General features: G+C 70.2%; 49 protein-coding genes. 30 read left to right on the forward strand and 19 right to left on the reverse strand.

Going from position 1 to position 56141, the window contains the following annotated elements; genetic code table 11:
- The 4 genes from traB to D7Y11_RS03780 all read right to left on the reverse strand — a co-directional run.
- On the reverse strand, nucleotides 1-1506 hold a 1506-nt coding region (traB, locus tag D7Y11_RS03765), incomplete at its 3' end, for an outer membrane exchange protein TraB (RefSeq protein ID WP_148139193.1).
- On the reverse strand, nucleotides 1503-3614 hold the full coding sequence (gene traA / locus D7Y11_RS03770; protein ID WP_233607188.1) for an outer membrane exchange protein TraA: 2112 nt from the start codon (nucleotides 3612-3614) through the stop codon (nucleotides 1503-1505). The genes traB and traA, both read right to left, overlap by 4 nt.
- Nucleotides 3615-3755: 141 nt before the next feature.
- Nucleotides 3756-4820 carry a hypothetical protein gene (locus tag D7Y11_RS03775; protein WP_120574821.1) on the reverse strand — a complete coding sequence of 355 codons (1065 nt, stop codon included), beginning with the start codon at nucleotides 4818-4820 and terminating at the stop codon, nucleotides 3756-3758.
- 87 nt (nucleotides 4821-4907) lie between these two features.
- Entirely contained in the window at nucleotides 4908-6653 is a 1746-nt protein-coding gene (locus D7Y11_RS03780) for a GTPase (protein ID WP_120574853.1), read from the reverse strand.
- Nucleotides 6654-6764: 111 nt separating this feature from the next.
- Here D7Y11_RS03780 and D7Y11_RS03785 point away from each other — a divergent pair, with 111 nt between their 5' ends.
- Complete coding sequence (locus D7Y11_RS03785) at nucleotides 6765-8138, forward strand: thioredoxin family protein (RefSeq protein ID WP_121751970.1); 1374 nt, start codon at nucleotides 6765-6767, stop codon at nucleotides 8136-8138.
- A 49-nt stretch (nucleotides 8139-8187) separates the two neighbouring features.
- Here the strand turns inward: D7Y11_RS03785 and D7Y11_RS03790 are convergent, their stop codons facing one another.
- Both D7Y11_RS03790 and D7Y11_RS03795 read right to left on the reverse strand, forming a co-directional pair.
- Complete coding sequence (locus tag D7Y11_RS03790; protein ID WP_126933041.1) at nucleotides 8188-9336, reverse strand: metallophosphoesterase; 1149 nt, start codon at nucleotides 9334-9336, stop codon at nucleotides 8188-8190.
- A gap of 42 nt (nucleotides 9337-9378) precedes the next feature.
- Entirely contained in the window at nucleotides 9379-10506 is a 1128-nt protein-coding gene (locus D7Y11_RS03795; RefSeq protein ID WP_120574824.1) for a LuxR family transcriptional regulator, read from the reverse strand.
- Between the two features lie 374 nt (nucleotides 10507-10880).
- Between D7Y11_RS03795 and D7Y11_RS03800 the strand changes: the two genes are divergently transcribed.
- The 5 genes from D7Y11_RS03800 (at nucleotide 10881) to D7Y11_RS03820 (ending at nucleotide 18655) form a co-directional block, all read left to right on the forward strand.
- Nucleotides 10881-12056 carry an amino acid deaminase/aldolase gene (locus D7Y11_RS03800; RefSeq protein WP_120574825.1) on the forward strand — a complete coding sequence of 392 codons (1176 nt, stop codon included), beginning with the start codon at nucleotides 10881-10883 and terminating at the stop codon, nucleotides 12054-12056.
- Nucleotides 12057-12060: 4 nt separating this feature from the next.
- On the forward strand, nucleotides 12061-13422 hold the full coding sequence (locus D7Y11_RS03805; RefSeq protein WP_120597391.1) for a D-arabinono-1,4-lactone oxidase: 1362 nt from the start codon (nucleotides 12061-12063) through the stop codon (nucleotides 13420-13422).
- Between the two features lie 159 nt (nucleotides 13423-13581).
- Nucleotides 13582-14547 (forward strand): hypothetical protein, encoded by a 966-nt coding sequence (locus tag D7Y11_RS44090; RefSeq protein WP_233604843.1) that lies wholly within the window; start codon nucleotides 13582-13584, stop codon nucleotides 14545-14547.
- Complete coding sequence (locus D7Y11_RS03815; RefSeq protein WP_126933042.1) at nucleotides 14544-17429, forward strand: DUF4105 domain-containing protein; 2886 nt, start codon at nucleotides 14544-14546, stop codon at nucleotides 17427-17429. The genes D7Y11_RS44090 and D7Y11_RS03815 overlap by 4 nt, the downstream gene beginning before the upstream one ends.
- 746 nt (nucleotides 17430-18175) lie before the next feature.
- Nucleotides 18176-18655 (forward strand): hypothetical protein, encoded by a 480-nt coding sequence (locus tag D7Y11_RS03820; RefSeq protein WP_121751974.1) that lies wholly within the window; start codon nucleotides 18176-18178, stop codon nucleotides 18653-18655.
- A 10-nt stretch (nucleotides 18656-18665) separates the two neighbouring features.
- Here D7Y11_RS03820 and D7Y11_RS03825 read toward each other — a convergent pair whose 3' ends face one another.
- Entirely contained in the window at nucleotides 18666-19001 is a 336-nt protein-coding gene (locus tag D7Y11_RS03825) for a PilZ domain-containing protein (protein WP_139919482.1), read from the reverse strand.
- A gap of 127 nt (nucleotides 19002-19128) precedes the next feature.
- On the opposite strand from D7Y11_RS03825, the gene D7Y11_RS03830 reads away from it, so the two are divergent.
- Nucleotides 19129-19650, forward strand: a complete 522-nt coding sequence (locus D7Y11_RS03830) for a GreA/GreB family elongation factor (RefSeq protein ID WP_126933044.1) — start codon at nucleotides 19129-19131, stop codon at nucleotides 19648-19650.
- A 1-nt stretch (nucleotide 19651) separates the two neighbouring features.
- Here the strand turns inward: D7Y11_RS03830 and D7Y11_RS03835 are convergent, their stop codons facing one another.
- Nucleotides 19652-20368, reverse strand: a complete 717-nt coding sequence (locus D7Y11_RS03835; RefSeq protein ID WP_126933045.1) for a class I SAM-dependent methyltransferase — start codon at nucleotides 20366-20368, stop codon at nucleotides 19652-19654.
- Between the two features lie 126 nt (nucleotides 20369-20494).
- Here D7Y11_RS03835 and D7Y11_RS03840 point away from each other — a divergent pair, with 126 nt between their 5' ends.
- The 5 genes from D7Y11_RS03840 to D7Y11_RS03860 all read left to right on the forward strand — a co-directional run bounded on the left by D7Y11_RS03840 (nucleotide 20495) and on the right by D7Y11_RS03860 (nucleotide 23909).
- Nucleotides 20495-20983 carry a hypothetical protein gene (locus D7Y11_RS03840; protein WP_172817673.1) on the forward strand — a complete coding sequence of 163 codons (489 nt, stop codon included), beginning with the start codon at nucleotides 20495-20497 and terminating at the stop codon, nucleotides 20981-20983.
- A 139-nt stretch (nucleotides 20984-21122) separates the two neighbouring features.
- A complete protein-coding gene (locus D7Y11_RS03845) occupies nucleotides 21123-21848 on the forward strand; it encodes an SDR family oxidoreductase (protein WP_126933046.1) in 726 nt (241 codons plus the stop codon).
- A 17-nt stretch (nucleotides 21849-21865) separates the two neighbouring features.
- Nucleotides 21866-22636 carry a dihydroneopterin aldolase gene (locus tag D7Y11_RS03850; RefSeq protein ID WP_126933068.1) on the forward strand — a complete coding sequence of 257 codons (771 nt, stop codon included), beginning with the start codon at nucleotides 21866-21868 and terminating at the stop codon, nucleotides 22634-22636.
- A gap of 76 nt (nucleotides 22637-22712) precedes the next feature.
- A complete protein-coding gene (locus tag D7Y11_RS03855; protein WP_126933047.1) occupies nucleotides 22713-23459 on the forward strand; it encodes a queuosine precursor transporter in 747 nt (248 codons plus the stop codon).
- Nucleotides 23460-23492: 33 nt separating this feature from the next.
- A complete protein-coding gene (locus D7Y11_RS03860; protein WP_120574836.1) occupies nucleotides 23493-23909 on the forward strand; it encodes a hypothetical protein in 417 nt (138 codons plus the stop codon).
- Nucleotides 23910-23958: 49 nt separating this feature from the next.
- Here the strand turns inward: D7Y11_RS03860 and D7Y11_RS03865 are convergent, their stop codons facing one another.
- Nucleotides 23959-26568 carry a U32 family peptidase gene (locus D7Y11_RS03865; protein ID WP_126933048.1) on the reverse strand — a complete coding sequence of 870 codons (2610 nt, stop codon included), beginning with the start codon at nucleotides 26566-26568 and terminating at the stop codon, nucleotides 23959-23961.
- Nucleotides 26569-26775: 207 nt separating this feature from the next.
- On the opposite strand from D7Y11_RS03865, the gene grxC reads away from it, so the two are divergent.
- The 4 genes from grxC to D7Y11_RS03885 all read left to right on the forward strand — a co-directional run bounded on the left by grxC (nucleotide 26776) and on the right by D7Y11_RS03885 (nucleotide 33022).
- The gene (gene grxC, locus D7Y11_RS03870; protein ID WP_120574855.1) at nucleotides 26776-27054 is read left to right on the forward strand and encodes a glutaredoxin 3; all 279 of its coding nucleotides are present in this window, start codon (nucleotides 26776-26778) and stop codon (nucleotides 27052-27054) included.
- Between the two features lie 374 nt (nucleotides 27055-27428).
- Nucleotides 27429-29099, forward strand: coding sequence for a nitrous oxide reductase family maturation protein NosD (locus D7Y11_RS03875; RefSeq protein WP_126933049.1), 1671 nt, complete (start codon nucleotides 27429-27431; stop codon nucleotides 29097-29099).
- A 52-nt stretch (nucleotides 29100-29151) separates the two neighbouring features.
- Nucleotides 29152-31110, forward strand: coding sequence for a PAS domain S-box protein (locus D7Y11_RS03880; protein ID WP_199753686.1), 1959 nt, complete (start codon nucleotides 29152-29154; stop codon nucleotides 31108-31110).
- On the forward strand, nucleotides 31100-33022 hold the full coding sequence (locus tag D7Y11_RS03885) for an ATP-binding protein (protein WP_126933051.1): 1923 nt from the start codon (nucleotides 31100-31102) through the stop codon (nucleotides 33020-33022). Before D7Y11_RS03880 ends, D7Y11_RS03885 begins: the two co-directional genes overlap by 11 nt.
- A 21-nt stretch (nucleotides 33023-33043) precedes the next feature.
- On the opposite strand, the gene D7Y11_RS03890 is transcribed toward D7Y11_RS03885, so the two are convergent.
- Entirely contained in the window at nucleotides 33044-33904 is an 861-nt protein-coding gene (locus D7Y11_RS03890; RefSeq protein ID WP_121751982.1) for a general secretion pathway protein GspE, read from the reverse strand.
- Nucleotides 33905-34218: 314 nt separating this feature from the next.
- Here D7Y11_RS03890 and D7Y11_RS03895 point away from each other — a divergent pair, with 314 nt between their 5' ends.
- The 4 genes from D7Y11_RS03895 (at nucleotide 34219) to D7Y11_RS03910 (ending at nucleotide 36976) form a co-directional block, all read left to right on the forward strand.
- Nucleotides 34219-34962, forward strand: coding sequence for a MotA/TolQ/ExbB proton channel family protein (locus D7Y11_RS03895; RefSeq protein WP_121751983.1), 744 nt, complete (start codon nucleotides 34219-34221; stop codon nucleotides 34960-34962).
- 154 nt (nucleotides 34963-35116) lie between these two features.
- On the forward strand, nucleotides 35117-35605 hold the full coding sequence (locus tag D7Y11_RS03900; protein ID WP_120574842.1) for a biopolymer transporter ExbD: 489 nt from the start codon (nucleotides 35117-35119) through the stop codon (nucleotides 35603-35605).
- An 18-nt stretch (nucleotides 35606-35623) separates the two neighbouring features.
- Complete coding sequence (locus D7Y11_RS03905) at nucleotides 35624-36202, forward strand: biopolymer transporter ExbD (protein WP_121751984.1); 579 nt, start codon at nucleotides 35624-35626, stop codon at nucleotides 36200-36202.
- A 114-nt stretch (nucleotides 36203-36316) separates the two neighbouring features.
- Nucleotides 36317-36976: an HAD family hydrolase gene (locus tag D7Y11_RS03910; protein WP_126933052.1), complete on the forward strand. Its 660-nt coding sequence runs from the start codon at nucleotides 36317-36319 to the stop codon at nucleotides 36974-36976.
- 77 nt (nucleotides 36977-37053) lie between these two features.
- Here the strand turns inward: D7Y11_RS03910 and D7Y11_RS03915 are convergent, their stop codons facing one another.
- Nucleotides 37054-38187 (reverse strand): acyl-CoA desaturase, encoded by a 1134-nt coding sequence (locus tag D7Y11_RS03915; RefSeq protein ID WP_126933053.1) that lies wholly within the window; start codon nucleotides 38185-38187, stop codon nucleotides 37054-37056.
- 355 nt (nucleotides 38188-38542) lie between these two features.
- Here D7Y11_RS03915 and D7Y11_RS03920 point away from each other — a divergent pair, with 355 nt between their 5' ends.
- Nucleotides 38543-38749 (forward strand): cold-shock protein, encoded by a 207-nt coding sequence (locus D7Y11_RS03920; RefSeq protein ID WP_120547587.1) that lies wholly within the window; start codon nucleotides 38543-38545, stop codon nucleotides 38747-38749.
- Between the two features lie 92 nt (nucleotides 38750-38841).
- Complete coding sequence (locus D7Y11_RS03925) at nucleotides 38842-39033, forward strand: hypothetical protein (RefSeq protein ID WP_120560974.1); 192 nt, start codon at nucleotides 38842-38844, stop codon at nucleotides 39031-39033.
- Between the two features lie 76 nt (nucleotides 39034-39109).
- Here D7Y11_RS03925 and D7Y11_RS03930 read toward each other — a convergent pair whose 3' ends face one another.
- A complete protein-coding gene (locus tag D7Y11_RS03930) occupies nucleotides 39110-39376 on the reverse strand; it encodes a hypothetical protein (RefSeq protein WP_121751987.1) in 267 nt (88 codons plus the stop codon).
- Nucleotides 39377-39587: 211 nt separating this feature from the next.
- On the opposite strand from D7Y11_RS03930, the gene D7Y11_RS03935 reads away from it, so the two are divergent.
- Nucleotides 39588-42092, forward strand: coding sequence for an ATP-binding protein (locus D7Y11_RS03935; protein WP_306770412.1), 2505 nt, complete (start codon nucleotides 39588-39590; stop codon nucleotides 42090-42092).
- 6 nt (nucleotides 42093-42098) lie between these two features.
- Here D7Y11_RS03935 and D7Y11_RS03940 read toward each other — a convergent pair whose 3' ends face one another.
- Nucleotides 42099-42689, reverse strand: coding sequence for a YqaA family protein (locus tag D7Y11_RS03940; RefSeq protein ID WP_121751989.1), 591 nt, complete (start codon nucleotides 42687-42689; stop codon nucleotides 42099-42101).
- 117 nt (nucleotides 42690-42806) lie between these two features.
- On the opposite strand from D7Y11_RS03940, the gene D7Y11_RS03945 reads away from it, so the two are divergent.
- The 5 genes from D7Y11_RS03945 (at nucleotide 42807) to trxA (ending at nucleotide 47715) form a co-directional block, all read left to right on the forward strand.
- Nucleotides 42807-43463, forward strand: coding sequence for an LON peptidase substrate-binding domain-containing protein (locus tag D7Y11_RS03945; protein WP_120580390.1), 657 nt, complete (start codon nucleotides 42807-42809; stop codon nucleotides 43461-43463).
- Between the two features lie 128 nt (nucleotides 43464-43591).
- Entirely contained in the window at nucleotides 43592-45484 is a 1893-nt protein-coding gene (nadE, locus tag D7Y11_RS03950) for an NAD(+) synthase (protein ID WP_121751990.1), read from the forward strand.
- 201 nt (nucleotides 45485-45685) lie between these two features.
- Nucleotides 45686-46831: a hypothetical protein gene (locus D7Y11_RS03955; protein WP_169821628.1), complete on the forward strand. Its 1146-nt coding sequence runs from the start codon at nucleotides 45686-45688 to the stop codon at nucleotides 46829-46831.
- Between the two features lie 167 nt (nucleotides 46832-46998).
- Nucleotides 46999-47322: an FKBP-type peptidyl-prolyl cis-trans isomerase gene (locus D7Y11_RS03960; RefSeq protein ID WP_120595922.1), complete on the forward strand. Its 324-nt coding sequence runs from the start codon at nucleotides 46999-47001 to the stop codon at nucleotides 47320-47322.
- Between the two features lie 9 nt (nucleotides 47323-47331).
- Entirely contained in the window at nucleotides 47332-47715 is a 384-nt protein-coding gene (gene trxA / locus D7Y11_RS03965; protein WP_120595921.1) for a thioredoxin, read from the forward strand.
- A gap of 36 nt (nucleotides 47716-47751) precedes the next feature.
- On the opposite strand, the gene D7Y11_RS03970 is transcribed toward trxA, so the two are convergent.
- Entirely contained in the window at nucleotides 47752-48639 is an 888-nt protein-coding gene (locus D7Y11_RS03970; protein WP_126933055.1) for a hypothetical protein, read from the reverse strand.
- 117 nt (nucleotides 48640-48756) lie between these two features.
- Between D7Y11_RS03970 and D7Y11_RS03975 the strand changes: the two genes are divergently transcribed.
- A complete protein-coding gene (locus D7Y11_RS03975; RefSeq protein ID WP_199753687.1) occupies nucleotides 48757-51216 on the forward strand; it encodes a TonB-dependent receptor in 2460 nt (819 codons plus the stop codon).
- Nucleotides 51213-52025 (forward strand): hypothetical protein, encoded by an 813-nt coding sequence (locus D7Y11_RS03980; protein WP_121751994.1) that lies wholly within the window; start codon nucleotides 51213-51215, stop codon nucleotides 52023-52025. The genes D7Y11_RS03975 and D7Y11_RS03980 overlap by 4 nt, the downstream gene beginning before the upstream one ends.
- A 1-nt stretch (nucleotide 52026) precedes the next feature.
- On the opposite strand, the gene D7Y11_RS03985 is transcribed toward D7Y11_RS03980, so the two are convergent.
- The 5 genes from D7Y11_RS03985 to D7Y11_RS04005 form a co-directional block, all read right to left on the reverse strand.
- Entirely contained in the window at nucleotides 52027-52563 is a 537-nt protein-coding gene (locus D7Y11_RS03985) for a Uma2 family endonuclease (RefSeq protein ID WP_120580398.1), read from the reverse strand.
- Nucleotides 52564-52691: 128 nt separating this feature from the next.
- On the reverse strand, nucleotides 52692-53660 hold the full coding sequence (locus D7Y11_RS03990) for an Ig-like domain-containing protein (RefSeq protein ID WP_126933057.1): 969 nt from the start codon (nucleotides 53658-53660) through the stop codon (nucleotides 52692-52694).
- Nucleotides 53661-53772: 112 nt separating this feature from the next.
- Nucleotides 53773-54522 (reverse strand): putative metal-binding motif-containing protein, encoded by a 750-nt coding sequence (locus D7Y11_RS03995; RefSeq protein WP_126933058.1) that lies wholly within the window; start codon nucleotides 54520-54522, stop codon nucleotides 53773-53775.
- A gap of 129 nt (nucleotides 54523-54651) precedes the next feature.
- Complete coding sequence (locus D7Y11_RS04000) at nucleotides 54652-55293, reverse strand: hypothetical protein (protein WP_126933059.1); 642 nt, start codon at nucleotides 55291-55293, stop codon at nucleotides 54652-54654.
- Nucleotides 55294-55406: 113 nt separating this feature from the next.
- A complete protein-coding gene (locus D7Y11_RS04005; protein WP_233607189.1) occupies nucleotides 55407-56003 on the reverse strand; it encodes a hypothetical protein in 597 nt (198 codons plus the stop codon).
- Nucleotides 56004-56141: the final 138 nt, after the last annotated feature.

A 56141-nucleotide genomic window follows, 5' to 3' on the forward strand; every position in this document is an offset into this window, starting at 1 on the left:
GGTGAACTCCACGCGGCGGTTGAGGGCCATGCCCTCCTCCGTGGCGTTGTCGGCCAGGGGCATGCTGCGCCCGTAGCCCTGCGAGCACACGCGCTCCGCGGCGACGCCGGTCTCGATGAGGAAGCGCTTCACGCTGGCGGCACGGCGCTTGGACAGCTCCAGGTTGTACTGGTCGCTGGCGCGCGAGTCGGTGTGACCCTCGATGAGGATGCGGTCCATCTTCGGGTTCTCCTCCATCACCCGCGCGACCTCCTCCAGCACCGGATAGGACTCGGAGAGGATGACGTCCTGGTCGGTGGCGAAGTTCACCTGCTCCAGGATGACGATCTTGTTCCCCGACGTGCGCGCGAGCGGACAGCCGTCACGGCCGCGCTTGCCCTGCGGGACGTCCGGGCACTTGTCGATGCGGTCCACCACGCCGTCGGAGTCCGCGTCGGTGTCCGGGCAGCCGCTGTTCTCCACCGGGCCCGCGAGGTTGGGGCAGCGGTCGCGCTCACCGATGACGCCATCGTTGTCGGGGTCCACGGGCGGCGGGGGCGGCTCGGGCGGCTCCTTGAAGCGCTCGATGGCCTCCCACTCGCGCGTCTTTGCGGGCACCCAGATGATGGACGTGAAGAAGCTCAGGTTCGGCGACGCCAGCGAGCAGCCGCAGCCCAGGCCACCGCCGAAGGTGAAGGTGACGCCCAGCGAGCTGTACCAACGCAGGCCGATGAGCAGCTCCGCGGGAATCTGCCGCTCCTGGCCCGGAGCCTTCTTGAGGCCGAACGCGCCGTTCACCATGCCGAGCGCGGTGATGCCGCTGCCGCGCAAGAGGGGCACCTCCGTGCCCAGGCCGAACGGCGCCATGTCGCCCAGCTGCGTGCCGCTGAAGATGACGTCCGGCCGCTTCCAGAAGCCGCCGTTGAAGGCGAGGAGGATGCCGGACTCGAAGCGGTAGTCGAGCACCAGGCCCGGCGCCCAGGTGAGCTCGCCGTCGCCCGCGAAGGCCTCCTGCACGCCGGTGGGGAAGCTGACGTTGAGCGTGAGTGACGCGCCCCAGCCGTGGCCCTCCGCGGAGCGGCGGAAGCCGGGGATGGCCACCTTGCCCATGAGGCGGAGGTCGCCCAGGGCGAAGCTCTCCACGGGCCCTTCGGTGCCGATGACCTCCAGGTTCTGGCCGCCCTGTAGGAGCACGAGCGGCATGTCCACGCCGACCTCGAACCAGTCGAAGAGGCCCACCGTGGCCATGACATCCAGCTGGAGCCGGTTGCCCACGAGGCTGATGGAGCCCAGGTCACCGTCCTTGGGGACGAGGGAGAGCGGGTTGAGGGAGTAGCTGAAGTAGGGCCCGGCGGCGACGGACAGGTGGGACAGGGGCCGGGACTGGGTGACCATCACCAGGTCCTGCGGCGCGCCGGACGGGCGGAAGACCTGGATGTTGAAGCGCGGATCCGGCGCGGCGTGGGCGGCGGTGGACAGCGCGAGGGCCAGCAGCAGCGGGAGGAGCGGCGCGCGGGAGGGCTTCATCGGACGCGGCGAGTGGAGCGCAGGAAGAGGAAGCCCAGGGCGAGGGTGACCAGCATGGCGGTGCTGCCGGTGGGGGTGTCCTCGGCGGTGGTGCCGCAGCAGAAGGCGCCGCCCTGGGGTTCAGTGCCGGGTTTGCGGCGGCCGCGTTCGCACTGCTGGGTTTCGGCGGAGCAGAACTCGACGCCCAGGCAGTCGCCGCTGTCGGCGCAGGTTTCGAGGCAGGTGTTGGAAGTCAGGTCGCAGGTGCCGCCGCAGGGGCAGTGGGCATCGGCGAAGCACTCGACGCACGTGGAGCCGTCGCACACGCGCCCCTGCTCGCACGTCACGGCGCAGGCGCCGGTGTTGGTGCAGGTGCGGGTGGTGGGGTCGCACTTGCCGCTGCCGCAGTCGGTGTCGTTGACGCAGCCCACGCACACGCTGTTCTGCGCGGTGCCGTCGGAGAGGCAGAACGGAGCGCCCTCGCCGCACGAGTCGCAGCGCGGGCCGCAGCGCTTGTCGGTGGTGCAGGAGCTGCATTCACCGCTGACGCAGGTCTGGCCGTCGCCGCATTCCAGGTCGTTGCGGCACTGGACGCAGACCTCGCCGTCGAGACAGTAGGGGCGCTCACCGGGGCACTTGGAGCAGCCGGGGCCGCAGCGGTCGGAGGTGTTGCACTCGGCGACGCTGTCGACGCAGGCGCCGTTCAGGGTGTCGCAGCGCTGGCCGTTGGAGCACTGGCTGTCGGTGGTGCACTCGACGCAGGAGGGCGGGGCGCCGGGAGTGGGTGCGGCGCACTGGGTGCCATTGGGGCAGCAGTTGCAGGAGTTGCCGGCGCAGGCGTCGTTGGTGTTGCAAGGCGTGCAGACGTTGTTGGAGCAGCTCTCACCGCGATCGCATTGGGTGTCTTTGTTGCACTCGACGCAGGTGCTCGCGGTGAGGTCGCAGACCTGGCTGCCGGGGCACTCCGCGTCGGAGGTGCACTGGACGCAGGTGAAGTTCGGCTCGTCGCAGACCTGGCCGGAGCCGCAGTCGGAGTCGCGGACGCAGCCGGTGCACACGTTGGTGGTGGTGTCGCAGCGGCCCGTGGCGCAGTCACTGTTCTGGGTGCAAGCGACGCAGGTGAACTGGCCGTTGACCTCGGCGCAGATGGGCGCGGTTGGTCCGCACGGCGTGCACGTGTCTCCGCAAAGGAGGTTCGTGTCACAGGGCGCGCAGAGCGCAGCGGAGTTGCAGTAGTAGGACGAACCACAACTGCCATTGCCGGGCTGATTCGCGAACTGGCGGTTGCACTGGACGCACTGGTCCAGGTTGTCCGGGAACGACGGCCGGCCGGTTTCGGTCTGGAACAGCTGTGTGGGCTGGACCAGGGAGAATGGAGCGGCAGCGGAGTTGAGCGGGACGACTGGGGGAACGTTCGCGGGACGGTCGAAGTCCGTGAACGGTCCATCGAAGACCGCGAACTCCAGCGCCGCGTGCTCCACGATTTCGACGTAGAGCAGCTCAACGGGATAGAGGCCGGACTGGGTGAAGGTGACGGAGTTGGTGGTGCGTCGTGTTGCTGCACCGAGCTCCGGTGGCCGGATGACCACGTCGTAGCGCGTGCTGGCCTTGTCGAACAGGACGAAGCTGATGGCGTCGTCGGCGTAGAATCCGAAGTGCAGGACCCGCCCGACCATGGCCGGGGTGACGTTCAGGTAGCCGCGAAAGCGAGAGACGAACCGCGTGTTCGGATCGTTGTAGTGGAAGGGGCAGCCGCCCTGCGCGCAGCCCGAGACGTAGTTGACGAAGTCGCCGTAGCTCAGGATGCGACCGTCGTTCAGGTTGTTCGACAGGTCGAACGCGGAGCGCAGCACGGAGGTCATGCGCGTACCGCGGTTCTCCTCCATGTATGCATTCAGGACGTCCGTATAGAGCGACTGACTTTGCGGATACTCCGCCGCGGTGCGCGTCCACACGTTGGACGCCATGCAGAGCCCTGTGCCGACATCGTTGACCGGAGAGGGCGCCGCGGGTGCCCCCGTCACCACGACGGCCGGCAGCTTCTGTGCCACGGCAGGCGCGCTCGCGAGGCACACGGCGAGCAGGGACAGCGCGGCGTACGCGCGGAGCGGGAGGGGAGCTGTGCGCAAAGCGCGCGCAGCCTTACAGATTAAGTTGACGTTCTCAACCTTCCGCCCACGTCCCGAGTCCCAGTGCCTGAATGCGACCTGCAGGGTCCTCTGTCCCTCAGGGCCGCCATCAATCCGGACAGCGCGCAAAACAGGAAACCGTCACGCGCGACGGCACGCGACGTCCCCGTCCTGCGAGCGGATGAACGCCGCGGCGAGTTCGTTCCCCAGGGCCGCGCACAGCACCTCGAACGTCCGCCGCCGGGCTCCACCGAAGAAGCCCGGCTGCCGCGCCAGGGTCTCCGGGTGACGCACGAAGACGTTGTACCCGAGGATGCACCCGTCCGCGCGCAGCACGGTGATGCCGTCGGTGGCCATCATGCCGCGCAAGAGCTGCGCGGCCGCCCGCACCGCTGACGCCGCGCTGCCGTCCTGGGTCGCGTGGTGCCGGTCCAGCAACGCCACCACGTCCATGGGCCGGGGCAACAGGATGCCGTCCACGAACAGCGCTGAACCCGCGCGCTCGCGGGGCAGCACCGCCACCAGCGTGCCGTGCGAGGACTGCATCACCTCGAACAGCACCCGCCGGAAGAAGCCCCGCGCGTACTCGCGGCTGGAGGGCAGGACCTGCTCGGTCACCGCGCTCGCCAGCGCGTCCAGCACCGCGGAGGGCGGCTCCAGGTCGACGCGCGCGCCGGACAGGTACACGTGCCGGCACAGCCCGCCGCCTCCGCGCAGCTCGATGATGTTGTCCGCGAGCTGCAACACGCCCACCACCCGTGCGCCCCGGTCCGGCGCGTGCCGCAGGCGCTCCAGCGGAGTCTCCGCCAGGGGGAACGGATCCGTCCGGAAGATGCCGTAGGTGAGGCCCGAGGGCTCACGCAGCAGGTACAGCGCCCACCAGCGCCCCTGTCCCAGCGGCGCGCACTGCTTGAGCGCACGCTGGATGGTGTCGCGGTTGCGCGGCCCCGAGCCCAGGGGAATCGGGTCGTGCCCGCCCAGCATCTCCAGCATCGCGCCCAGGTCGTCACCCAGGAACGCGGTGGGGAACAGCAGCGCGCCCTCTTCGCGGTAGCGCGACAGCGTCACCAGCAGTTCGCTGAGCGCGTCCGCCGTCTGCGGACACGTCATGTCCGCCTCGTCGAGGAACGCACTGACGGACTCGGTCAGCAGGTGACGGAACGACAGGATGAGAGGAGAACCCGCCTCCGGGCCCGGACCGGTCATGGCGGACCCAGCATGACGCATCGGTGGCGACGAGGCACGAAGTCTCGCCGCCATCGCGGAGGCGGGACCCTGTCAGGAACCGGCCGCCTACTCCGCCGCCCGCCGTGCCGTCTCCAGGGTGGAGGCGGTGCGCAGCCAGCCTTCCGCCTGGGCGTCCAGGTGGGACAACAGCTCCGCGAAGAAGCGCTTCTCCATGGCCTGCGCCAGCGTGGCCCCGTGCGCGTCCGCCCACTTGCGCGTCACCGTCGCGCGCACCTGGGCGCCCAGCAGATCCACGAAGCGCTCCAGCAGCGGAGTGGACAGGAGCGTCCCCGCCCACACCACCGCGTCATGGCCCAGGCCGCCGGTGGCCACCGTCACCACCGCCGCCGCCCCGGACGGCACCGAGTACACCAGCGTGGTGAGCGCCTGGAGCAGCTCCTCGCGCATGCCGCCCTGCAGCTCGCTGCCCACCAGCTGGCGGCAGAAGTCATACAGCGTGGCCCGGTCCGCCGCGTGCGCGTGCAGCGCGCCCAGGTCCAGCGGTGCATCCAGCCGTCCGAGCATCGCGGGCCCGAAGGACTGCTCCAGCTTCTCCCGCGTCTCCGCGTCCCCTCGCCACGCGGCCACTTCCGGCGCGAAGGCGTCCACCAGCCTGCGCAGCCCGTCCTTCAGCGAGTCATCCACCGCCTGCGTGGGCAGCGCCTCATTCGGCCGGGGGCCGGTGAAGGAGTCACGCACCTTGCGGCTCACGAACGAGAGCGCCGTGGCCAGCCCGCGGAACGGCAGGCGCACAAAGCGGTGGAAGGTGCTGCGCGCATCCAACTCGTCGCGGAACGCATCCACGAGCACGTCCGCGGGCACGGCCTTCAGCGCCGCCTGCGCGCCAATGCCTTGCAGGTCGTGCCGCAGCCGCTGCCGCAGTCGTTCCGGCTCACGGGCCGCGCGGGTCGCCGCTCGCGCCACCGCGTCCAGCTCCGAGCGCGCATCCGACAGCGAAGCCTCCAGCGCCCGTGCCTTCAACTCGCGCGCATGTTCCGCCTGTCCCAGCAGCGCGGCGAGCGGCGGCCGTCCATCCAGCGCCTCCGTGGCCAGCGGCTTCAGCCCCGCCTCCACCTCCGGCTGGTGCGGCGCCAGGTATCGCGCGATGGGCGGATGGCCCACGTCCTGGGCCAGCTTGTCCAGGTGGCCGCGCGCCACCTCCTCGCGCGTGGCCTCGTTGTAGACGAGCAGGTACGGCTTGCCGTGGCCCACCGCGGCGCGCAGGAAGTCCACCAGCGCCGCGTTCTGGTACGTCTGCCGGCTCACCACGAACACCAGCACGTCCACCGTGACGAGCAGGGCCTCCGCCCGCTCGCGGTTGTCGCGGTACACGCTGTCGAAGTCCGGCGTGTCCATCACCAGCAGTCCGCGCGGTACGGCATCCGACAGCACCAGGTACAGCCGGCCGGCAGGCCCGGGCTCGTCCACGGGCGCCACGGTGCCGTCGGCCACCGGGATGATGTCGTAGCGCTGGGTGAGCACGTCCTTCAGCGCGCCCGTCCACGTCTCTTGATTCGCAGCGGCCAGGCACTGCTTGGTGAGTCCGCCCTCGGGACGCGCGGGGGACAGGGACGCCTTCGCCAGCGCGTTGAAGAGGGTGGACTTCCCGACGTTGTTGGGGCCGGCGATGGCCACGAGGAGCAGCGGCGCATCCTCGGCGCCGGAGCCCAGGCGGGGCAGCAGGTCGCGGCGCAGGCGTTCAGCCAGGCGGCGGGCCACGTCGGCGTCACCGCTGTCGGGGAAGCGCTCGGAGGCGGGCAGGGCGTCCAGGGCGGACGCGAGGGCGGTGCGCAGGGCGCGAGGGTCCTTCATGGGCATAAGGGGCCATGTGCAAGACAGCACGCACGCGGCGTGGTGCCCAGCGCAGTGTGCGTACACTGTCCACCGGGGACACCCCTGGAGAGGCGCGATAGGGTGCGCCGCATGCGCTCCCTCCTCGCCTGCCTGCTCCTGTCGGGGTCCATCGCCTGCACGGCCACGAACGCCAATGCGCCCGCGTCCGCCGAGGCCCATGCCGAAGGCCCGCTGCCCTTCATCCCGGATGACTACGCCCGCGCGCTCGCGGACGCGAAGGCGAAGGGCGTGCCCCTGTTCGTCGACACCTGGGCGCCGTGGTGCCACACGTGCCGCTCCATGCGCGCGTATGTCTTCACGGACAAGGCGCTGGCGAAGCACGCGGACCGCTTCGTGTGGCTGGAGCTCAACACCGACCTGACCCAGAACGCGACGTTCCAAGAGAAGTACCCGGTCGAGTTCTGGCCCACCTTCTTCATCATCGACCCGCGCGAGGAGAAGGCCCTGCTGCGCTTCGCCGGCAGCGCGACGGTGCCGCAGCTGGAGCGCCTCTTCGAGGACGGCGAGCGCGCCTACCAGGGCGGTGCCACCGGCGCGGAAGCGCTGCTCGCCCGCGGTGATGCCCTCTACGGAGAGCGCAAGCCCGCGGAGGCCGCCGAGGCCCTGTCGCTCGCGCTCGCGGAGGCTCCCGCGGACTGGTCCCGCCGGGGTCGCGCGCTGGAGTCGCTGCTGATGGCGCAGTACGGAGCGAAGCAGTACGAGGACTGCGCGCGGAAGGCGGTCGTGGAGCTGCCGAGGGTGCCGCGCTCGCTCAGCCTGGCCAACGGCGTCCTCAATGGCCTCGGCTGCGCGCTGGCCATCCCGGAAGGCACGCCCGAGGCGGCGGACCTGCGGCACGCGCTGGAGGCGAAGGCGCGTGAGGTGCTCGCGCCGCCGGCCATCGACATGGAAGCGGATGACCGCTCCGGCCTGTACGAAGTGCTGGTGGAGGCGCGCAAGCAGGACAAGGACACCGCGGGCGCGAAGCAGGTGGCCCAGGAGTGGCTGATGTTCCTGGAGGGCGAGGCCGCGAAGGCGCCGAACCCCGAGGCGCGCAGCGTGTTCGACTCGCACCGAATGCTCGCGGCGATGACGCTGGAGCAGCCGCAGCGGGCCATCCCCGCGCTCGAACAGAGCGAGAAGGACCTGCCCCAGGACTACAATCCACCCGCGCGGCTCGCGACGCTGTACCGCCTGTCGGGCCGGCTGGACGACGCGCTCGCAGCGAACGACCGGGCGCTGGCGCGAGTGCAGGGAGCGCGGCGGCTGTCCGTGCTCTCCGGCCGCGCGGACATCCAGGTCGCGCGCAAGGACTCCGCGGGCGCGGTGAAGACGCTGGAGGAGGCGCTGACCTTCGCGAAGACGCTGCCCGCCGCGCAGGTGTCCCCGCGTCAGGTGGAGTCGCTGGAGAAGAAGCTCGCCGGGCTCAAGACCCCGGCCGCCGTCCCTGGTGCGGCGCCGTAACAGAAGCACGAGCCTTCGCGCGCGCCCCGCATGAGGCACGCGCGAACGTTCACCGAGCCAGCGGCACCGCGCGACGCGCGTCCAGGTCGAGCAGCTCGAAGTCCTCCGCGCGGCCCTCGCGCATGGCGCCGTCGGTGAACACCATCACCGCCTCACCCGCGCCCGTCACTGGCGGCGGGCCGTGCGCATAGTCCACCCGCGCCCCGTCCGTCACCAGGTGGCGCAGCACTCCATCTCGCACGGGACCGGGGGACACCAGCTCCCGCACCCGCTTGTCCCGCGTGTGGCCCACGACCTGGGTCAGCCCGAGCGGCAACCGCCGGGGATCAAACCTGCGACGAGGCGTCCCCTGCACGCGCTCCTCGTCCTCCGCGGCCAGGCTGGGCCGCTGGTAGAAGATGCCCACGCCCTCGCCATCCTTCGCAGTGCCCGGATGGTGCAGTCCTGGCAACACGAGCGGCCCGCCCTTCCACCCGGCCACCGCCCGGTCCATCACGCCGTTGAGCGCCTCCGCCACCGCGCGCGCATCCCCCCATCGCTCGGGCTCGAGCCCTACGACTCCCAGGTCCTCGCGAGTGACACCCGCGTGCAGCACCAGCAGCGAATCCCCGGCCGCATGCGCCACGCGGAAGCGCCGTGCGCGCAGCAGATACTCCACCCACGCGCGCTGCTCCTCGGTCCAGGTGCTGAAGTCCCGCGCCGCCAGCTCCGCCGTAGGCAATCCAGGCCAGCGCTGGAGGAAGTCCCGCTCCGCCGCCGCGTCGGTGTCGTCCCCCGCATAGACGCGGTCCGCCTCCACCTGCGCGGCGCGGAACGTCGCATCGGTGAAGTCCGCCAGCTCTCCCACGCGGCCCAGGTCGTGGTTGCCCAGGAGCATCACCGCCTGGTCCGCCGGATGGGACGCGAGCCACGCCACCAGCCGGAGCGCGCTTCGGGCCACGCGCTCCCGGTCCGCCGCGGGACCCCAGTCGAAGTGGTCGCCCACGGAGACCAGGCACACGTCTGGCCGCAGCCCTCCCTCTTCGTCCAGCAGCCCGTGCAGCGACAGGATGGACAGCACCCGGTCGAAGTCCGCCTGCGGGTCTCCCATCGCCACGTGCAGCGTGCGGCGCTGGCCATCCGCCGCCAGCGCGTGTGGCCCCTTCGCCACCGCCGCGTCGGCGCGGGCCAGCGCCTTCCTCAAGAGCACGTCGTCCATCCCTCCATCCTAGTCATGCGCCGGGCAGTGCCCACCGGCCCATCAGGACTGGAAGAAGCGCGAGATGAGCGCGGAGCGGCTCTCCACCTGTGCCTTGTTCAAGAGGTGCGTGACGTGCACCTCCACCGTGCGCTCGGCGCAGCCCAGGTGCAGGGCGATGGCCTTGTTCGTCTCCCCTTGCACCACGTGCTCCAGCACCTGCGCCTCGCGCGCGGTGAGCCCCCAGCGCTGGGTCAGCACCGGCAGGCGCGAGGTCGGATCCATCGGCGGTCCGGGGTCCAGCACCAGGTAGTGGTCAGGCAGCCCCTGCGTGCGCAGTGGCCCGGAGGAGAACAGCGGCCCCGCGCCCGGGGGGCTTCGCAGACACTCGCGCACCTGCGTCGCCAGCGCCTGCGAGTCCTGCTCCCACCGCGCCTGACCCGCCTTGTTCGCGTGCATCACCCGGCCGCTGAACGTGACGACCCATGCGGGCCGCCCCAGCACCTCCAGCGCCGCGCCCAGGGCCGGCCCCAAGAGGCCCGCCTCGCGCAGCCGCCGGTCCATGGCCATCCGCCGCTGGATGGCGGGCGTCAGCGCCTGCAACAGCCGCTGCTCCCGCTCCGTGAAGGGCTCGGCCCGGAAGGCGCCCACCCAACCCAGCATCATATCGCCTTCACACACCAGCACCCGCAGTTGCGCGAACTGCTCCAATCCCAATTGCCGATAGAGATTGAAGGCATACCCGGCCAGCTGCGTCCGCGCGTGCTCCCACTCCGCCTCGCTCAATCCCAGCCGCTCCCACAGAGGGCCCTCGCCCTCGCCGGTGATGGGCAGGGCCCGCAGCGTCTCCGATATTCCCAGGGGCGAGAAGCGCATCGCCCGGTTGCGCTGGGCCAGCGGCGGACGCGCGGGATCGAAGTACCCGAAGCGGCTCCCCGCCGGCGGCAGCGACGCGTCGAAGGCCTCGGACAGGATGGAGGGCGGCTGCGGGAAGCCGACGCCGTGAACGAATGCCGTGTGATAGCGGTCTGGGCCCACGTCCACGCCGTAGGCCGCCGTCCGCTCCGCGCGCAGGGCGCTTCGGAGCGCGGCGAGGACCGTCGGCAGGGCCTCGGAGCCGGGCTCCAATCCCTCCAGCAGGCCCTCCAACTCCTGCAAGAGACGTTGGTCCTCGGAAATCAAATCAATCACGATTTTCTTACTATAGCCGTTGGGGACAATTGGAAGACTTGTGAGGTCGGGAGTGGAATCAGTGCTTCTTCCGCCTGTCCAGGTCGGAAGTGATTTCCTGCCCCCCGAGTCGTTTGGGACTCGCGTGATTTCCTCAATAGAAATGACTTTCGGCTGACGGCACCATGGCGTCACGTGCCCTTCCGGGGGGGTGGGCCGACCTAGGAGTCGAAGTATCCGCGTGTGCGCGCGCCGGGCGTTCCCCCAGGGATGTCCGGCGCGCTGCCCCTTTTGCGGCTCCTCTCCCTGCCTGTCCACCACCCCACGCGCCCGGTGCCATCATGCTCCGGACCCGAGGGGGCGCGGCGATGATGTCCGCGCCCGGAGGCACTGACATGCCGCGTGATTACGCCTACTACGCCCAGGCGCTGGAGGGACGGAGGCTGCCCCTGGCCTTCGCGGACCTGGACCTGCTGAACGAAAACGCGGCGGCGTTGGTGCGGCGCGCGGGAGGGTTGCCGGTGCGGGTGGCCACGAAGTCGGTGCGGTGCGTCGCGCTGCTGCGGCGCGTGCTCGACGGGCATCCCGGCTTCCAGGGCCTCATGTGCTTCAGCGCCGACGAGGCCGTGCACCTGCGTGAGCGCGGCTTTACCGACCTGCTCATGGGCTACCCCGTCGTGGATGCCGAGGCCCTGGCGGAGCTGTGCCGGCCGCCAGCGCCCGTGACGCTGATGGTGGACTCGGTGGAACACGTGGCGCTCGCCGCCCGCGCGGCCCGCCGGCATGGGACGCGAGCGCCGCTGTGCCTGGACGTGGACCTGTCCGTCGACCTGCCGGGCCTGCGCTTCGGGGTGCACCGCTCGCCGGTGCGCTCGCCGGAGGACGCGCTGGTGGTGGCCCGGAGCATCGCGGCGGAAGGGGACGCCGTGTTCCTCGCGGGCGTCATGGGCTACGAGGCGCAGCTCGCGGGTGTGCCGGACGCCGCGCCGCACGCGGGGCCGAAGAACGTGGTCATCCGCGCGCTCAAGCGGGGCTCGGTGGGCCGCGTGCACTCGCGCAGGCAGGCGGTGGTGGCCGCGCTGAAGGAAGCGGGGTTCGCGCCGCGCTTCGTGAACGGCGGTGGCACCGGCAGCCTGGAGTCCACGCGCGAGGACGCGAGCGTCACGGAGCTCACCGCGGGCAGCGGCCTGTACTCGCCCGCGCTCTTCGACGGCTATCGCGGCTTCCACCATCAGCCCGCGGTGGCGTTCGCCATCCCCGTCACGCGACGTCCCGGCCCGGGCCTCTTCACGCTGCAGGGGGGAGGCTTCGTGGCCTCCGGCTCGGCGGGCGTGGACAAGCTGCCCGTGCCCTACCTTCCCGAGGGCGCGAAGCTCCTCCCGCTGGAGGGCGCGGGCGAGGTACAGACGCCCATCGCGTACGCGGGGCCGGTGCCGCTGCCCCTGGGCGCGCCGGTGTTCTTCCGGCACGCGAAGGCGGGCGAGGTGTGTGAGCACTTCCGCACGCTGCTGCTCATCTCCGGCGGCCGCGTCGTGGAAGAGGTCCCGACCTACCGGGGCGAATGGGGGTGACGGCATGACGACCGAGGCGGCGAAGACGAAGACGTGGCGCAACTGGTCCGGCGGGGTGGTGGCCCATCCCTCCGGTTTCCTCCAGCCGGACTCCGTGGACGCCCTGAAGGCCGCGCTCCGCGACGCCAGCGCTCAATCGCGCACCGTGCGCGTGGTGGGCAGCGGCCACTCGTTCCCGCCGCTGTGCGCGACGGACGAGACGATGGTGTCGCTCGAAGCGCTGCGGGGCCTGGTGTCCGTGGACGACCGCACGCGCGAGGCCGTGGTGTGGGCGGGCACGAGCCTGCGCGAACTGGGGACGCTGCTCGCGTCGCACCGGCTCGCGATGGAGAACCTGGGCGACATCAACAAGCAGTCGCTGGGCGGCGCGCTGGGCACGGGCACGCACGGCACGGGCGTGGGACTGGGCATCCTCTCCACGCAGGCGGCGGAGATGACGCTCGTCACGGCGAGCGGGGACGAGGTGACGTGCTCGGAGGACACGTCGCCGGAGTTGCTCCAGGCCGCGCGGGTGTCCCTGGGCGCGCTGGGCGTGGTGACGCGGGTGCGGCTGCGCTTGCTGCCGGAGTACCGGCTGCGGCTGACGCGGCGGAACCTGGGGCTGGAGGAGTGCCTGGCGGGATTGGATGAAGCGCGGGCGCGCCACCGGCACTACGAGTTCTTCTGGTTCCCGCACTCCGACCGCGTGATGACGAAGGCGATGGACCTCACGGACGAGACCCCGCACGGGGTGGGCATGGGGCGCTGGTTCAGTGAGATGGTGATGGAGAACGCGGTCTTCGGCGCGGTGAGCCGTGCGTGCCGGATGCGGCCTGCGTGGTGCGCGCCGGTGAGCCGGCTGTCGGCGAAGCTGGCGTCGGAAGGCGTGCTGGCGGGGCAGAGCCACACGCTGTTCGCCACGCCGCGGCTCGTGCGCTTCCAGGAGATGGAATACGCCGTGCCGGTGGAGCGAGGGCCTGACTGCCTGCGCGAGCTGTCCGAATACATCACGCGCGAGCAACTGCCCGTGCACTTCCCGGTGGAGTACCGCTTCGTGCGCGGCGACGACGTGTTCCTCAGCCCGGCGCACGGCGGGGACCGCGCGTTCATCGCGGTGCATCAATACCGGGGCATGCCGCTGGAGCCCTACTTCTCCGGCGCGGAGGCCATCTTCCGCAACCACGGCGGCCGGCCGCACTGGGGCAAGCTGCACACCCAGACGGCGGAGACACTGAAACACCTGTATCCCCGCTGGGATGACTTCCAGCGCGTGCGCGAGCAACTGGACCCGGAGGGACGCTTCCTCAATCCCTATCTGAAACGTCTCTTCCTGGAGGAGGGTTCCCACCGGACCCGGGGTGAAATCGGAAGCGCGAGGCTCGCGTAAGGCGCGAAGCGCGTGACGCACCTTGGAGGCGGATTTTCGCGTCGTATCGCGTCAGACGATCCAGCAACCTCTCGATAATGCACAATCCAGCGCCCGGCATGCGGTTGGCTAGGGCACTGGCTGGCGCCAGGCCCGGTGGCGCCTTTTCGAGGGGGATGGATGCGGACGAAGTCTTCATGGAAGCGCGCGGTGACGGCGTCGATGCTGATGCTCGCCGTGGGGTGTCGCACGCCCGCCGTGGGCTTGAGGGCCGCGGGGGCGTCGGACTCGGGCAACTCGTCGGACTCGGGCGCTTCCAGCCAGGGTGACTCCAGCCAGTCGGACTCGGGCAACTCCAGCCAGGGTGACTCCAGCCAGGGCGAGTCCAGCAAGTCCGACTCGGGCAACTCCAGCGGTGGGGATTCGAGCAAGTCGGGCTCCAATGGCTCCAGCGACGAGGGCTCCAGCGAGTCGGGCTCGGGCGAGTCCAGCGACTCCGACTCGGGCAACTCCAGCCAGGGGGATTCGAGCAAGTCGGACTCGGGCGACTCCTCGGGTTCCAGCGACCACAGCTCCAGAGAAGGGGGCTCCAGCCACTCCGGTTCCAGCGAGAACAGCAACGCGGGCACCAGCGAGTCGAACCAGGTGGACCAGGGCGACGACTCGCGCACGCGCAGCGAGAGCAGCAACGGCCGCGAGAACCAGCTCCTGTCGACGGCCACGGTGGCGCTGACGGTGATGGGCCTGGGCATCATCATCTGGCAGTCGTACGCGCGCGCGGAGCGGCGCAAGGGCAAGCGCCCCTCACCGAAGGAGGTGGGGCACGCGGCCCAGGTGTACCTGCGGGCTCGCACGCACCAGCTGCGAGAGGACCTGGCGTTGGGCGCGGGCCCGACGGTGGAGGACCTGGCGCAGGCGGCGCGCATCCGCCGTGAGAACCTGGATGTCTTCGGCAAGCTGCTGCGCACGCACCGCAAGGAGCTGCTGATGATGGCGGACGCGAAGACGCTGACGCCCGAGCGCGCCCGCGCATGGCTGGAACGCGTGGGCCAGCTGGCGCGCACCGAACCCCGGCTCGAAGAGGACCGTCAGGCCTTCATCCTGGAACAGGAGGGTGCGACCCAAGCGGCCGAGGCCCTCCAGTGAGGCCTCGCACAGCCTGGATGGGGTTGCTCACGGTGCTGCTGTTGCCGGTGAGCGCGCAGGCTCATGAGCAGTTACAGGACACACCGGCCGAAGAACCCCTGGGCCACCTCGCGGTGCCGGCGTTCTTGAAGGGGCTGTCCCCGGAGGTCGTCCTGGCCGAACGGGTCGCGGCACTGGAGGCCACGTCGGGCATCCTCCTGCGCGGTGCCGCGGCGCGGGATGCCTCGCTGGTCTCGGACGTGGAGGCGGGGCTCGCCGCCCTTCCTCCCGCGATGCGCCGTCCCCCAGGAGGCAAATTGGAGTTCGCGCTCCACCCGGAGCCCGCGCCGCTGGGCCTGGGTGACGGCACGAAGGCCCGTCCGGACTGGTCGGAGCAGCGCGAGCAGTTCCACCTCTACCGCTACGCCCCTTCCGAGGAGCGTCGCGCCACGTTGCGCCTGTCACGCCTCACCGACACGGAGGCCGAACATCTGTGGCGCCGCCGCGCCGTGGTGCACGCCGTGATGCAGCGCTGGGACGACGCGCGCGGTTGGAGCAAGCGTCCCCAGTGGCGCAGGCTGGACGGATGGCTGCTCCCCTTCGAGCGCCCGCTCACGTGGAAGGAGTCCGCGAGCATCACCTACGCGGGAGCCTTCAGCCGCGCCCGGGGCCAGGTCAGCGCCTCGCTGGACCTCGTCACGTTCGCGGAGGAGCTGTTCGTCCCCGTGGAGTCCCTGCGTCCGGACGCATTGCCCGAGGATGATCAGGTGCGCTGTCAGGAGCTGTCCAAGACGCGCGCCCTGTCGGAGTTCATCTCGGAGGCGCGCCTGGGCACGCTGCCCACGCGAGGAGACTGCCCGGCCTTCGACACGTGGGCGGAAGCGGATGCGCTCTCCCATCTGGAGGTCCTGCTCGTCGCGGCCACGGGCCGTCAGCCCCAGTCCCTCTTCGGCCACCTGCTCCTGCGCCCGGTCTGGCGCGAAGGCGCCACGGTGCAGGGCCCTGGCTTCGAGCGCGTCGTGCAGCTCGTGGCCCTCACCGGAATGGAAGAGAAGGGCCTGGGCTACCTGATGAAGGGCATGACGGGCGGCTACAGCACCGTCTTCCTCACGGGCACCCTGGGCGACGTCACCCACGAGTCGCTGGAGCTGGAGCAGCGCACCATCCGCCGCTTCCGGTTGAACCTCACGCCCGGCGAGTCCCAGCGCATGCTGGAGCGCATCTGGGAACTCGAGCGTCGCGGCTACCTGGGCTACTACTTCTTCACCGACAACTGCGCCGCCGCGCTGCTCTTCCTCCTCAATGGCTCGCTGGAGAACGGACGTCACGTGAGCGCCCCCGGCACGCTGTGGGTCCTGCCCACGGCCACGCTGGACACGCTGGCGAAGACGAACGTCGTGGACGCGAAGGGACTCACGGTGCCGCTGCTGGAGCACGTCCCGGACGCCCTCGAATCCACGGGAGACCGCGCCCGGCGCGCGCTCGTGGAAGAGGAGCGGCTGCTCACGAAGCTGGCCTCCCTGCTTCCATCCACCTCGCTCGCGCCGCTGCACCACGTGCACCGCCGCCTCCAGTCCCCTGAACCCGACGTGCGCAGGCAGGCCTACGAGCTGCTGCCTCACGCCGTGACGACAGCGCTCGACGCCGCTCCTCCATCCGCGCGCGCCGAAGCCCGCGATGCCCTGCACGCCTACGTGGCGCACGTGGTGCGGGTGGAGCGCGCGGCGGTGGACCAGGCCGAAGGGGAGAAGCTCGCCATCGAACGTGAGCGCTTCGTATCCCTCGAGCTGAAGGGGCAGGGCGGCGCCGCCCAGGGCGTCAAGGACCGGCAACTCCTCTTCGAGCGCGAGGACGAAATGCAGCGCAAGCTCGCGGTGCTCGACCGCACGGCCCTGCTCCAGCAGGCCCTGGACACGGCCATCAAGCGGCCGCCCACGCCGGACGAGCTCAAGGCCCTGGTCCGCGCGGAGCACACCGAAGCCGCCTTCGCCGCGGCCACCGAGGCGCAGGGCGAGCTCAACGACGGACCGCTCGCGGATGTGGATCCGCGGGCCTTCCTCGCGAAGGACCATGAACAGAAGGTGGAGCTCGAGACCACCTGGGCCCGGGGCGCGCTGCGCGAATCCGGCGCGGCCCGCACGGTGGTCAGCGGCGGCGTGGACTTCCCGGAGGTGGGCGCCGCGCGGCCGGTGGTGAGCCTGCGCACCTCCGCGATGAACGAGGCCCTGGGCGACGCGCGCCTGCACGGCTTCCAGTCCAGCAGCGAGCTGCGCGTGCTGGACGGCGAGCTGTCGGTGGAGCCGCGCTGGGGCGTACCGCGCATCCTCGGCTCGCGGCTGACGCTGGTGGGCTACCGCACGCTGCTGCCCGAACTGCCCCAGCAACAACGGTCGTTCTCCGACTCATTGGGCTGGGGCGCGGAAGCGAAGATGTCCACGGACATCGACCGTCCGCTGCCCTACCGCGCGACGGTGGAGGCGGAGGCGCTGGGCGTGGTGGCGGCCTCGGAGCGCTTCGACACCTTCCTCGCGTTGGGTTTGGGCGCCCAGGCCACGATGGCCTGGAGCCCCCGGGAGACGGTCCCCACAGTGGGGCCCCGTCTGTCATTGTCCCATCGCATGGGCCTGCCCGGCCCGGGCAACAGCGCCCTGCGCCTGGAGGCCACGTACGTGCCGTCGTGGCGCACGGGCATCACGCCGGGCTTCACGCACGAGGCGGACGCGACGCTCCAGGTGGAGTGGTACCTGGGGCGCATCTCCCGGTGGAGCGTGCTGCTCACTCCCCGCGCACAGGTCCACTGGGAGGGGACACTCGCGTCGTGGGCAGGTCCCGGGAGAAGTCTCGCGAGCCTTCCGGAAGGGCTGGCGCGACATCGCCTTGCGCTAGGAGTGGAGGTCCGCTGACGTACTGCGAGCGGAAGATGGGGACCTCACCGGTCCACACCGGACGGCTGGAGGCGCCGCAGAGGGCCCCGATGAACAGGCCGATGACGTGCAGCATCGTCCAGTTCCACCAGCCCAGGCCGTAGAAGACGCGCACGGAGCCCACGCTGAAGACGTTGAAGGCCACGAAGAACGCGGCGGGCACCACCACCGAAGCGACGAGCGCGGCGGCCAGCGCCCGGCGGGGGCGTCCCGCGTGGAAGCCGCCGAACGTGCCGGCCAGCAGGCCGTTGAACAACGGAATGAAGAACGTGACGGCGCTGATGAGCACCATCGTCAGCACGCTCACGTCGAACCGGTTGTGCTTCCAGACGACGCGGCTCTCCTCCACGCGCGTGTCGGGCGGGAGGGTCGCGTACTCGGACCGCCCGTTCTCCATCTCGAAGCGGCGCTCCGGAAGCGCGACGCGTCCGGATTCCTCCGTATAGGTCTCATCCATGGAGCTTGTCCTCCGTGCGGGCGGGGGAAGAACGTGCCCGGACACCTTGGGAGATGGTGCTGGAAGCGGGCGGGTGGAAGGGCTGACGGCTCCACCGGTCCTCGGGGAGGAAGGCGCATGCCGTGCCTGCCCGCCGGGAATTTCCCGACCCGGCGTGGGGGCGGATGCCGCACACGGGGGCTGTAACGCACCGGAGACTTGGCGTCCGGTGGCTGGCGGCTATGCTGCCGCGCCTCTGCCGTACCGCTTCCCAGCCTGGATGGATTCCATGAGCCTTCGCCGCAACCTGCTGACCATCGCCGTCCTCTCCTCCGCGCTGCTGTCCGCCTGCGCGCTGCGCCCGCGCTACAACGAAGTCATCCAGGCGAACGGCGCCACCGAGCTCCAGGCGGGCCAGCTCGTGGTGCTGCGCGTGACGGACGCCGCGACGGGCCAGCCGGTGAAGGGCGCCAAGATTCTCGGTGGCGAGTACCGCAACCACATCAACGCGACCACCGACGAGAACGGCGAGTTCTCCCTCCAACTCGACCCGGGCCTGGTGAAGGAGAACCCCCTGGTGGAGGTCGTGCTGCCCAAGGGCGTGGCCCACTACAAGCTCCAGGTGGTGCCCTCCGGTCAGGCCCCGGCTCCCGAAGGCGCCCCCATCGCTCCCCCGGCTGAGTCCGCCGTGGAGCCGTCCACCACGCCCGCGACGCCCGGCGCTCCGTCCGAGACCGCGGCCCCGGCTGCCTCCGAAACGGCGAAGTAGGTCCGGTTCGTCAGGTGAACCAGCGAATCAGGCGCCTGCCCTGCAAGCGCCTGAACGCACCCAGCCGCCGCTGGAAGTCCTCGCCGATGGTGACGAAGCGCACGCCGCAGCGTCCCCGCGTGCGCTCCCCGGCGGAACGGCGGGACCACATCACCTGGGCCTGGAAGGGGACCTCCTCGTCCCCCAGCAGCAACGCGCCTTCGACGAGATCGCCCGCCTTCATCGGCTGGAGCATCTCCGCGCAGAAGCCGCTCTCCGATACATCCCGCGTGTAGAGCGGCAGCATGCCGCGCAGTCGGACGGCCAGGCGATGCTCGAAGCGAGGCACGGCTCGGGGGAGGTGCATGCCCTCGAATCCTGGTCGATTCCGCCTCGGTAGTAAAATTGCGCCAATAGAAAGCAGGCAGGCAGGCGAACCCGGCGTGCAAAGCCCGGGATTCGTTGAGAAATCTCCTGGGAGGAGGGAGCGGGCCATGTCGAAGGCATTCACCAAGGAAGACGGGGGCGGCGACGAGGGGCTCACCCCCGCGCGTCCACGGTCGACGTCGGCGGAGCAGCGCTACATCACGCCGGAGGGCTACCGCGCGCTCCAGGAGGAGCTGCTGGAGCTGCAGGGCCCCGCGCCCCAGGACTGGCCGGAACTGGAAGCGGGAGTGCGCAAGCGCGAGCGGGAGCGACGGGCGCGCGAGCTCACCGCCATCCTGGAGGACGTGCGGGTGGTGGAGCCGGATCCATCGCAGGCGGGCCGCGTCTTCTTCGGTGCGTGGGTGGTGCTGGAGGACGAGGACGGCGCGCGCATGCGCTATCGCATCGTTGGTCCGGATGAAGCGGACGTGAAGGCGGGGCGGCTGAGCGTGGAGTCCCCGCTGGCGCGCGCGCTCCTGGGCAAGGAGGCCGGAGAGGCCGTGCAGGTGGAGCGTCCGCGCGGCACGGTGGAGTACGAAGTCCTCGCGGTGGAGTACGCGGAGTCCGAAGCGGCCGCTGCCGCGCCGTGATTCAGCGCTTCGTGGCGACGACGGTGACGAGCCGGCCGAAGGGCTCCGGCATGTCGCCCTCGCGCACCTCCACGTCGAACCCCGCCGCCTCCAGCAGCGTGCGGGCGCGGGGCACGAGGAACGTCAGGTAGTACATGACGAACGGCGGCTTCCAGAGCGCGTTGCGCACGCGCATGGCGGCGTTGAAACCCTTGGCCACCCAGTAGCCGGGGTTGAGCGCGGACGGCGGCTGCGCCGTGACGAAGACGAAGCGGCCACCGGGCTTCAGCGCTCGCGTGATGCCTTCGACGAGGCGCGGCTCGTCCTCCTCCAGGATGTGCCCGAAGGCGCCGAAGCTGGTGATGAGGTCGAACGCCGCGTCGAAGGGCAGCGCCAGCGCATCACCCCGGACGAAGTCGAGCGCCGCGCTGCCCGGTGCATCCGCGAGCCTGCGCCGCGCTTCATCCAGCATGCCCTGGCTCAGGTCGAACCCGACGACGCGCTCGCGGCACAGCGGGCGCAGCACGCGCATCGCGGCGCCGGTGCCGCAGCACACGTCCAGCGCGCTGCCCACGCTGCCTTCAGGCCCTGCGTGCGCGAGCGCGGCCTTGAGCACCGGATCCGGCGTGCGGAACGGCGTGTGCTCGAACTTGGGCGCGAGCAGGTCGTAGCCCTGCTCGACGGAGGTGAGGGCCTGCCGTGCAAGTTCGCGGAAGGTGGGGCCGTCGCGGTGGAACATGGGACGAGGTGTACCCACATCCCCCCTGGCTCCGCCACCGGGGTGGAGAAGGACTCGATGGGATTTGAATGTTCCGGCGGGGGCCCCGTCAGTCAGGACAAGCAACTCGGACGGAGGATGGAAGACATGGCTTTCAAGCTCGGACTCGCGACCCTGGCCTTCGGTGCAATGCTGCTCGGTTCCTCCACGTCGTTCGCGGCGGACTGGCGCGGCCCGACCCGGGCGGATGCGCAGTGGGGCGGCCAGCAGCGGTACAACGGCGGCTGGGATTCCGCTCCGCAGGGCCAGGCGTTCCGCTACGACAATGACGACGCGAAGACGCGCCGCTTCATGGGCTGCCGCGGCCCGAACTGCAACCAGGGCCCCATGCCGCGCCCGGTGGACTCGCGCGGCCGCTACGAGCTGCAGACGGTGGAGCGCTGGGTGCCTGCGCGCTACGAGCAGGTCTGGGTCCCCGAGCAGTGCGTGTCCCGTGGCCGCCGCGGCCGCCACGTGAGCTGCTCGCCGGGCTACTACGACCAGCGCTATGTGGCGGGCGGCTACCAGGCGGTGACGGAGTGGGTCTGGGTGCCGTACGGCGGGCGCCGCTGGCAGACGGTGGTCTACTACCCGTAGCCAACACGAGGAGACGAGACGGGACGGACGACGCAAAGGGGAAGCAGGGGAACAACGCGGGGCGGCACCTGGTGTGGGGACTCCAGGTGTCGCCCCGCGGTGTTTTTTCGCGGGCGGGCCTGTTAGGCAGGGCCCGCATATGGGGACCGCATTCATCACGGGCGCGGGCGTGCGCATCGGCAGCGCGGTGGCGCGAGCACTCGGCCGCGCCGGCTACGACCTGGCGCTTCACGCGAACCGCTCCATGGAGCCGCTGGAAGCACTGGCGCAAGAGCTGCGGGAGCTGGGCCGCGGAGTCACGCTGTTCAGCGGCGACCTCTCCGACGCGCAGGCCGTGGACGCGCTGGGCGCGCGGGTCCGGGAGGCGCACCCCGCGCTGGACGTGGTCGTCCACAACGCGGGGCTCTACGAACGCGTGGACTTCGCGGCCGTGACGCGCGAGCAGTACCGCCGCATGCTCGCCGTGAACGTGGACGCGCCCTTCTTCCTCACGCAGGCGCTGCTGCCGTCGCTGCGCGCGGGGAAGGACCCGCTGGTGGTGCACCTCACCGACATTGGCGGTGAGCGGGCGGTGAGCCACTACTCGCACTACTCGGTGAGCAAGGCGGGGCTCGTGATGCTGACGCGAGCGCTGGCGGTGGAGCTGGCGCCGCACGTGCGCGTCAACGCCATCTCGCCGGGCGTGGTGGCCTTCCCGGAGCACTTCGACGAAGCCGCGCGGAAGGAAGTGCTCGACCGCGTGCCCATGGGCCGCGAGGGCAGCGTGGAGGACGTGGCGCGCACGGTGGTATTCCTCGCGCGCGAGGCGCCGTACCTCACCGGGCAGGTCATCGCCGTGGATGGCGGAAGGAGCGCGCAGCTGTGAGCCATGAACCCGTGTGGATGCACCCCGTGGTCACTGACGCCCAGGGCCGTCCGCTGGACGTGATGGAGCTGCGCGGGCTCACGGTGGACGTCATCGTGGGCCTCTACAACCGCGAGCGCGTGACGCCGCAGCCCCTGCGCCTGGACGTGGCGCTCTTCCTGGACGCACGGCAGGCGGCGGTGGGCGGGAGGCTGGCGAACACCGTGCACTACGGGCGCCTGGCCGGAGAGCTGCGCTTCCTCCTGGATGCGTGCCGCTTCGAGTTGTTGGAGTCCGCGGCGGAGGCGGTGTGTCGCTATCTCCTGGCGCCGCCCACGGACGCCGCGCCGCACGCGCTGCTGCACGCCGCCACGGTGCGGGTCACCAAGCCGGAGGCGCTGACGGGGTGGGCCATCCCATCGCTCCAGGTGCACCGCACCGCCCAGGAGATGGTGTACCGGACGGAGGCGAAGCCCTTCGGTCACGTGGACGTCATCCACGAAGGCGCGACCTACGGCGTGTATCGGCTGCGGGTGGATCCGGGAGGGAGCATCCCGCCGCGCGCGGACGGCCACACGGAAGGAATGGAGCTGGTGCTGGGCGCGGGGCTGGTGCTGCAGGGGCAGCCGGTGGGGCGGGGGGTGGCGTTCAGCGGACCGGAGGTCTTCGGGCACGGCTACGACAACCCGACGGCGACCGAGCAGACAGTGCTGGGAGTGTACCGGCCGCGCCTGGTGCTCTCCGAGGGGGGCGCTTCCGGAGAGGCCGCGCCGGTAGGGGCGGGCACGCTGTACTACCTGCCCGAATAGGCCCCGGGCGTCCAAGCGACGGGGGCGGGAGGGTATGCTAGCTGTAGAGGCGCCTCGTTCTTGAAGGACGCAACGGATGATCCTGGACCGGCGGATTCAGCTTTTCGTGGTGCTCGCGGGGCTGTTCATCACCTCGCTGGTGGTGGGCGACATCATCGGGGTGAAGCTGTTCGAGGTGCACCTGGGCCCGGTGGTGGCGGTGATGTCGGTGGGGATGTTGCCGTTCCCGGTGACGTTCCTGCTGACGGACATCCTCAACGAGTTCTACGGCAAGAAGGTCGCGCGGTTCGTGACGTGGGTGGGCTTTGTCATGGCCATCTTCACGTTCGTGATTGTCGCGCTGGCGGGCCAGATTCCGTGGGCGCCAATGACGGAGGCCAAGGACTACAGCGGCACGGTGGCGGCGTCGTTCAACAACGTCTTCGGCGGTTCGCAGCGCATCCTGGCGGCGTCGATGGTGGCGTACCTGGTGGCGCAGTTCCTGGACATCTCGGTGTTCAACCTGCTCAAGCGGGTGACGAACAACCGGATGCTGTGGCTGCGGGCCACGGGCTCCACGGTGGTGTCGCAGCTCATCGACACGGTGGTGGTGCAGTTCATCGCCTGGACGGGCGTGCTGCCACGGGAGGTCATCTTCCGGATCATCTTCACCTCGTACGCGGTGAAGCTGCTGGTGGCCATTGGCCTGACGCCGCTCGTCTACCTGGGGCACGCGCTGGTGGAGCGCAAGCTGGGCATCGCGCCAGTGGTGCTGGGCGAGGACGGTGAGCCGGTGAACCTCGTGACCACCAAGGCCGAGCCCCCGTCCGCGGCCGCGGCCTGAACGCAGTAGACTGCGGGGGAGGAGGGTGCTCCCATGCAGTTCACGCTCACGGATCTTTATTATCCACCGCCGACCACGGTGGGTTTCTCCTACGTGCTCTGGCTCTCGCCGGTGGTGGTGTTCCTGCTGCTGCGATGGTTGCGGCGCGGAGCCCGCGACGGCCATGACGTCCTGGGCCTGATGGCACCGTCGTCCCGGAGCTCCGTCTCGGCCTTGCGTGACCTCCTGACGTGGGGCTGCGTGGCGGTGGCTCTCATCGGACCACTGCTGCTCGGCATGGCGATCCTCATCAGCGAGGCCATGCTGGTGGAGCCTGTCGCGCGGGAGGGGGATGGCATCGACCCCACCCACTGGAAGTGGTTCGCCGCGATGACGCTGCTGTTCGTCCTCGTGCGCATGAAGTGGCTGCGGAGTGCTTCGTCCCGTGAGGACGTGCTCCACATCGCCTGAACGAACAGAGGGGCAGGGCTCGAAGCAGGAGCCCTGCTCACACCGTGTTTCAGCGCGCGTTCGACGCCGGGTGCTTGAGCACCTGCATCGTGCCTCGCGTGACGCCGAACTGCTCGTGCACCGCGGCGCGCTTCACCGCCTCCGCGGGCGACAGCCGACCCGCGAGCAGTTCCTGATACGCGCCCAGCACCCGCGTGGCTTCCTCGCGCGTCTCTCGCACGAACTCCACGCGGAAGCGTCGCACGCCGCGCTCCAGCAGCCGGGGCACCAGCGACGCCGCGCTCTGCGCCTGCGCGTTGAAGACCGTGTTGCGGCACCCCACGTCCACGATGACCGGATGCTCCAATCCCAGCCGGTCCTTCAGCGCGATGGCGTGCTTCTCACACGGCCGTCCACAGGTCTTGTAGTCGCGCCCGTTGGACAGCGTGTGTGAATACACGCAGTGCTCCGTGTGGAACGTCGCGATGTGGTGGTGCAACGCCACCGCGAACCGGTGCGCCGGTGCCTGCTCCAGCAGCGCGAAGAGCTGCTCCGAATCCAGGTCGTGCGACACCGTCAGCGTGTCCAGCCCCAGGCTCAACAGGTGCGCCGCCGTCAGCGAATTCGTGACGTTCAGCGAGAAGTCCCCGTGCAGCACCGGCCGCGACGCCCCCGCCGGCTGCTCCAGGAAGTGCATCATCGCGCCCCAGTGGCGCACCAGCACCGCGTCCGGGCGCAGCCGGTCCAGACGCGTGTCGTAGCCCTCCTCGCCGGGCTTCTGCACTCGCACCGTGGCGATGGTGACGCGCAGCCCCGCCGCGCGCGCCCGCTCCACTGCCTTCTGGAGCCCCACCATCTCCATCCAATCCAGCTCCACCTCGCGCAGGCCCGCGGCGATGACCGCCTCCAGCTGCGCGTCGTCGCGGCACAGCGGCAGCAACCGGGGTGCATCCTCCGCCGGTCGCGAAGCCACCTTCGCCAGCAGGTCCTGACGCACGCTGGCCTCCACCGCCTCCGTGCTCACAGTCCGCGCGGGGCCACGCTCCACGTCCGCCGTCAGCTCCGCCACCAGCCGCCGCCGCAGCGCCTTGAGCTCCGACACCGGCAGGTGCAGCCCCGGCGCCAATCCAGACGCATCCAGCTCCGCCAGGTGGAACGACGTCCCGCCCAGCGCGGCCAGCTTGTCCTTGAGCAGCGCCGCGTCCACGCCCGCGCCCCTCGACGGCGCGAGCACCGTCGTACCCACAACCTCACGCGTGAACCGCCCGGTGCTCATCCGCACACGCAGCGGCGTGCCCTCCGAGCCGGACACCACCAGTGACAGCGGGATGCGGCCCTCGGGCTCACCCTCCGCGAGCAGGTCTCCCGTGCGCCGCGCGAGCGCCGGATCGCTGTTCAGCCACACGCGCTGCCCCGGCGCCACGCGGCCCAGGTCCGGACCCGGATGGCCGAAGCCCAGCACCCACGCGTCGCCCTCGCGCTCCACTCGGAAGATGGGACCGCCCGGCTCGTGCTTGTCTTCCGGCGCTCCCGCGTCGAACACCACGCCCATGCCCGGACGCGGATCCACATCCGCGGGGTCGGGCTCGCCCGTGAGCGGCGCGGACACGTTGCCCGCAGGGGCCTCCGGGCGCTCGTCGCCAAGACCCAGCGCGCCCGTCCACGGCCGGTCGTCCGGCACCACGAGCACGTCCTTGCCAGCCACCGCATGCACCCGGCCCAGGTACAGCCCGCGGTGCTTCGGGAAGCGACCCTCCACCAGCGTCTGGTGGTCGGAGCCCGCCAGGAAGCCGTGAGAGAACCCTCGGCTGTACGACAGCGCCATCTCCGCCAGGTCCTTCGCCAGCCGCGCGCTGTCGGGCTTGCCCGCCATCACGCCGTCCAACCAGCGGCGATAACCCTGCACCGTGCTGGAGACGTATGCCGGACCCTTGAGCCGGCCTTCAATCTTCAGGCTGTGCACGCCGATGTCCGCCAGCTCCGGCACCGCGCGCACGCCCGCCAGGTCCTTGGGGCTGAGCAGGTACTTCACCTCGCCCAGGTCGCGCGTCTCGCCGTCCACCACCAGGTCGTACGGCAGCCGGCAGGACTGCGCGCACTGGCCCCGGTTCGCGGACCGTCCGCCCCACGCTTCGCTCGTGAGGCATTGACCGCTCCACGACATGCAGAGCGCGCCGTGGATGAAGACCTCCAGCTCGATGTCCGTCTGCGACGCCAGCCGGCGGATCTCCGCCACCGACAGCTCGCGCGGCACCACCATGCGCGTGAAACCCAGGCCCGTGGCGAACCGCGCCCCTTCCGCGCTGGACAGCGTCATCTGCGTGGAGGCGTGCAGCTCCAGCTGCGGGCAGATGGCTCGCGCCAGCAGCGCCACCGCCGGGTCCTGCACGATGAGCGCGTCCACCCCAGCCTTCGCCACGCCGCGCAGCAGGTGCTCCACCACCGGCAGCTCCGGCTCGAACACCAGCGTGTTCAGCGTCACGTAGGCGCGCGCGCCGGCCCGGTGGATGAGCCCCACCGTCTCAGCCAACCGCTCGAGCGAGAAGTTCTCCGCACGGGCTCGCGCGTTGAAGCCTTCATCGAGCCCGAAGTAGACGGCGTCAGCGCCACTGGCCAGGGCGGCACGCAACGACTCCAGGTCACCAGCGGGGGCGAGGATTTCGGGGCGTCGGGGAGACATGACTCCTACCTAGCACGCCCGCTCCCGCCGCTCCCCTCTTGCGACCTGTCCACTCCACCCCGGACGGGCACCCGTTTGAGGGGAGGGATGCCATCCCATGCGAGGCACGGGGATGTTGTTCGTGGAGAACGGACAGGGGCGTGAGCGCCCTCGTGCCGGGTTGCGGACCGTGGATGGAGTCCCCACCCTTTGATGCAGGAGGTCGTGATGCTCGAGGTCGTCGTCTACATGAAGCGCACCTGCCCCTATTCGCGGCAGGCCATGGACCTGCTCAACGAGAAGGGCTGCGAGTTCCAGAAGGTCGACGTCGCCGCGGACGAAGAGCGTCACAAGGAGATGCTGCGGCGCTGCGGCCGTCAGACCGTGCCGCAGATCTTCATCGCGGGCCGCCACGTCGGTGGCTGCGATGACCTGTACGACCTGGAGGCACGCGGGGAACTGGACGCGCTCCTCGGTCGGAAGGCCCAGGACTCCACCTCACCCTGAAGCCGTCCTCCGCCGTCGCGTCCGGGTCGTGTTCCTCCTGCCGGGGGACACGGCCTGCGTGTTTCCCGGGCGCTCGCGTCGCCCCTCCGGGCAGTGGCTGGGACGGGGCCGGCGGCGGAACTTGTCGCGCTCTTGGGACGGGGCCTCGCGGTAGGAGCCTTGAAGCCCGTCCTGCGCGCGGTGCCCACCCTCCGGCACATCCGCGGGCCGCTGTCGCCAGGCCCAACCGCGTGGATTCACACTCCTGCCCGGCTGCCCTGCGACCGGGCGGCGGTGATGCCCACGGCTGACGGGGAATGCCCGGCACGCATGTTCCCGTTGCCCGCCGACCCCGCGAGCGCACCCCGCGCCGTGAACCCCTACGAGGAGTCCACATGCGCTTCCGCCAGACCCTGACGACCATCGTCTGTGCCACCGGGATGCTCGCGGGCACCGTCGGCTGTACCGGCAAGGTCGAGCCCGCGCCCGCGACAGCCACACCCCCGGGCACATCCGGTCCACCCATCATCACTCCGCCTGGGCGGCCCCAGACTCCGGCCGACGCGGGCACATCCCCTGACGAGGACGGAGGCGTCGCCACGGACGGCGGCACCCCCCCCACGGATCCAGTGGACCCACCGCCCACGGAGGAGCCCCAGGAGCCCGAACCACCGCCGCCCGCCGAGCCGCAATACACGCGCGTGCTCTGGGTCTCTCCCAGCGGCAATGACTCAGCGGCCGGTACGGAAGCGCTGCCCCTGCGCACGGTGGCGCGAGCCCTGTCCTTGGTGAAGCCCGGCGAGGCGGTGTTCCTCAAGTCCGGCACCTGGCGCGAACACGTGCCGCTGACGGAGCGGCAGGGCACGGCGGACAAGCCGCTGACGCTGCGGGCCGCTCCGGGCGCCACGGCCATCCTCAAGGGCGGCTCCATTGGCGAGACGGCGCTGGTGGACGTGAGCGGGGCGTACTGGAACATCCAGGGGCTCACGGTGGACGTGGGCGGCGAGTCCGCCTTCGCGGTGATGTGGCGCGGCGCGGGCGCGCACCACGGCGTGCTCCGGGACAGCATCGTGAAGAACGGCACGGAGGGCGCGGGCGTCTACGTGACGGAGAAGGCGCACGACGTCCTCATCGAGGACAACGACATCTCCCACTTCGACAAGGGCGACGTGGACAGCCACGGCGTCTGTGTGCAGACCTCCGCGAGCAACGTGGTGGTGCGCGGCAATGACATCCACCACAACTCCGGCGACGGCGTGCAGTGCCTGGGGCCGGAGGGCGGCGCCACCCATCCAGGCACGCCGTTCGACAACCTGCTCGTGGAGGACAACCAGCTCCACGACAACCGGGAGAACGGCGCGGACATCAAGACGTGCACCCGCGTCACGCTGCGCGGCAACACCATCTACAACCACCGCGAGGTGGCCACCTCCGCGGGCGAGGGCGTCATTGTCCACATGTCCCCGTCCGACGTCACGCTGGAGGACAACGTCTTCTACGCCAACGCGCGCGCCATCCAGATTGGCGGCAACCGCGAGGGCGCGCCCCCCACGCGCGTCATCCTGCGCCGCAACCTCATCCATGACGGCCTGGGCGAGGCGGACGGAGAAGAGGGCACCGGCATCCGCATCGACGCGTCCGTGGACGTGAAGGTGCAGCACAACACCGTGTGGAACCTGAGCGGCGCGTGTCTCATCTTCGGCACGGGCTCCAACGGCGCGAGCCAGGGCCTGGATGTGCGCAACAACATCTTCGCCGGCTGTGGCATTGCCGCTCGCGGCGGCGCGGGCCGGAGCGGCGCGGTGGTGGACGGCAACCTGTACTTCCGGAGCAGTGGCGCGGCGGTGTTCAACCTGGAGGGTGCCACCCTGGGCCTGGCGGACTGGCGCACGAAGGCCGGCCTGGACAAGCGCTCCCAGGAGCGCGCGCCCGGCTTCGTGGACACGGGCTCGGACGACTACCAGCTCTCCACGCAGTCCCCCGCGCGCGAAGCGGGCCTGTCCCTGGGCCTGCCCTTCTGCGGCTCGGCGCCGGACCAGGGTGCCTTCGAGTCAGGCTGCCCCTGACCCCGGGGGTTGTGTAGACTCTGGGGCCCCTCGCTCCGGAGTCCAGCGCCCCGTGTCGGCCCCGTCGGAACCCGCCTTCGGCATCGTCCTGGTCCCCCCAGGGTCGGTGGCTCGAGAACCCCTGAACGCCGCCGCCGAGCGCGCGGGCCTGCGCGTGGTGGACGACCCGGACGACGCCGCCCTGGCGCTGGTGGACCTCACCGCTCCCGGCTGCGGCCCCGCCGTGGTGGAGCTGCTCACGTCCCACAACGGGCCGCACCTCACGCTCCTCGCGGTGGTGTCCACGGAGCCGCGTGGCTTCGCCGCCGTGGACACGCTGCGCCCCGCGGACATCGTCACCCACCAGAGCCTTCCGCACGAACTCACCTGGCGCCTGCAGCGCGCCGCGGAACGCCACCGCGAGCGTGAGGAGCAGGCCCGCAGCCAGACGGACCTGGCGCTGCTGCTGGAGCTCACCGCCGACTACGCGGAGAGCTCCGACGTGGAAGCGCTCCTGCACGGCGTGACGCGGCGTCTGGCGGAGCAGCTGGACATCGCGCGCGCCACGCTGGTGATGGTGGGCGGCGGCGTGGACGAGGGCGTCATCGTCGCCGCCAGCGACGACCCGGGCATGAAGGACCTGCGCATCGACCTGGCGCGCTACCCGGAAATCCGCGAGGTGGTGCGCACCGGCAAGCCCGTGGTCATGCAGGAGGCCGCCACGCACCCGCTGCTGGGCGACCTGGAGCGTCGGGCCGTGGCCGCGCGAGGCATCCACGCCATCGCCGCGCTGCCCCTGCCCATCCGCGGCCAGGTGCGCGGCGTGCTGCTGCTCCGCGCGGCCGGGCGCAGGCGGGCCTTCAGCACGCGCGAAATCGACTTCCTCACCACGGTGGCCCACGCGACGGCGGTGGCGCTGCGGAGCGCGTCGGTGCTCCAGTCCGTGCAGACGGCGCGGCTGGCGGCGGAGGAGAAGGCCGCGTCCTTCAAGCCCTACCAGCTCTTCTTCGCCCACGTGAGCGAGGGCGTGGCCATCCTCGATGACGAGGCCGCCGTGCTGTCGCTCAACCCCGCCGGCGCGCAGATGCTGGACACGACCGCTGGCGAGGCGCGGGGCAAGCACCTGAATCAAATCACCCAGCCGGTGGACGACGGCGTGCTGATGGAGCTGGTGACGTCCGCGTCGCGTGGCGAGGCGCGCATGGGCGTGGACGTGGTGGTGCGCACGCCCGCCGGTCGCTGCCTCACGCTGTCCATGTCCGCGGCGCCGCTGCGCGACGAGGACGCGGCCACCATCCTGTCCTTCCGCGACGTGACGCACGCTCGCAAGCTGGAGGACGAGCTGCGCAACACGAAGGACTTCCTGGAGCGGCTCATCGACTCGTCGGTGGACGCCATCATCGCGGCCGACCTGAAGGGGCGCATCATCCTCTTCAACAAGGGCGCGGAGGCCATGTGCGGCTACACCGCGCAGGAGGCCCAGGAGAAGCTCAACGCGCTCCAGCTCTACCCGCCCGGCGTCGCCCAACGCATCATGGTCCAGCTGCGCGGGCCCGACATGGGCGGCAAGGGCCGGCTGTCACTCACGCGCCAGGAGCTGATGCACCGCTCTGGTGAGCGCGTGCCCGTGAACATGACGGCCTCCATCGTCTACGAGGGCGGCCGCGAGTCCTTCACCGTGGGCATCTTCACGGATCTCCGGGACCGGATGCAGCTGGAGCGCAAGCTGTCCGACGTGGAGACGCGGCTGGAGGAGAGCGAGAAGAACGCCGTCATCGTCGCGCTCGCAGGCACCGCGGCCCACGAACTCAACCAGCCCCTCACCTCCGTGATGGGCTACGCGGAGCTGCTCAAGCGCAAGCTCAAGGAGGAGGACTTCGCCTGGAGGCCGGTGGACATCATCTACCGCGAGGCGGAGCGCATGGCGGAGATCGTCCGGAAGATTGGAAAGATCACCCGCTACGAGACGAAGTCGTACGTGGGGACGCAGCAGATCCTCGACCTCGACAAGGCCAGCTCCCATGAAGAGTGAGGTCCGCGCCGTGCGTCCGTCCGGAAATCTGGCCCCCGACGCCTTCCAGGCCTTCTTCGACGCGCTGGATGAGCCCGCCGCCGTCTGCGACGTGTCCCTGCGCATCGCGGCCGTGAACCCCGCGCTGCGCCGCTTCTGCGCCACGCACGAAATCAGCGTGGACCTGGTGGCCGAGGCCCTGGCGAGCGCCGTCGCGCCGGAGGACGGGCAGTCCCACGAGTTCGACCTCGTGCTCCAGAGCGGCACGTCGCTGGTGCTCACCCTGTCGCGCCGGGCGGACACCGTGGCGGTGCGCGCCCGCGTGGACACCGAAATCATCAGCGGCCGCCTGGTGGTGGCGGAGCGGGCCCTCCTGGAGCAGGCGCGCACCGAAGGCGTGCTCCTGGACCTGGGCCGCAGCGTGGCGGAAGCCGGCGGCGAGGAGGAGCTGGTGGCCGCGGTGGCGCGCGGCGTGAAGGAGCTCTTCCCCGGCCGTTCCTTCTGCATCCGCATCGTGGACGCGCGCACCGGAGGCCTCACGTCGCTCTACGCGGAAGGCCGCCTCAAGGAGGGCGCGCACGAACCGCTGGTCCTCTTCCAGCGCTCGGTGGAGAAGACCAACCTCACGCTGACGGCGCTGCCCCAGGGGCGGGTGACCATCTCCGAAGAGGTGCCGCTGCTCTTCCACGGCAGCACCCGCGCGGTAAGCGCCCCGCTGGTCGCGAGCGGCCAGCTCTTCGGCGCCATCAACATGGAGTACCCGGAGGGCCTGGACGCGGACCCCGCGCACGACGAGCGCGTGCTGCTCCAGTTGGCCAGCCAGGTCGCCGTCGCGGTGAAGAACGCGAAGCTCATCGACGAGCTGACGTTCGTGCGCAAGTACCTGGAGGAGCTGCTGGAGAAGGCCAACGCGCTCATCCTGGTGGTGAACCGGGACAAGCAGGTGGTGGTCTTCAATCAGGCGCTGAGCGCGCTCACCGGCCTCACCAAGGAGCAGGTGCTGGGGCGGGATTTGTCCTCGCTGGTGGCGGACAGCGAGCAGCTGCGGCTGGCGCCCGTGCTGGCGGCGGCCATGCGCGGCGAGTCCGTGAACAACTTCGAGACGCGCCTGCTCACCCGCGACGGCGGCGAGGTGCGCGTGTCCTTCGCCACCTCCTCCATGCAAACCCAGCCGGGTGAAGTGGAGGGCGTCATCGCCATCGGCCAGGACGTCACGGTGGTGAAGGAGCTGGAGAAGCGCATCATCCACGCGGAGAAGCTGGCCTCCATCGGGCAGCTCGCGGCCAGCGTGGTGCATGAAATCAACAACCCGATGACGGCGGTGGCCACCTACGCGGACGCGCTCCTGCAGCGCTCGCGGATGACGCCGGGCGCGAACCCCGCGGACCAGGAGAAGCTGAAGAAAATCCTGGAGAGCAGCCACCGCATCCTGCGCTTCACCCGCGACCTGGTGAGCTACGCGCGGCCCGCGCAGGACCGGCCGGAGCGCGTGTCACTCAACGCCGTCGTGGACATGGCGGTGGGCTTCTGCGAGCACGTCGTCTCCCAGGCCCGCGTCAGCGTGCAGCGCGAATACGCGAGCGACGTGCCGCCCCTGGCCGCCGTGCGGGCCAACCTGGTGCAGGTGTTCGTCAACCTCATCACCAACGCCTGCCACGCCATGCAGCCCGGCGGAGGGGTGTACCTGTCCACGCTTCAGGAGGGCCCGGAGGCGGTGGTGCGCGTGCGCGACACCGGCACCGGCATCGAGCAGCGCAACCTGTCGCGCATCTTCGAGCCCTTCTTCACCACCAAGCCCGAAGGGCGCGGCACCGGCCTGGGCCTGTCCATCTGCCAGGGCATCGTGGAGAACCACGGCGGACGCCTCACCGTGGAGAGCACGCTGGGGCAGGGCACCACCTTCACGGTGCGGCTGCCCCTGGCCGCGGATTGAGCGCGAGCGGTGCGGGGCGCTTCAGCCCTCGCCGCTCTCGTCGTCCAGCTCGCGCCGGAACTCCTCGTTCGTGAGCAGGCCCTTGCGCGCCATGATGCGCATCAGCGCCCAGAAGCGGCGCTCCAGCTCCTCCAGCCGGTCCGGCTCCTCGCGCGCCGCCTGGCCGAAGAGGTAGTCCAGGTCGTCCAGCACGCCGCCCCCACCGGACGCCGGAGCCCGCGGCTTGCCCTTGTCCACCGCGCCGCCGCGCTTGCGCTTCGCCTGCTCCTCGCGCTCGCGGATGAGGTCCGCCAACGACGTGCGCTGCGTCTTCTCCGACGCGGGCAGCTCCTCGCCGACGATGACCTCCTCGTCGTCCTCCACCACGGCCGGCCGCGCGGGCGCCGGAGCGGCCCTTGCGGGCGGACGCGCCGGAGCGGGGCGGGGACCCGTGGCCACGGGGACCTTGTGGTAGTAGCGCAGGATGGCGCCGCGCACCGCGGACAGCGCCGTCACCCGGCCGCTGACCTTCAGTCCGCTGGTGAACTCAATCTCTTCAATGGCTGTGATGTTCAGCGGATCAGCCATGGCCACCACCAGCTGGCGCTTGCCGCCCACGCTCTCCAACGCGTAGGGGAACAGGTCGTGCTGTTCGCAGAAGCGCGCGCGCAGCAGGTGCACCGCCGCCCAGTCCGGGGTGATCGCCGCCAGGTCCACCTGCGGCATCCCCAGCGCCTCGCTCAGCGCCTGCGCGAGCGTGGCCTCCGTGATGGCGCCCTGACCGATGAGCGTCACGCCCAACCGCTGCCGCGTCTGCCGCTGCGCCGCGAGCCCCGCCTCCAACTGCTCGGGGGTGATCGCGCCGCGTTCCACGAGCAGCTCACCAATGCGCTTCCTGGCCATGGTTTCCCCGCCTAACACGTCACCCGAAGGTGCCCAAATCGCTGGCACGCCTGTTGCGCAAGCCGCTGGAAAGGGCCTGGTACTTGCCCTGTGGAGCGACTTGGCAAGCCGCGAGCCAACGCAAAATTCCTGTGAGATTTCAGTAACTAACGCTGAGGGTGCCTGCCTTGACACGCCTGGGAGCGGTTCCTAGACTCGGCGCCACCGTGATCCAAAATTCCTGCTGCTGACCTGGGTGGATGTCCACCCGGCCGGTAGCAGTGCGGAACGGCTCGCAAGCGCGCGCCGCGCCGCCCATCTGGAGGCTTTCCGTGATGAACCTGGGGTTCGTAGCCAATCTGTCCGTTCTCGCCAACGCCGGCGGAAGCAATGAGACCTTCCTGCAGGAGCTGGGGCGCCGCTGGGAATCCGGTCAGGCCGGCATGTACCCCATCGCGGTCTGCCTGGTGGTCGCGCTCTCCATCATCATCGAGCGCAGCATCGTCCTGTTCGGCAAGGCCTCCATCAACAAGGAAGGCTTCCTGCGCGGCCTGAAGAAGCACATCTACGCGGGCGACCTGGACAAGGCCATCAACTACGTGGCCGGCCAGAAGAACACGCCGCTGACCAACGTCATCAAGGCCGGTCTGATGAACGTGCCGAAGGGCCAGGAAGAGGTCCAGGCGGCGCTCGACGAGGCCAGCCTGCGTGAGACGCCCCGCCTGGAGGCTCGTACGGGCTACCTGGCGATGCTCGGCAACGCGGCGATGCTCGCCGGCCTCCTGGGCACGGTGAACGGTCTCATCACCTGCTTCGAGGCCGTGGCGAACGTGAACCCGGCCGACAAGGCGACCATTCTGGCGAACGGCATCTCGGAAGCCATGAACTGCACGGGCTTCGGTCTGCTCACGGCCATCCCGGCGCTGATCGCCTTCTCCGTGCTGATGGGCCGCACCCAGGGCCTCATCAACGACATCAACGAGACCAGCGTCTCCGTGCTGAACCTCATCGTGGCCAACCGCGACAAGTTCAAGAACCTGAACATCCCCGCGTCCGCCCACGCGCACGCCGAGGAGTAGTTCTCCTCACGGCAGCGCCGGTTTGGAACCGGATGTACCGGCGCGCTGTCTGGTAGCCCCGAAGTGGTGGACCCAGACAGGCGCGTCCGTTCCCAGAGTCTTCTTGAACGTCGTTCGTGCGCGAAGAGCGCGGTAGAGCAGGGAGGTAGTCGCCATGGCCGGCGGAATGGACCTGGGCACAGGTGGGAAGGGTGGCAAGAAGCCGCTCGATACCGCCATCAACATGGTGCCCTTCATCGACCTGATGGCAGTGACCATCAGCTTCCTCATCATGACGGCGGTCTGGACCCAGATTGGCCGTCTCCAGGTGTCGCAGGCCGGCGGGGCCTCCACGGACGAACAGCAGGAGGAGGAGAAGACCAAGACGGTCCAGCTCACCCTCCTGGTGTCCGCCACGGAGATGCGCCTCACCGCCGACCAGAGCTCCTTCGACCCCATTCCCCTCACCCGGGATGACAAGGGCCGGCCGGACCTGACCAAGCTGGTGGCGCGCTTCAAGGAGTTGAAGGCGCAGCTGCCGGACCAGTCCGCCATCACCCTTCAGACCGAGGACCTGGTCCGCTACGAGGACCTGGTCCGCATCATCGACGAGTGCATCGGCTCCGGGTTGCCCCAGGTGTCGGTCTCCGCGGCGATGGGCTAACAGGAGAGCACCCAAGCCATGGGCATCAAGGTTCCCGGTAAGCGGTACGGCAAGCGGCTGGAGCACTCCAAGGTCTTCGGCCACGGCGGTCACGGCAAGAAGAACGGCAACGCGGACCTGCTCATCACCCCGCTCGTCGACATGTTCGTCATCATCGTGCTCTTCCTCATCGCGAACTTCTCCGCGACGGGCGAGGTGCTGATGATGACCAAGGACATCGTCCTTCCCGAAGCCGTCAACGTGAAGGAAGTGGAGATGCACCCGGTGGTGATGGTGTCCAACGACCAGGTCAGCGTGTCGGGCACCATCGTGGGCCGGGTGGAGGACCTCACCAAGGACGAGTACCTCAACATCCCCGCGCTGGAAGAGAAGCTGCGGGACATGAAGAAGCAGTTCGAGGACCTGCACTCCATGGCCGGCGGTGGCGAAACCTTCAAGGGTGACGTCAACATCCAGGCCAACAAGGACGTTCAGTTCAAGGTCATCAAGCGGGTGATGTTCAGCTGCGCCACGGCCGGCTACAACAACATCAACTTCGCCGTCATCCAGGCCGGTGGCGCCGCGGCCGGTGAGAAGACCGCCGCCGCCGCCCCGTAACAAAGCTTCGCGGCGGATCCCGGCCGGTTCCGGGATCCGCGCTTTACAAAAGACGCCCTGACCCTGCATGGGTCGGGGCGTTCGCGTTTTTGCAAAGAAAGGCTCTCCGCCGTCATGCGCCTGCGCGCCGTGCTCTTCGACCTGGATGGGACGCTGGTGGACTCGCTGGGGGACATCGCCACGGCGATGAACCACGCGCTCACGCAGCACGGCCTGCCGCCGCACCCGGAGGCCGCCTACCTGCGCTTCGTGGGGGAGGGCGTGGCGAAGCTCGCGGAGCGGGCCACGGGCGGGGCGCCGGCCGCGCTCCAGGGGCAGGTGCTGGCCACCTACCACGCCTACTACGACACCCACCTGTTCGACCGGACGTGCGCCTACCCGGGCGTGGAGGCCGCGCTCGCGGAGCTGGCGGCGGAAGGCATCCGGCTGGGCGTGCTCAGCAACAAGTCCGACGACTTCGTGAAGCGGCTGGCGGCGCGGCTCCTGCCGGGGGTGACGTTCACGGCCGTATACGGCGAGCGGCCGGGCATCCCGCGCAAGCCGGACCCCACCGCGGCGCTGGCCCTGGCGGCGGAGCTGGGCGTGGCGCCGGACGCGTGCGGCTTCGTGGGGGACACCTCCGTGGACATGGACACCGCGAAGGCCGCGGGCATGTACGGCGTGGGCGTCACCTGGGGCTTCCGCACGGCGGAGGAGCTGCACGCGCACGGGGCTCGCGCGGTGGTCTCCTCGGCGGGCGAGCTGCTGGCCGCGCTCCGGACCGCGGCCCCCTGAGAAAGCGGAAGGGGCCGCCTCCTTCGCGTGAGCGTAAGGAGAACGGCCCCTGGGTTACCGCAAGGTGGCTTCGTGGATCAGGCGGCCACGGCGAGGTTCGACTTGGACTGCTCCGCGGCTGCGTCCACCGCGGGCGGGCGGCTCAGCATCTTGAGCATCCGGTAGTGCGACGCCACGGCGCTGCGGAAGGTCTTCGCCTCGATGTAGGGCAGGCCGTGCTCGTGGGCGGTGGCCTGCACGATTTCGCTCAGGGCCGGGTAGTGGATGCTGCACACCTTGGGGAACAGGTGGTGCTCCACCTGGAAGTTGAGCCCGCCCACGTACCAGCTCAGCAGGCGGTTCTTGCGGGCGAAGTTCGCGGTGGTGCGCAGCTGGTGCACCATCCACGCGTCCTCCACCTTGCCCTCCGTGTCAGGCAGGGGGAACTCCGCGTCCTCCACCACGTGGGCCAACTGGAAGACGATGCCCAGGATGAAGCCCGCCGTCATGTGCATGGCCAGCTGCCCCACCACGAACTGCCACCAGGTCACGTCCAGCACCAGCCACGGAATCACCAGCGTCCAGCCGTAGTACACGGCCTTCATCGCAATCAGGCGGGCCCACTCGGCCGGCGCGTGCTTCTTGTCCTTGTAGGGGCCCAGGTCCTTCTGGAAGAAGTACTTGTAGTCCTTGGCGAACACCCAGAAGACGGTGGTCAGCGAGTAGGCCACGAACGCGTACAGGTGCTGGAAGCGGTGGTACGCCTTCCACTCGCTGTGCGGCGACAGCCGCAGCTGCGGGCTCACCGTCAGGTCCTCGTCCATGCCCTGGATGTTGGTGTAGGTGTGGTGGAGGACGTTGTGGGTGATGCGCCACATGTAGCTGTTCGCCCCGATGACGTCGAACGCGAGGCCCACCACCGCGTTCGCCCGCGCGTCGTCGCTGTAGGAGCCGTGCACGCCGTCATGGCCGATGCAGAAGCCGATGCCCGCGATGGCCACGCCCATCAGCACCGCCAGGCCCAGCATGCCCCAGGCGTTGAAGTAGCCGCTGAGCAGCAGGCCGTAGACGCCCCCCGTGAAGCCCATGATGGAGAGGGCCTTCACGTACATGGCCTTGTTGGCCCGCTGCGAGAGGTTCCGGGTCTCGAAGTACTCGGAGACGCGCCGCTTCAGGTCTTCCGCGAAAGAGGCATCGCGCTGGCCAAAGGTCACACGGGTCGGGTTTGTCACTGGGAGGGACGCCTCACGGGAGGGGACGGCAGGGTGGAGCGGTACGGCGGGCTCCACGATAGGACACGTCCAGGCGGAAGTGTTCGGGGGTAGAAACTATTCCAAAACACCGCCGGGCCCGAAACCTGTTACCCCTGGTTGCCTGGAGCGTCAGCCAGCGGGAAATGTACCGCCCCGAGAAGGCGTTTCACCCCGAGATCGAGGTTGTTACCTTCGTCGGCGTGAGGGAGACCGGGAGTGGTTCCCGGCTCGACTTCATGCCTGTTCAGGGTTAAGGCGCGGTCTTCGCCCCAAAATATGGGGGCGGGCAGTCCGGCGATTTCGCAGGGTTGCCAGTGGGACAAGGAAGCAGATCATGGCAAGTGGTACGGTGAAGTGGTTCAATGATGCGAAGGGCTTTGGTTTCATCACGCAGGACAGCGGTGGTCCGGACGTGTTCTGCCATCACACGGCCATCCAGTCGGACGGCTTCCGCACCCTGGCCGAGGGCCAGAAGGTGGAGTTCGAGGTGAAGAAGGGCCCCAAGGGGCTCCAGGCGGAGAACGTCCGCCCGGTCGGCTGAGCCTACCGGCTCGGCTGCTCTTCACGCATCCACGAGGTCCGGCCTTGACGGGGCCGGGCCTCTTTTTCGGCCAATGTTTTCCAGGAGGTTCCATGCAGGGAAGGTCCACGAAGCGGCAGAAGGAGATGGCGCGCGCGCAGAAGCAGCGCGAGAAGGACGCCAAGAAGGCCGGGCGCAAGACCGAGAAGGACCAGCGTCCGACTCGCGGGCCGGGCGAAGAAGATCCCGACATCGCCGGTATCATCCCGGGCCCGCAGCCGTTGCCCGACGCGTTCAACACCTGAGGTTGATGCAACGACACCGCCCCGGCCCATGAGGGCACCGGGGCGGCGGTGGGCAAGGGGCCGGTGGGCCCCTTTTTCATGTCCGCGCTCGTTCGGGCTCCCGAGCTCCGGAATCGCGTGACCAGCCCATGCCGTATCTCATCCGCTCCTTGTCCTCGGCGCGGTTGTAGGCGGTGGCCGCGGCGATGACGTGGCACACCCAGCCGAGGATGCCGCCCGTGCCCAGCCAGAAGCCGGGGGTGATGATGAGCCAGAAGACCCCGCGCAGGATGTCACCGTTGTAGATCTGCCCCACGCCGGGGATGAAGAACGACAGCAGCGCAGCAAGACCGGGACGCGACATGGATTTCGTTCCTCCTTGCCCCTTCCTACGGCCCCCAAGGGTGTCCATTGCATCCCCTGCCGGACACCGCCTGCCCGCCGGGCGGGCGTCCTGGCGGATGGGGTGCAACGCACCGCGGTCCCCGCTAGCATGACGCATGTTCCTCCGGCCCTGGTGTCACGGCCTGGAAGGGACGGGGGGATTCATCATCCAAGGTCGTCCTCAGGCCCGTGTGGCGGCGTTCCCGGTCCGGGGCCTCGTGGAGGTCCTCGCGCTGGCGGCGGTGTACCTGGTGGCCGCGAGAGTGGCCCTGTCGCTGGCCGCGGAGCAGAGCCACATCTGTCCCGTGTGGTTGCCGTCGGGCGTCGCCCTGGGTGGGCTGCTGCTCCTGGGCGTGTCGCGCTGGCCCGCGGTGGCGCTGGGCGCGGGCGCGGTGGCGTACGCCATGGGGGTGACCCCGGGGGTGGGGCTGTCCGTCGTGCTGGGCTCCACGCTGGAGGCGGTGCTGCCGGCGCTGCTGTTCCAACGGATGGGGGGCGCGAGGGAGCTGCACCGCGTGCGCGACGTGGTGTGGCTGGGCGCGGGCGCGGGGCTGGGAGCGCTCCTGGGCTCTGGGCTGGGCACGCTGGGGCTCGTGCTGGGCGGGGTGGTGCCCGCCCAGCAGTGGGGCGCTTCCGGCTGGCTGTGGTGGATGGCGGACCTGCTGGGCATGCTGCTGGTGACACCGGTGCTGCTCTTGCGCAGGCCGCGGCGCATGGCGCGCTCGTGGGAAGCGCTGCTGCTCACGGCGCTGACGGTGATGGTGTGCGTGGGCGTCTTCGCCTTCCCTCGGCCGGGCTCCGGCGCGGCGCACGCGATGACGTTCCTGCTCTTCCCGCTGATGGCCTGGGCGGCCCTGGGCTTCGGGCAGCGGGGGGCGGCGCTGTCCTCGCTCTCCATCGCGCTGGCGGCCATCGCCGGCACGGCGCGGGAGCTGGGCCCGTTCTTCACGGTGGACCTGCCGCACCGGGGGCTGGTGGTGCTGCAGCTCTTCATCGGCATCACCGCGCTGACGGGCCTGCTGCTCGCGGCGGCGCGCGCGGAGCGCCGCCAGGCGGTGGAGTTGCTGGAGTTGTTGGCCACCACCGTGCGCGCGGTGCACGAGGGCGTGCTCATCTGCGAGGTGCGCGAGTCGGGCGGCCTTCACACCGTCTTCGTCAACGAGGCCCTGTGCGCGCTGGTGGGCCGGCGGCGCGAGGAACTCGTCGGCGCGGCGCCCGGGGAGCTGCTGGCGTCCGCGGACGGCGGGGACCGGCAGCGGCTGTTGGAGGCGCTGCGCGAGGAGCGTTCGCTGCGCGCGGAGGTGGTGCTGACGCGGCCGGACGGCACGCGGGTGTGGAGCGAGATGCAGCTGTCCCCGGTGCGCGCCAACGGCCAGGCCGTGACGCACTTCGTGGCGACCCACCGCGACGTCACCGCGACCAAGGAGCTGCAGGCGCGGCTGGTGGCCGCCGAGCGCGTGGCGGCCGTGGGCACGCTGGCCGCGGGCGTGGGCCATGAAATCAACAACCCCCTGGCCTACCTGGCGCTGAACCTGGAGGCCGCCCGGAAGAATCTGGCGGCGAGCCTCGCGGCGGAAGGGGCGCAGCCTCCGTCTGGGGTGCGCGACGCGCTCTCCAGCGTGCGCGGGGCCCAGGAGGGCGCGGAGCGCATCCGCCTCATCGTCCGGGACCTGCAGGTGTTCAGCCGCGAGGACGCGCCGGAGCGTGGACTGGTGGACCTGAACGCGCTGGTGCCGCCCGCGGTGCGCGTGGTGCTTCACGCCCTGCGCTCGCGCGCGCGGCTGGTGGAGGACTTCGGACCGGTGCCGCGCGTGATGGGCAGCGAGGCGCGGTTGGGGCAGGTGTTGCTCAACCTGCTGGTGAACGCCCTGCAGGCCATCCCGGAAGGGGACCCTGGCCGCCACGAGGTGCGCGTGCGCACCCGCACGGACGCGTCCGGCCATGCGCGCGTGGAGGTGGAGGACACGGGCGGCGGCATCCCGCCGGACGTGCTGCCGCGCATCTTCGACCCGTTCTTCACCACCAAGGGGAGCGACGAGGGCACCGGCCTGGGGCTCGCCATCTGTCAGCAGATTGTCCGCACGCACGGGGGCGAACTGAGCGTGCACAGCGTGCCGGGCCAGGGCGCCACCTTCACGCTGCTCCTGCCGCCCGCGCCCGTGCAGAGCGCGGGGAGTCCGCCGTCGCTGCACACGGTGGCGCGCGGCGAGGAGGCTTCACCGGAGCTGTCTCCGGAGCCGACACCGGAGCTGTCGGGGCCGGAGACGGCGGCCTCCGGGCGGCGCGGGCGGGTGCTCATCGTGGACGACGAGCCCCGGCTGGCGCAGTCCATGCGCCTGCTCCTGGAGCCTGCCCACGAGGTCGTCACCGTCACGCGCGGCGAGGACGCGCTGGCGAAGGTGGCCGCGGGCGAGTCCTTCGACGTGGTGCTGTGCGACCTTCAGATGCCGGGCATGGACGGCATCGCGGTGTACCGGTGGCTCCAGCAGGAGGCGCCCGCGCTGGCGTCTCGGATGGTGTTCATCTCCGGAGGTGCGTCATCCCCGGAGGCGCGCGCGTTCGTGGAGACGGTGGCCCTCCAGGTGCTGGAGAAGCCGGTGCGCCCGGACGTGCTGCTGTCCACGGTGGAGGCGGTGCTGGAGGGCAGCGCCCCAAAGCTGGCGGTGGGCGGTACGCGCCGCGGCCAGGCCCGCTGAGTCAGCTCAGACGCGCAGCCACTTGCGCGCGGTGGGGCCGAAGAAGCGCACCACTCCGCCCACCAGGAAGAAGCGCACCGAGCGGCCGATGATGGACGCCAGCAGGAAGCGCTCCAGCGGCACCGACACCAGGCCGCTGCCGATGGCGACGATCTTGAACGGCGTGGGCAGGATGGAGCACAGGAGCGCCAGCACCCAGAAGTTCTGGCCCAGCAGCTCGCCCACCGTGCCGGACACGCCGAAGCGGTCCACTCGCACGTTCAGGTCGATGTGCAGCAGCTGCGTGATGCCCTCGCCCACGAACGCCCCCAGGCCGTAGCCGATGAGGCCGCCCACCAGGCTCGCCAGGGTGCCCAGCAGGCAGTAGCGCACCCACTTCTTCGGCTGGGCCAGGACCATGGGGACCAGCACCGCGAAGGGCGGGATGGGGAAGACGGAGCCATCCACCACCGACACCGCCATCATCGTGGCGAGCGCGTGCGGGGTGGAGGAGGCGGCCTCCACGCGCAGGTACAGCCGGCGGTACCAGGACAGCTTCGGGGCGTCAGCGGCCGGGGAGGCCGGGGAGGTCTGGGGGGAAGGCTCGGTAGAGGACATTCGGGGGCGCACCCTAGCGGAACCCGGGGCCCTTGCCACCGGGACCCCGGGCCCGGGCGCCTGCCTGATTGGAATGCGCCCCATGCCCCGGGGGCTTACACACGGGGAAGGGTGACCATGACCGCACAAGAAACCGTGGAACGCGCCGCCGGTGCGCTGAAGGTGTTTCCCCTGCCGTCGGCGGTCCTGTTCCCGCACACCGTGATTCCCCTGCACATCTTCGAGCCGCGCTACCGGGCGCTGGTGAAGGACGCCCTCGCCACGGACCGGGTGCTGGCGCTGGGCCAGCTGGAGCCGGGCTGGGAGGGCAACTACGAGGGCCGTCCCCCGCTGCAACCCCTGATGTGCGCGGGCGTCATCGTCTGGGACGAACAGGTGGAGGACGGGCGCTACAACATCCTCCTGCAGGGCGTCAGCCGCGTACAGATGGTGAAGGAGCTGTCGCCGGACACGCTCTACCGCCAGGTGCGCGCCCAGGTGCTGGCGGATCCGCTCTACACCGGGCCGGAGGAGGAGCAGCTGCGCCAGGCCGTCTTCGAGCTGGCGGGCAGGGTGCCGCCCTCGTTCGCGGAGAGCCTGCTGCCGGTGGCCGCCCGCGCCGGTGGGGGGATGCTGGCGGACGTGGTGGCGTCCGCGCTGGTGCCGGAGCCCGGACGGCGCCAGGAGCTGCTGGGCGAACTGGACGTGCGCCGCCGCCTGGAGCAGGTGCTGGTGGACGTGAGCGACCTCTTGAGCCAGTTGCAGCCGGTGCGCCCCAGCGGACCGCTGAACTAGCCAGAGGCCCTCCCGGCCGGGGGAACTGAACGCCCCGGGGCCCGGGGCCGCATCATCCGCTTGCCCTGGCCCCCCCATGCGCGCATTGCTCGGGGGCGTCACGCCTTCTTGAGGGAGAGCGACGCACCATGCGGCTCGTGAAGATTGGCATCGCCAGCGTCAACACCACCGTGGGCGCCTTCCAGGCGAACACCGACCGGGTGCTGGACCTGGCGAGGAAGATGGCGGCGGACGACGTCACGCTGGGCGTCTTCCCCGAACAGGTGATTGCCGGCTACCCCGCGGAGGACCTGGTCCAGTGGCAGGGCTTCATCGACCACCAGTGGCCGGAGCTGGAGCGCTTCGCGAGGGAGACCGCGGCGCTGCCGCTGGTGAGCATCCTGGGCGTGGGCGTGGCCCACCAGGGCGTGCGCCTCAACTGCGCCGCGGTGGTGGCGGGCGGCAAGGTCCTGGGCCTGGTGCCGAAGGAGAAGCTGCCCACGTACAACGTCTTCTACGAGGGCCGCACCTTCGGCCACGGCCAGCCGGGAATGGCGGAGACGCACCGGGGCGTGCCGCTGGGTGACTCCCTCTTCCAGTTCGACTTCGGCACGCTGGCGCCAGAGGTGTGCGAGGACATCTGGAGCGCGGACGGCCCCATGCGCCGGCGCGCGTACTCCGGCGGCGAGCTGGTGGTGAACCTGTCCGCGTCCCCCTTCCGGCTGGGCTTCTGGGAGACGCGCCGCGAACTCATCGCCACGCGCGCGTCCGACCACCAGGTCACCATCGCGTACGCGAACGCGGTGGGCAGCAACGACGGCCTCATCTTCGACGGCGGCGGCTTCATCAACCAGAACGGCCGCCACGTGCTGGAGACGCCGCGCTTCCAGCAGGGCTTCAGCTCCGCCGTGGTGGACCTGGACCGCACGCTGCGCCTGCGCACGGAGAACACCACCTGGCGCGTGGACCGCGAGGACTGGGTGACGGCCGGTGGCAGGAAGGTGCCCACCCTGGACTGCACGCAGGCGGTGAAGACGCAGCGCCAGAAGCTGACGTATCCCGTGCCCGCGCACCGCAGCTTCTTCCTGCCCGCGCCGGACACCCGCCGCACCGCGCGCGTGGCGCTGTGCGAGGACATCCTGGACGCGCTGTCGCTGGGCGTGGGCGACTACTTCGAGAAGACGCGCGCCTTCAAGCTGTTCGGCATCGCGCTGTCGGGCGGACGGGACTCGCTGCTCACGCTGCTCGTCGCGCACCGGTACGCGAAGCGCGCGCGGCCGGACAACCCGGGCTCGCTCATCCAGGCGTTCTACATGCCCAGCCCGTACTCCAGTCAGCAGACGCGCGACGCGGCGGAGACCATCGCGCGCGAATTGGGCGTGCCCTTCCAGGTGGTCTCCATCGAAGAGGCCTTCGAGCGGGAGAAGGCCGCCGCCCAGACGATGCTGGGCGAGACGAAGCTCACCCCCATCACCGAGCAGAACATCCAGGCCCGCATCCGCGCCCAGCGCATGTGGAACTGGAGCAACTCCTGCGGCGGCCTGTTCCTGCAGACGGGCAACATGAGCGAGAAGTCCGTGGGCTACACCACCATCGGCGGCGACCTGATGGGCGCGCTCGCGGTCATCGCCAACGTGCCCAAGACGGTGGTGATGTACCTGCTGGACTACCTGCAGGAGACCACCGGCTACGAGGGCATCCGCAAGGTGCTGGCCAAGCCCGCCGGTCCGGAGCTGGCGCACGATCAGGTGGGTGAGGAGGAACTCATGCCCTTCCCCATCCTGGACGCGTGCTTCTACCTGCACGCGGGCGAGAAGCTCACCCCGTCGGAGATGCGCACCGCGCTCACCGCGATGTTCCCGGAGGTGGATGCGGACCGGCTGGGCGGGTACGTGGACCGCTTCGTGCGCCTGTTCCATCAGTCCATCTACAAGTGGGTGCAGGCGCCGCTGTCGCTGCACATCGGCAATCTGGATCTGGACCGTGAGCGCGCGCTGCAATTGCCTGTCGTCACCGGTTCGGCCTGGCTGCGCAAAGCCTGACGGATGTTGATGGATGTCTGTTTTTGACGGTGGATAGGGGGGCGTCCGAGCCCTCCGTCCCCGTGAAGTGGCTCTGAAACCACGCCTTCACCTTTGGGGGGCAGGCGGGCAGGCCAGCTGTCTTTGACGGTCCGCGCAAGGCTTGCCGGATGTCCCGCTCAAGACAACCTTCATGTCAGTCAGTCGACGATGGAGGGTTGGATGAAAGCGAAGATTCTGGCGGGCGCCATCGCGGCGCTCATGTATGGGACGGGCGCGGGTGCGGCGGAGAAGGATTGCCCTCCAGGGCAGGCCGCTGTTCCCAAGGACACGCAGAACAAGGACACGACGGCGCAATCCTCTCAGGGTGGGGTCCAGGAGGAGGACCTCGTTATCGAGGAGGCGCCGGTGGATGAATCGCTTCAGGGCACGGGCGGCAGCGGCTCGTCCGGGTCGATCAATGACTCCTCGAAGAGCAGCAAGGACCTGAGCGGCTCCAGCGGCACGGGCGGCAGCGGCGTGGTCTACCTGAACACGCCGATGCGCTGCGAGCCGGTGAACCCGCAAGGGGTGGGCGGCAGTGGCTCCAGCGGCACCATGCCGCAGAACGAACCGATCGCGCCGCCTCCCCCGGCGCCGCCTCCCGCGGCGGCGCCTCCTGCTCCGCCTCCGCCTCCGTCCGGCACGAGCAGCGGCGGCATGAGCCAGAGCGAGAGCGCGCCGTACGGCCATGAGGCCACGGGCGGCAGCGGAGTGACCACGCCGCCTCCCACGAGCTACCAGCCCTCGGCGTCAGCCAATGAGGAAGTGCAGCCGCTGGAGGTGGAGAAGAAGAGCAAGAGCGACAAGAAGGGCCTGACGCTCCTCATCGGTGGCGGTGTGGAAGGTTACACCGGCGCCCTGGCTCCGCAGCTTGCCCCCGGCCCCTCCGCGGCCGTGACGGCGTCGCTCAAGCCGACGTCCGTGCTGGGTGTCGAAGTCGGCTACTCCGGCGCCTTGAACAACATCAAGAACGCCGGCTCCTTGGGCGCGGATGACGGTCCGGACCTGGTGCGCAACGGTGGCCAGGCGGCCCTGACGCTCGCCATCACGCCGACGGCGGTGCAGCCGTACCTGCTGGGCGGCATTGGCATCAGCAACTACCACTTCCGCGGCGGTGAGGCGCTCGGCTACAGCGACGACACCGTGGGCAACGTCCCGGCGGGCGTGGGCGTGCGCGGCCACTTCGGCCACTTCACCGCGGACCTGCGTGGCTACTACAACTTCCTGTTCGACAAGCAGTTCGCTCCGGACATCGATCCGGGCGGCGGCGACCCGTCGGGCGGCGGTAGCTACACGACCACGCTGAACGTGGGTGGCACGTTCTGACCTGAAGTCCATGGCAGGCGCTGACGGCGGGGTATCCGGAATCATCCGGAGCCCCGCCGTCACTTTTATTCCGGTCCGGGGCGGGGCATTCAGGGAGGCGGGAGGCTGCGCCCGGCATTAGAGTGCGCATCTTTCCAAGGGCGGATTCCCGCCTTGAGGAGCCTGGCATGAGCTTGGGAGTGGAAGACGTGAAGGTCGGGACCGGGACGGAAGCGGTCGCGGGCAAGCGGGTGACGGTGCACTACGTGGGCACCCTCACGGACGGCAAGAAGTTCGACAGCAGCCGGGACCGCGGTCAGGGCTTCACCTTCGGGCTGGGCGCGGGCCAGGTCATCCAGGGCTGGGACCAGGGCGTCGCGGGCATGAAGGTGGGCGGCGTCCGCAAGCTCACCATCCCGCCGGAGCTGGGCTACGGCTCGCGCGGCGCGGCCGGTGTGATTCCCCCCAACGCCACCCTCTTGTTCGAGGTGGAGCTGTTGGACGTTCGGTAGGAGGACTTCATGGCGACGCTCGAAATCACGAAGGACAATTTCAAGGAGACGGTGGGCAAGAGCGGCATCGTCATCCTGGACTGGTGGGCGACCTGGTGTGGTCCCTGCCGCGCGTTCGCACCCATCTTCGAGAGCACCTCCACCAAGCACGCGGACGTCGTGTTCGGGAAGATTGACACCGACGCGCAGCCGGAGCTGTCTGGTGCTTTCGAGATCCGTTCCATCCCCACGCTGATGGTGTTCCGGGACGGCATCCTCCTGTTCGAGCAGCCGGGCGCGATGCCGGCGGCGGCGCTGGAGGACCTCTTGCGGCAGGTCCGCGCGCTGAACATGGACGACGTGAAGCGCGAGGTCGAAGCGCAGCGCGCCGCGAAGGAAGCGCCCAAGGCCTGAGGTCCCGCCGGGGCCTTCCCGCGTGACGGGGAGGCCCTACGGCGCGGCGACGGTGCAGACTCCGCCGCCGTTGAGGTGCGCCTGATCCACGATGCTCTGGGTGACGAACTCCTGGAGCGTGCGCAGGGCGTAGGCGCCGGGCTGGTAGACGACAGGCTGGCCCTGGGCGTCTCGCAGCTCTCCTCCGTCCAGCCCGCGCAGGTCGAGCAGTTCCTGAGACGCCAGTCCCTCCGGCGTGATGGCGTGGTTCGCGTCCGCGGTGGCGGCGATGGCCTCGAAGCGCAGCTGCACGCCGCGGTGGGTGCCCAGCCGGTCGTAGAACATGTGCTCGGCGTGGATGGTGATCTCCGCCTCCGCCACGGAGCTCTCCGGCACGACGATGCCCTGGGTGCCGTCCACGCCGTTGATGCAGTCCACCATCCGCGCATCGACGGGGAAGCCCATGCGGAAGGTGTAGAGGCCCAGCGTGGGGTCGCGGTTCTGCGCGCGGCCCTCCACGAAGTAGCTGAAGCCGCGCTCGCGCATCATCGTCAGGTCGTCCGCTGACACGGACGTGCCCGCCACGGTGCGGGCCTCTGGAGGGCTCACGCGGAAGGCCACGCCGTAGCGCCCCGCCTCCAGGCCCGTGAGGCCGGTGAGGGGCACGTCCCCCTTCTGCACGTCCACCAGCAGGTGCTCCGTCGTCGCGTGCACGTCGCCTGCCGCGGAGGTGAGGGTGAAGTCTCCCAGGGACACCAGGTACCTGGTGAACTGCACGGACCAGCCGTCCTGGAAGAGGTGATCCGCGTAGCCGCGCTGCGTGCCGTCCCCGCCGCTCAACGACACCCGCACGTCGCCCCGCGCCACGGCGTCACCGCAGCCGGAGGCCATGAGCGCCAGCGCGCCTGGCAGCAGGCCCCGGGTCCACTTGCTTCGTCGGTTCATGCATCCGGTTGGTATTTGTAACTATGTTGCAAGTCAAGTCTGGGTTGCGATATCCACGGACGGCCGTTGGAGAGGCTGCCCGTGCCGGGTGGGCCCCGAAGGCCGAGGTCGTTGCCCGTGTTCATCCCGACGCTGGTGCTCTGGCTGTTGAGCGCGTCGCCCGAAGCGCCCGTGACGCCGCCCGTTCCCGTGGAGGCACCGCCGCCCGTGATGCCGGCGGACGTCCCGCCGTTGACGGAGGCCGTGCGGGTGCTGCTGCGGCTGACCATCGACAGCGGGGGAGAGGTGTCCCAGGTGGAGGTGCGCGAGTCCGGGGGCACCGCGTTCGACCGGGCCGCGATGTCGGCGGCCCTGCGCTGGCGCTTCGAGCCCGCGCGCCAGGGAGAAGAACCGCTGGAGGTGCGAGTGGACGTGCCGGTGATGTTCGAGCCGGTGGCCTCGTCGCCTGTGGTGGAGGTGGAGGAGCCCGCGCCCCCTCCGAAGCCGGAGCCGCCCGCGTTCTCCACCACGGTGCGGGGGCAGTCCGCCGCTCCGCCTCCGGTCGCGGTGGGCGACTTCCACATCACGGTGGGGCAGCTGGCGGACGTGCCTCGCAACTCGGCCACGGACCTGATGTTGCTGGCGCCGGGGGTGATGCTGGCCAACCACGGCGGGGAAGGGCACGCGGAGACCGTCTACCTGCGCGGCTTCGACGCGGGTGAAGGCAAGGACGTGGAGATCCGCCTGGACGGGGTGCCCCTCAACGAGGTCTCCAACGCCCACGGTCACGGCTACGCGGACACGTACTTCATCATCCCGGAGCTGGTGCAGTCGCTGCGCGTGACGGAGGGCCCGTATGATCCGTCCCAGGGCGACTTCGGTGTGGCGGGCACCGTGGAGTACCAACTGGGGCTGGAACAGCGGGGCATCACCGCGTCCGCCAGCTACGGCAGCTTCGCGTCGCGCCGGTTGTCCCTGGTGTGGGGCCCGCCCGAGTCCACCGCCGCCACCTTCGTCGGCGTGCTGCTGCGCCAGGGGCACGGCTTCGGCCCCAACCGCGCATACGCGAACGCGGGCCTGATGGCCCAGACGGAGCTGCGCCTGGGCCCGGAGACGAAGCTGCGCCTGTTCGGCGCGAGCTACGGCGCGCGCTATGGCTCCGCGGGCGTGGTGAGGGAGACGGACGTCGTGGACGCTCGGCTGCCGTGTGAGCCGGATGCGGACTCGCAGTTCTTCTGCCTCTACGACCCGAACCAGGGCGGCGCGAGCCAGCGCCACATCGCCTCCGTGGAGCTGACGTCCCGGCTGGAGCGTGGGGGCCGCTTCGTGCAGCAGGCCTTCGCCATCGCCCGGCAGATGCGCAGCCGCGAGAACTTCACCGGCTTCCTCCAGGACACGCCTCCCATCGGCGAGGCCCAGCGCGGCGACAACACGGAGCAGTCCTACCAGGGCACCACCGTGGGCCTGCGCGGCCGCTACACGCCGGGCCTCACCTGGTGGGGCCAGCCGCAGCCGGTGGAGCTGGGCTACGTGGCCCGCTACGACAACGTGCACACCCGCGCGCGGCGCCTGCGCGACAAGGGCGGCGCGCCCTACGCCACCGTGTTCGACAACCAGGTGCGCGTGACGAACCTGGGCGCGTACCTGTCCCTGCGCGGCGCGCCACTGGAATGGCTCACGCTGCGCGGCGGCGTGCGCGTGGACACGTTCCTGTTCGGCGTGGAGGACCTGAACCGGCCGGTGGAGGACCGGCAGGGAGCTCGCATCCCGGAGGAGTCCGTGGAGGCCTACGGCTTCTTCGCCAGCCCTCGCGCCAGCGCGGAGGTGCGCCTGACGCCGCGCCTCACGTGGTTGACCAGCGCGGGCCTGGGGGCGCGCTCCAGCGACGCGGCGGGCCTGTCCGACGCGGAGTTCGCGCCCTACGCGCGAGTGACATCCGGGGAGACGGGCCTGGGCTGGCGGTGGGGCGACGGTCGGTCCTCGCTGGAGCTGCGGAGCGCGGTGTTCGCCACGCGCGTGTCGCAGGACCTGGTGTTCAGCGAGACGACGGGGCGCAACCAGCCCATTGGCCCGTCGCAGCGGCTGGGCGCGTTCGGCAGCGCGCGCTTCCAGTGGGAGCAACACCTGGACGTGCAGGCGAGCCTCGCGTGGGCCCGCGCGACGCAGCCGTTGCCTGGGGCGCCCTCATGGAGGCTGTGGGACGGCGCGGTGTTGCCGTACATCCCGCAGCTGCTGGGGCGCGTGGATGCGTCTTGGCGGGGCACGGCCACCGTGGCCCGGCAGCCGGTGGGGTGGAGCGTGGCGCTGGGGCACAGCGCCATCGGGCCCAAGCCCCTGCCGTTGGATCGCTACAGCGAGTCCATCTTCCTCTTCGACGTGGCGGCCCGAGCGCGCTGGCGCGCCGTGGAGCTGGGCCTGTCCGTGGAGAACCTGCTGGACGCGCGCTGGCGGGAGTCCGAGTTCAACTACGTGTCCAACTTCCGTGGCCCCGACGCGCCCGCGTCCCTGCTGGCCACGCGCCACTTCTCCGCCGGTGCACCCCGCACCGTGCGCGGCACCCTCACCGTGTACCTGGACCTCCAGGAGGACCGGCCATGAAGCACTACTCGCGTCGTGCCTTCACGTGGATGTTGGGCGGAGCGCTCGCGGCGGGCTGTGGCCTGTCCGGCACTGGAGGTCGGAGCATCACCTTCCGCATGGGGCTGCGCACGGCGCTCGCGTCCGGTGAGTCCACCGTCGGCGCCTTCACGACCGACACCGGCTGGCGCGTGACGCTCACCACCGCGCGCCTGGTGCTGGGGCCCATCTACTTGTTCGAGAAGGCCTCGCCCCTCCAGCCCCAGGCCCTGCTGCGCCGCGTGGGAGACGTGCTGCTGCCCACCGCGCACGCGCACGAAGGGGACTTCTTCTCCGGGGGCCGCGTGCTGGGCGAGTGGGACAGGGAAGTGGTCTTCGACCTGCTCGCGGACGCAGGGCAGGCGCGCGTGTTGGGGCGCTCTCCTGGCATCGCGGGCATGGCGCGGTCGCTGTCGCTGCTGCTCCAGCCGCCGTCGAGCGCCCTGGGAGCGGAGGCGGACGTGATGCAGGGGCGTTCCCTGTTCCTGGAGGGCGTCGCGACCCAGGACTCGGCGCGCGTGCCCTTCCGCGTCGCGATGGATTTCCCGCCGCCCGTGGAGCTCCAGCGCGTGGACTTCGTGCCCATCGAGGTGGACCTGGATGACGAGGGCCTCTTCGTCCTGGAGCCACAGCCGCACCGTTGGTTCACCGGCGCGCGCTTCGAGCGGCTGACGGTGCCCGCGGATGGGACGCCGGTGGACGTGGGGACGGAGACCCAGGTGTACCGGGCGCTGAGCGTCAACGTGCGCCGCTTCGACGCGTTCACGGGCGCGTGGGAGCCCGCGGTGTGATTCACACCTGCGTCCAGAACGGCGCGAGCACCAGGTCCGCCTTGCCGAAGGGGTCGGCGCGCACGCGGTCCTCGCTCACGAAGGTGTTCAGCAGCACCCAGCGCTCGTGGTCCTGGCGGAACACCTCCACCACGCGGTGCACGGGGTTGATGATCCACGCGTGTCGGATGCCCGCGCGGGCGTAGCGCGGCAGCTTGATGGTCAGGTCCAGCTTCGCGGTGGCGGGCGAAAGCACCTCGCAGACCCAATCCGGCACGCGGTCGATGAACGAGCCATCCGGCAGTGTCGGCGGCCGTCCGCTCATCCAGCCCGCCAGGTCCGGGACGAGCACGTCCTCGCCCAACAGCAGCCGGGGCTCGGAGGTCCACCACCAGCCCTCCGGCGCGCGTCCCATGAGCGGCGTCATGCCCTGCTTGCGCGTGATGGGTGGCGACGAGACGTAGAGGATGCCATCCAGTGCTTCGCCCACCAGGTAGTGGGGCAACGTCTGCACTTCCTCGTGAGGGGCGAGCGTCCTTCGGGGAGCGGCGTGGCGCATGCGGTAGGCCTCCGGGTCCGAGAGATACCGTCACCGTAGCGGGCAGACCTTCACGCGGCATTGGACCGGCGGGGTGGCCCACCTTGTCCTGGTGGACGCACGCCCTCCCCTCGGGCTGAGGGGGATTGCTATTCGCGCTCCAGCACGAACTGGATGTGCTCCGTGGCCACGGGACCGAACTGGAACAGGTGGATCTGATCCCCCGGCTCCGACGTGAACGTCACCGTGTGCGTGATGCCGGCGCAGATGAACCGCGCGGGGGCGAGCACCGACACCACGTCCGTCCCCGACGTGTCGTTGGTGACCTTCGTGGAGACCTGCTGGTTCAGGTAGAGCGTGACGTGCTCGGCGTTCTCCGGGTCGGAGATGAAGCCCGTGTAGCCACCGAAGCCCGATTCACCCGGGCGCAGGGTGACGTCGTATCGCGCGTGGCCGGTGTGCGTATCGGGCGGGAAGTCGAAGGGCGTGCGGCCCGCGGTGACTGCCTCCGGCGTGTTGACGAGCGTGTGCGTGCAAGCGTGCTCCAGCTCCGGGTCCCGCTCGCCAGTGGTGAAGTCCAGCGCGGTGTCGCCGCCCAGCCCCACGGTGGCTGGTGACAGCGCGCGTCCGGCCGCGTCCTTCAGCGCGTCCAGCGCCAGGGCGTGGTGCGTGGAGACCTCCAGCGGCCGGGTGCTCTCCTCGGTGCGCGGCACGGTGACGGTGAGCGTGCGCGCGTCCTCGGACCAGGTGCCGGTGAGGACGCGGGCCGGGGCGGTGGTGTCCGTGCGGTCGTGCAGCGTGACCTGGGCGGCGGACGGGTCCATGGGCTCGCTGAAGGTGAGCGTCAGCACCTTGCGGAAGGCGATGACCGGCGTCTGTCCGGACGCGTCCAGGTACATCTCCAGTGGGTAGACGTCCGTCTCGCCCTCGGAAGGATGGGACGTGGTGACGGTAGCGGTGGACGCGGTCGTGCCCGCGTCGGTGCCGGTGCCCGCGTCAGAGCCCGCGTCCGTCGATGTGCCCGCGTCCGGTGTGACGATGGGGGCGTCGTCATCGCAGCCGCTCAGCGCGAGGGTGGCACAGGTGGCGAACAGGAAGGTCGCGGAGGAGAGACGCATCGAGGGGAGTCCTTCATGCATGCAGGGAAAGGCCCGCGCCGGAGCACCGTTCCGAGGTGAGATGCTCCGGCGCGGGAGCGGACCCGCTCAGGCCCGCGTCAGGGGACGGCGGTCAGCACTGCGACCCGTCGCAGTTGTCATCGATGCCGTTGCCACAGATTTCAGTGGCGCCCGGGTTGATGCTGGCGCCGGAGCCCGGCGTGTCGTTGCAGTCGAAGCGCTGCGTCGTGTAGCCGGAGGGCGGCGTGCACGCGGTGAGGACGGACGTGGCGTTGTTGCCGTACCCGTCACCGTCCGCGTCCTGGTAGTAGCGCGTGCGCGTGTCGTTGAGGAACTCCGGCACCACGGTGAGCGCGTTGCCGGACGCCGGCCCCGCCGCGAGGATGTACGTCGTGCCCGCCGTCAGGTCATAGACGGACACGTGCGTGAGCGAGCACCCCGAGGACGACACGCTGTGCGTCAGCGCGGAGGCCACCGTGGCGCTGGTGGCGCCGTTGACGACGGTGAAGGCCACGTTCTGCGTCCGGTAGAACGCGTAGGAGCCGGTGGTGGCCGGCACGTACGTCACGGAGCCCTCGGCGCCGGACGGCAGCGCCAGGTCATAGGCCTTGTGCTTCGTGCTGATGGCGGGCGCGCTGGTGACACGCGTGGCGCTCGCCGTGACGGACACGTGGTCCGTGGGGTTGCCGGAGTGGGTGCACGCGTGCGTGGTGATGCCCGTGCCCAGCGACGTGCAACCGGCCTCCAGTTCCTGTGCATCCTGCGCCTCGAAGGAGGCCTCCGGCGCCTCCTCCATCGGTCCGCAGGCCGTCAGGCCGAGCGACAACAACGCGCCCAGCGCGATGCGCTTCATCTTCAACATGGGTGTTTCCTTTCGGGATGCCGGACGCGGCGGGGTGCCAGGCGGACAGGAAGCCGCCGGTGCGTCCGGTGACCCACTCATGCCGTAAACGCAATTTGGTTGCAATAACGCTCGGTGCGATTCAGCCCATCACTGGAGGTGTTCGATGACGAGCCCGAGACTCGTGAGCGCGGTGGGGCCGAAGGTGACGGTGTACTGGACCTTGTCCGTCAGCTCGTAGCCGACCATCTGCTTCAGGCCGTCGCAGAAGCCGCCCGTGGCCTGGGTGCCCATGGGCTCCACGACGCGCTCGCCTTCCTTCACGGTGACGGCCACGTCGGGCGTGCTCAGGTAGAGGATGAAGTCACCGCTCGCCCAGGCCTTGAAGCTGAAGGTGCCCACGGACTGGCCGTTCTCCGGGCGCAGCTGGACGGTGTAGTGCGTGTGGAAGTCATCCACGCGCGGCTGCCGCTCCGGCGACGCGGTGACGGTGGCGAAGGGGCCATTGGTGACGTGCCAGCAAGCGTGCTCGCCGTTGTCCCCGAAGTCGAAGTCCGTGCGCGGCACGTAGTCCGGGTCCGCCACGCAGGACAGGTCCGATTCGCTGGCCAGGTAGCCCCGGTTGCAGTGGCACCAGTCGCCCTCAGGCTCGCGGTGGATGTGGCCGTTGGGGGCGCATGGGTCGCCCTGCTCCTGGGGCGTGTCGTCCGGGCCGGGCGAGGCGTCGTCGCCGCAGGCGGTCAGGACCGCGAGGCCGCCGGCCAGGAGGAGGGCTGGAAACGGGGTGCGCATGGGGCTGCCTCATCGGAATCCGTGATGTAGATGCAATTGAGATACAGAAGTTTTTGGATGTTGGGAAGGCCCGTGGGCCTTGGAGGTGTCCACGGGCCTTCACTCACGCGGGCCTACTCTTCGTGGTGGTCGTGGCCCGTCTCCTCGACGACGAGGAGGAACGTGGCGGGCTGGGGAACGACGGCCGCGAAGTCCAGGCGGTAGTCCACGCCGCCCTCCAGGTCGGCCGTGACGGCGGTGCGCAGGTTGCCGCAGACCTCCTGCGGGACGTGGTAGCGGCACTCGAGGCCGACCTCCTCATTCGTGGCCGCGTTGAAGACGCGGACGGCGCGGTAGCCGGAGGTGAGGAAGGCGTACTCGGTGGACTCTTCCGGCGTGAAGATGACGGAGCCCGCGTAGCCCAGCGTCCACTTCCGGTAGCTGATGGCCGGCAGGGTGACGTTGTACGCGGTGTGCCCCACGCTCACGTCCACGAAGGACGGGCCGCCATGGGGCGCGGCGGTGACGGACTCGAAGGGACCGTATTCGGCATGGATGCAGGAGTGCTCGGCGACCTCCGCCAGTTCCTCCGTGTCCTCGCAGGCGGCGAGCAGCTCCGACTGCTGGGTGACGGGGGCTTGCGACTCCGGGGCGGGAGCTTCTTCGGTACCGCAGCCGGCGAGCAGGACGACGGCGCCAGCGGCGAGCAGGGCATGCTTCAACATGGACATGGGGGCCTTGGGTGGGTACCGCGGGTGAAGGCAGGACCCGTAATAAGTGCCATAGAGATTCACATGCAATCAAGTTGCATTTAATGGGCGGTGTCCGGGGAGTGTCGTGCGGGACGGGCTGTCACCTCGATTCCACGA

The sequence above is a fragment of the Corallococcus sp. AB018 genome, assembly GCF_003986945.1.
In the GTDB taxonomy this organism is placed as follows: Bacteria; Myxococcota; Myxococcia; order Myxococcales; family Myxococcaceae; genus Corallococcus; species Corallococcus exiguus.

Excerpts from the sequence above, each read along its gene's own strand:
- D7Y11_RS03775 (WP_120574821.1), bottom strand. The coding sequence starts at position 4,820 with ATGACCGGTCCGGGCCCGGAGGCGGGTTCTCCTCTCATCCTGTCGTTC.
- D7Y11_RS03780 (WP_120574853.1), bottom strand. The coding sequence starts at position 6,653 with ATGAAGGACCCTCGCGCCCTGCGCACCGCCCTCGCGTCCGCCCTGGAC.
- D7Y11_RS03785 (WP_121751970.1), top strand. The coding sequence starts at position 6,765 with ATGCGCTCCCTCCTCGCCTGCCTGCTCCTGTCGGGGTCCATCGCCTGC.
- D7Y11_RS03790 (WP_126933041.1), bottom strand. The coding sequence starts at position 9,336 with ATGGACGACGTGCTCTTGAGGAAGGCGCTGGCCCGCGCCGACGCGGCG.
- D7Y11_RS03800 (WP_120574825.1), top strand. The coding sequence starts at position 10,881 with ATGCCGCGTGATTACGCCTACTACGCCCAGGCGCTGGAGGGACGGAGG.
- D7Y11_RS03805 (WP_120597391.1), top strand. The coding sequence starts at position 12,061 with ATGACGACCGAGGCGGCGAAGACGAAGACGTGGCGCAACTGGTCCGGC.
- D7Y11_RS44090 (WP_233604843.1), top strand. The coding sequence starts at position 13,582 with ATGCGGACGAAGTCTTCATGGAAGCGCGCGGTGACGGCGTCGATGCTG.
- D7Y11_RS03820 (WP_121751974.1), top strand. The coding sequence starts at position 18,176 with ATGAGCCTTCGCCGCAACCTGCTGACCATCGCCGTCCTCTCCTCCGCG.
- D7Y11_RS03825 (WP_139919482.1), bottom strand. The coding sequence starts at position 19,001 with ATGCACCTCCCCCGAGCCGTGCCTCGCTTCGAGCATCGCCTGGCCGTC.
- D7Y11_RS03830 (WP_126933044.1), top strand. The coding sequence starts at position 19,129 with ATGTCGAAGGCATTCACCAAGGAAGACGGGGGCGGCGACGAGGGGCTC.
- D7Y11_RS03835 (WP_126933045.1), bottom strand. The coding sequence starts at position 20,368 with ATGTTCCACCGCGACGGCCCCACCTTCCGCGAACTTGCACGGCAGGCC.
- D7Y11_RS03840 (WP_172817673.1), top strand. The coding sequence starts at position 20,495 with ATGGCTTTCAAGCTCGGACTCGCGACCCTGGCCTTCGGTGCAATGCTG.
- D7Y11_RS03845 (WP_126933046.1), top strand. The coding sequence starts at position 21,123 with ATGGGGACCGCATTCATCACGGGCGCGGGCGTGCGCATCGGCAGCGCG.
- D7Y11_RS03850 (WP_126933068.1), top strand. The coding sequence starts at position 21,866 with ATGCACCCCGTGGTCACTGACGCCCAGGGCCGTCCGCTGGACGTGATG.
- D7Y11_RS03855 (WP_126933047.1), top strand. The coding sequence starts at position 22,713 with ATGATCCTGGACCGGCGGATTCAGCTTTTCGTGGTGCTCGCGGGGCTG.
- D7Y11_RS03860 (WP_120574836.1), top strand. The coding sequence starts at position 23,493 with ATGCAGTTCACGCTCACGGATCTTTATTATCCACCGCCGACCACGGTG.
- D7Y11_RS03865 (WP_126933048.1), bottom strand. The coding sequence starts at position 26,568 with ATGTCTCCCCGACGCCCCGAAATCCTCGCCCCCGCTGGTGACCTGGAG.
- grxC (WP_120574855.1), top strand. The coding sequence starts at position 26,776 with ATGCTCGAGGTCGTCGTCTACATGAAGCGCACCTGCCCCTATTCGCGG.
- D7Y11_RS03875 (WP_126933049.1), top strand. The coding sequence starts at position 27,429 with ATGCGCTTCCGCCAGACCCTGACGACCATCGTCTGTGCCACCGGGATG.
- D7Y11_RS03885 (WP_126933051.1), top strand. The coding sequence starts at position 31,100 with ATGAAGAGTGAGGTCCGCGCCGTGCGTCCGTCCGGAAATCTGGCCCCC.
- D7Y11_RS03890 (WP_121751982.1), bottom strand. The coding sequence starts at position 33,904 with ATGGCCAGGAAGCGCATTGGTGAGCTGCTCGTGGAACGCGGCGCGATC.
- D7Y11_RS03895 (WP_121751983.1), top strand. The coding sequence starts at position 34,219 with ATGAACCTGGGGTTCGTAGCCAATCTGTCCGTTCTCGCCAACGCCGGC.
- D7Y11_RS03900 (WP_120574842.1), top strand. The coding sequence starts at position 35,117 with ATGGCCGGCGGAATGGACCTGGGCACAGGTGGGAAGGGTGGCAAGAAG.
- D7Y11_RS03905 (WP_121751984.1), top strand. The coding sequence starts at position 35,624 with ATGGGCATCAAGGTTCCCGGTAAGCGGTACGGCAAGCGGCTGGAGCAC.
- D7Y11_RS03910 (WP_126933052.1), top strand. The coding sequence starts at position 36,317 with ATGCGCCTGCGCGCCGTGCTCTTCGACCTGGATGGGACGCTGGTGGAC.
- D7Y11_RS03920 (WP_120547587.1), top strand. The coding sequence starts at position 38,543 with ATGGCAAGTGGTACGGTGAAGTGGTTCAATGATGCGAAGGGCTTTGGT.
- D7Y11_RS03925 (WP_120560974.1), top strand. The coding sequence starts at position 38,842 with ATGCAGGGAAGGTCCACGAAGCGGCAGAAGGAGATGGCGCGCGCGCAG.
- D7Y11_RS03930 (WP_121751987.1), bottom strand. The coding sequence starts at position 39,376 with ATGTCGCGTCCCGGTCTTGCTGCGCTGCTGTCGTTCTTCATCCCCGGC.
- D7Y11_RS03940 (WP_121751989.1), bottom strand. The coding sequence starts at position 42,689 with ATGTCCTCTACCGAGCCTTCCCCCCAGACCTCCCCGGCCTCCCCGGCC.
- D7Y11_RS03945 (WP_120580390.1), top strand. The coding sequence starts at position 42,807 with ATGACCGCACAAGAAACCGTGGAACGCGCCGCCGGTGCGCTGAAGGTG.
- nadE (WP_121751990.1), top strand. The coding sequence starts at position 43,592 with ATGCGGCTCGTGAAGATTGGCATCGCCAGCGTCAACACCACCGTGGGC.
- D7Y11_RS03955 (WP_169821628.1), top strand. The coding sequence starts at position 45,686 with ATGAAAGCGAAGATTCTGGCGGGCGCCATCGCGGCGCTCATGTATGGG.
- D7Y11_RS03960 (WP_120595922.1), top strand. The coding sequence starts at position 46,999 with ATGAGCTTGGGAGTGGAAGACGTGAAGGTCGGGACCGGGACGGAAGCG.
- trxA (WP_120595921.1), top strand. The coding sequence starts at position 47,332 with ATGGCGACGCTCGAAATCACGAAGGACAATTTCAAGGAGACGGTGGGC.
- D7Y11_RS03970 (WP_126933055.1), bottom strand. The coding sequence starts at position 48,639 with ATGAACCGACGAAGCAAGTGGACCCGGGGCCTGCTGCCAGGCGCGCTG.
- D7Y11_RS03980 (WP_121751994.1), top strand. The coding sequence starts at position 51,213 with ATGAAGCACTACTCGCGTCGTGCCTTCACGTGGATGTTGGGCGGAGCG.
- D7Y11_RS03985 (WP_120580398.1), bottom strand. The coding sequence starts at position 52,563 with ATGCGCCACGCCGCTCCCCGAAGGACGCTCGCCCCTCACGAGGAAGTG.
- D7Y11_RS03990 (WP_126933057.1), bottom strand. The coding sequence starts at position 53,660 with ATGCGTCTCTCCTCCGCGACCTTCCTGTTCGCCACCTGTGCCACCCTC.
- D7Y11_RS03995 (WP_126933058.1), bottom strand. The coding sequence starts at position 54,522 with ATGTTGAAGATGAAGCGCATCGCGCTGGGCGCGTTGTTGTCGCTCGGC.
- D7Y11_RS04000 (WP_126933059.1), bottom strand. The coding sequence starts at position 55,293 with ATGCGCACCCCGTTTCCAGCCCTCCTCCTGGCCGGCGGCCTCGCGGTC.
- D7Y11_RS04005 (WP_233607189.1), bottom strand. The coding sequence starts at position 56,003 with ATGTCCATGTTGAAGCATGCCCTGCTCGCCGCTGGCGCCGTCGTCCTG.